Annotated in this window: 52 protein-coding genes (2 of these 52 cut by a window edge); 28 read left to right on the top strand and 24 right to left on the bottom strand. The window is 62.3% G+C overall.

Going from position 1 to position 56,662, the window contains the following annotated elements; all coding sequences use genetic code 11:
* Both SM765_RS07815 and SM765_RS07810 read left to right on the top strand, forming a co-directional pair.
* On the top strand, window positions 1-449 hold the 3' portion of the coding sequence (locus SM765_RS07815) for a gamma-glutamylcyclotransferase family protein (protein WP_274837683.1). It extends 130 nt beyond the left edge of the window; the window shows 449 of its 579 coding nt (coding positions 131-579); its start codon lies beyond the left edge, outside the window; the stop codon is at window positions 447-449.
* Entirely contained in the window at window positions 446-1,621 is a 1,176-nt protein-coding gene (locus SM765_RS07810) for a DUF2254 domain-containing protein (protein WP_274837682.1), read from the top strand. Before SM765_RS07815 ends, SM765_RS07810 begins: the two co-directional genes overlap by 4 nt.
* A gap of 100 nt (window positions 1,622-1,721) precedes the next feature.
* Here SM765_RS07810 and gltX read toward each other — a convergent pair whose 3' ends face one another.
* Entirely contained in the window at window positions 1,722-3,047 is a 1,326-nt protein-coding gene (gene gltX, locus SM765_RS07805) for a glutamate--tRNA ligase (RefSeq protein ID WP_274837681.1), read from the bottom strand.
* Window positions 3,048-3,297: 250 nt separating this feature from the next.
* On the opposite strand from gltX, the gene SM765_RS07800 reads away from it, so the two are divergent.
* A complete protein-coding gene (locus SM765_RS07800) occupies window positions 3,298-4,230 on the top strand; it encodes an MBL fold metallo-hydrolase (protein WP_274827805.1) in 933 nt (310 codons plus the stop codon).
* A gap of 17 nt (window positions 4,231-4,247) precedes the next feature.
* Here SM765_RS07800 and SM765_RS07795 read toward each other — a convergent pair whose 3' ends face one another.
* Together SM765_RS07795 and SM765_RS07790 are read right to left on the bottom strand one after the other, a co-directional pair.
* On the bottom strand, window positions 4,248-5,597 hold the full coding sequence (locus SM765_RS07795) for an NAD(P)/FAD-dependent oxidoreductase (protein ID WP_274837680.1): 1,350 nt from the start codon (window positions 5,595-5,597) through the stop codon (window positions 4,248-4,250).
* 157 nt (window positions 5,598-5,754) lie between these two features.
* Window positions 5,755-7,413, bottom strand: coding sequence for an NAD+ synthase (locus SM765_RS07790; protein ID WP_274837679.1), 1,659 nt, complete (start codon window positions 7,411-7,413; stop codon window positions 5,755-5,757).
* Window positions 7,414-7,624: 211 nt separating this feature from the next.
* On the opposite strand from SM765_RS07790, the gene SM765_RS07785 reads away from it, so the two are divergent.
* The gene (locus SM765_RS07785) at window positions 7,625-9,070 is read left to right on the top strand and encodes a 2-isopropylmalate synthase (protein ID WP_274837678.1); all 1,446 of its coding nucleotides are present in this window, start codon (window positions 7,625-7,627) and stop codon (window positions 9,068-9,070) included.
* 24 nt (window positions 9,071-9,094) lie between these two features.
* Here SM765_RS07785 and SM765_RS07780 read toward each other — a convergent pair whose 3' ends face one another.
* Window positions 9,095-10,621 (bottom strand): cryptochrome/photolyase family protein, encoded by a 1,527-nt coding sequence (locus SM765_RS07780; protein WP_274837677.1) that lies wholly within the window; start codon window positions 10,619-10,621, stop codon window positions 9,095-9,097.
* Between the two features lie 357 nt (window positions 10,622-10,978).
* Here SM765_RS07780 and SM765_RS07775 point away from each other — a divergent pair, with 357 nt between their 5' ends.
* Window positions 10,979-12,553 carry a 2-isopropylmalate synthase gene (locus SM765_RS07775; RefSeq protein ID WP_065272765.1) on the top strand — a complete coding sequence of 525 codons (1,575 nt, stop codon included), beginning with the start codon at window positions 10,979-10,981 and terminating at the stop codon, window positions 12,551-12,553.
* 118 nt (window positions 12,554-12,671) lie between these two features.
* Here the strand turns inward: SM765_RS07775 and SM765_RS07770 are convergent, their stop codons facing one another.
* Window positions 12,672-13,466, bottom strand: coding sequence for a 23S rRNA (adenine(2030)-N(6))-methyltransferase RlmJ (locus SM765_RS07770; RefSeq protein WP_274837676.1), 795 nt, complete (start codon window positions 13,464-13,466; stop codon window positions 12,672-12,674).
* A gap of 275 nt (window positions 13,467-13,741) precedes the next feature.
* Here SM765_RS07770 and SM765_RS07765 point away from each other — a divergent pair, with 275 nt between their 5' ends.
* From SM765_RS07765 to SM765_RS07735, 7 genes are read left to right on the top strand one after another with little or no spacing between them, the layout of a single operon-like run.
* Complete coding sequence (locus SM765_RS07765; RefSeq protein ID WP_065272763.1) at window positions 13,742-14,788, top strand: rod shape-determining protein; 1,047 nt, start codon at window positions 13,742-13,744, stop codon at window positions 14,786-14,788.
* Window positions 14,789-14,838: 50 nt separating this feature from the next.
* Window positions 14,839-15,780 carry a rod shape-determining protein MreC gene (gene mreC / locus SM765_RS07760; protein ID WP_274827800.1) on the top strand — a complete coding sequence of 314 codons (942 nt, stop codon included), beginning with the start codon at window positions 14,839-14,841 and terminating at the stop codon, window positions 15,778-15,780.
* The gene (locus tag SM765_RS07755; protein WP_274827799.1) at window positions 15,773-16,309 is read left to right on the top strand and encodes a rod shape-determining protein MreD; all 537 of its coding nucleotides are present in this window, start codon (window positions 15,773-15,775) and stop codon (window positions 16,307-16,309) included. Before mreC ends, SM765_RS07755 begins: the two co-directional genes overlap by 8 nt.
* Window positions 16,309-18,255 carry a penicillin-binding protein 2 gene (mrdA, locus tag SM765_RS07750; protein WP_274827798.1) on the top strand — a complete coding sequence of 649 codons (1,947 nt, stop codon included), beginning with the start codon at window positions 16,309-16,311 and terminating at the stop codon, window positions 18,253-18,255. Before SM765_RS07755 ends, mrdA begins: the two co-directional genes overlap by 1 nt.
* Complete coding sequence (gene rodA / locus SM765_RS07745; RefSeq protein ID WP_065272759.1) at window positions 18,252-19,391, top strand: rod shape-determining protein RodA; 1,140 nt, start codon at window positions 18,252-18,254, stop codon at window positions 19,389-19,391. The genes mrdA and rodA overlap by 4 nt, the downstream gene beginning before the upstream one ends.
* A 36-nt stretch (window positions 19,392-19,427) precedes the next feature.
* Complete coding sequence (locus SM765_RS07740) at window positions 19,428-19,838, top strand: VOC family protein (RefSeq protein WP_274837675.1); 411 nt, start codon at window positions 19,428-19,430, stop codon at window positions 19,836-19,838.
* Window positions 19,835-20,761, top strand: coding sequence for a 2-hydroxyacid dehydrogenase (locus SM765_RS07735; protein ID WP_065272757.1), 927 nt, complete (start codon window positions 19,835-19,837; stop codon window positions 20,759-20,761). The genes SM765_RS07740 and SM765_RS07735 overlap by 4 nt, the downstream gene beginning before the upstream one ends.
* Window positions 20,762-20,838: 77 nt before the next feature.
* Here SM765_RS07735 and SM765_RS07730 read toward each other — a convergent pair whose 3' ends face one another.
* The 7 genes from SM765_RS07730 to SM765_RS07700 form a co-directional block, all read right to left on the bottom strand.
* A complete protein-coding gene (locus SM765_RS07730) occupies window positions 20,839-22,854 on the bottom strand; it encodes a M3 family metallopeptidase (protein WP_274837674.1) in 2,016 nt (671 codons plus the stop codon).
* Between the two features lie 78 nt (window positions 22,855-22,932).
* Entirely contained in the window at window positions 22,933-23,283 is a 351-nt protein-coding gene (locus tag SM765_RS07725; RefSeq protein WP_274837673.1) for a hypothetical protein, read from the bottom strand.
* A gap of 34 nt (window positions 23,284-23,317) precedes the next feature.
* Entirely contained in the window at window positions 23,318-24,448 is a 1,131-nt protein-coding gene (locus tag SM765_RS07720; protein ID WP_274837672.1) for a HesA/MoeB/ThiF family protein, read from the bottom strand.
* Complete coding sequence (gene dut / locus SM765_RS07715; protein ID WP_274837671.1) at window positions 24,448-24,903, bottom strand: dUTP diphosphatase; 456 nt, start codon at window positions 24,901-24,903, stop codon at window positions 24,448-24,450. The genes SM765_RS07720 and dut overlap by 1 nt, the downstream gene beginning before the upstream one ends.
* Before the next feature lie 45 nt (window positions 24,904-24,948).
* A complete protein-coding gene (gene coaBC, locus SM765_RS07710) occupies window positions 24,949-26,145 on the bottom strand; it encodes a bifunctional phosphopantothenoylcysteine decarboxylase/phosphopantothenate--cysteine ligase CoaBC (RefSeq protein ID WP_274837670.1) in 1,197 nt (398 codons plus the stop codon).
* An 84-nt stretch (window positions 26,146-26,229) separates the two neighbouring features.
* Window positions 26,230-27,000, bottom strand: a complete 771-nt coding sequence (locus tag SM765_RS07705) for a ChaN family lipoprotein (RefSeq protein ID WP_274837669.1) — start codon at window positions 26,998-27,000, stop codon at window positions 26,230-26,232.
* Window positions 27,001-27,083: 83 nt separating this feature from the next.
* The gene (locus tag SM765_RS07700; protein WP_065272752.1) at window positions 27,084-27,962 is read right to left on the bottom strand and encodes an RNA polymerase factor sigma-32; all 879 of its coding nucleotides are present in this window, start codon (window positions 27,960-27,962) and stop codon (window positions 27,084-27,086) included.
* A gap of 228 nt (window positions 27,963-28,190) precedes the next feature.
* Here SM765_RS07700 and cobU point away from each other — a divergent pair, with 228 nt between their 5' ends.
* The 4 genes from cobU (at window position 28,191) to SM765_RS07680 (ending at window position 31,747) form a co-directional block, all read left to right on the top strand.
* Entirely contained in the window at window positions 28,191-28,793 is a 603-nt protein-coding gene (gene cobU, locus SM765_RS07695) for a bifunctional adenosylcobinamide kinase/adenosylcobinamide-phosphate guanylyltransferase (RefSeq protein WP_342455884.1), read from the top strand.
* On the top strand, window positions 28,790-29,380 hold the full coding sequence (locus SM765_RS07690) for a histidine phosphatase family protein (RefSeq protein WP_274836383.1): 591 nt from the start codon (window positions 28,790-28,792) through the stop codon (window positions 29,378-29,380). Before cobU ends, SM765_RS07690 begins: the two co-directional genes overlap by 4 nt.
* 59 nt (window positions 29,381-29,439) lie before the next feature.
* Window positions 29,440-30,123: a glutathione S-transferase gene (locus SM765_RS07685; RefSeq protein WP_274836384.1), complete on the top strand. Its 684-nt coding sequence runs from the start codon at window positions 29,440-29,442 to the stop codon at window positions 30,121-30,123.
* 121 nt (window positions 30,124-30,244) lie between these two features.
* A complete protein-coding gene (locus tag SM765_RS07680) occupies window positions 30,245-31,747 on the top strand; it encodes a YifB family Mg chelatase-like AAA ATPase (protein WP_274836385.1) in 1,503 nt (500 codons plus the stop codon).
* Between the two features lie 22 nt (window positions 31,748-31,769).
* Here SM765_RS07680 and gshB read toward each other — a convergent pair whose 3' ends face one another.
* From gshB to rsmI, 3 genes are all read right to left on the bottom strand, one after another.
* The gene (gene gshB, locus SM765_RS07675) at window positions 31,770-32,702 is read right to left on the bottom strand and encodes a glutathione synthase (RefSeq protein WP_274836386.1); all 933 of its coding nucleotides are present in this window, start codon (window positions 32,700-32,702) and stop codon (window positions 31,770-31,772) included.
* 71 nt (window positions 32,703-32,773) lie between these two features.
* A complete protein-coding gene (locus SM765_RS07670; protein WP_274836387.1) occupies window positions 32,774-33,145 on the bottom strand; it encodes a YraN family protein in 372 nt (123 codons plus the stop codon).
* A gap of 4 nt (window positions 33,146-33,149) precedes the next feature.
* Window positions 33,150-34,010, bottom strand: coding sequence for a 16S rRNA (cytidine(1402)-2'-O)-methyltransferase (gene rsmI / locus SM765_RS07665; protein ID WP_274836388.1), 861 nt, complete (start codon window positions 34,008-34,010; stop codon window positions 33,150-33,152).
* Between the two features lie 96 nt (window positions 34,011-34,106).
* On the opposite strand from rsmI, the gene SM765_RS07660 reads away from it, so the two are divergent.
* The 3 genes from SM765_RS07660 to murJ are packed head-to-tail and all read left to right on the top strand — an operon-like array spanning window position 34,107 to window position 39,614.
* Complete coding sequence (locus tag SM765_RS07660) at window positions 34,107-35,279, top strand: penicillin-binding protein activator (protein WP_065272746.1); 1,173 nt, start codon at window positions 34,107-34,109, stop codon at window positions 35,277-35,279.
* Window positions 35,239-38,067, top strand: coding sequence for a [protein-PII] uridylyltransferase (locus tag SM765_RS07655; protein ID WP_274841227.1), 2,829 nt, complete (start codon window positions 35,239-35,241; stop codon window positions 38,065-38,067). Before SM765_RS07660 ends, SM765_RS07655 begins: the two co-directional genes overlap by 41 nt.
* Complete coding sequence (gene murJ, locus SM765_RS07650) at window positions 38,064-39,614, top strand: murein biosynthesis integral membrane protein MurJ (RefSeq protein WP_274837667.1); 1,551 nt, start codon at window positions 38,064-38,066, stop codon at window positions 39,612-39,614. The genes SM765_RS07655 and murJ overlap by 4 nt, the downstream gene beginning before the upstream one ends.
* An 87-nt stretch (window positions 39,615-39,701) precedes the next feature.
* Here the strand turns inward: murJ and SM765_RS07645 are convergent, their stop codons facing one another.
* A complete protein-coding gene (locus tag SM765_RS07645; protein WP_065272743.1) occupies window positions 39,702-40,388 on the bottom strand; it encodes a rhomboid family intramembrane serine protease in 687 nt (228 codons plus the stop codon).
* Window positions 40,389-40,522: 134 nt separating this feature from the next.
* Between SM765_RS07645 and trpS the strand changes: the two genes are divergently transcribed.
* The 3 genes from trpS to SM765_RS07630 all read left to right on the top strand — a co-directional run bounded on the left by trpS (window position 40,523) and on the right by SM765_RS07630 (window position 43,047).
* The gene (gene trpS, locus SM765_RS07640; protein WP_065272742.1) at window positions 40,523-41,551 is read left to right on the top strand and encodes a tryptophan--tRNA ligase; all 1,029 of its coding nucleotides are present in this window, start codon (window positions 40,523-40,525) and stop codon (window positions 41,549-41,551) included.
* 55 nt (window positions 41,552-41,606) lie between these two features.
* Entirely contained in the window at window positions 41,607-41,813 is a 207-nt protein-coding gene (locus SM765_RS07635; protein WP_065272741.1) for a cold-shock protein, read from the top strand.
* Between the two features lie 238 nt (window positions 41,814-42,051).
* Window positions 42,052-43,047, top strand: a complete 996-nt coding sequence (locus SM765_RS07630) for a hypothetical protein (protein WP_274837666.1) — start codon at window positions 42,052-42,054, stop codon at window positions 43,045-43,047.
* A gap of 34 nt (window positions 43,048-43,081) precedes the next feature.
* On the opposite strand, the gene SM765_RS07625 is transcribed toward SM765_RS07630, so the two are convergent.
* From SM765_RS07625 to paaG, 4 genes are read right to left on the bottom strand one after another with little or no spacing between them, the layout of a single operon-like run.
* On the bottom strand, window positions 43,082-43,678 hold the full coding sequence (locus tag SM765_RS07625; protein ID WP_274834472.1) for a TetR/AcrR family transcriptional regulator: 597 nt from the start codon (window positions 43,676-43,678) through the stop codon (window positions 43,082-43,084).
* Between the two features lie 8 nt (window positions 43,679-43,686).
* A complete protein-coding gene (gene paaK, locus SM765_RS07620; protein WP_274827783.1) occupies window positions 43,687-44,997 on the bottom strand; it encodes a phenylacetate--CoA ligase PaaK in 1,311 nt (436 codons plus the stop codon).
* Between the two features lie 14 nt (window positions 44,998-45,011).
* On the bottom strand, window positions 45,012-45,437 hold the full coding sequence (paaI, locus tag SM765_RS07615) for a hydroxyphenylacetyl-CoA thioesterase PaaI (RefSeq protein WP_065273739.1): 426 nt from the start codon (window positions 45,435-45,437) through the stop codon (window positions 45,012-45,014).
* Window positions 45,438-45,439: 2 nt separating this feature from the next.
* On the bottom strand, window positions 45,440-46,225 hold the full coding sequence (gene paaG, locus SM765_RS07610) for a 2-(1,2-epoxy-1,2-dihydrophenyl)acetyl-CoA isomerase PaaG (RefSeq protein WP_274837665.1): 786 nt from the start codon (window positions 46,223-46,225) through the stop codon (window positions 45,440-45,442).
* Window positions 46,226-46,433: 208 nt separating this feature from the next.
* On the opposite strand from paaG, the gene paaZ reads away from it, so the two are divergent.
* The 3 genes from paaZ (at window position 46,434) to SM765_RS07595 (ending at window position 50,320) form a co-directional block, all read left to right on the top strand.
* Window positions 46,434-48,464, top strand: a complete 2,031-nt coding sequence (gene paaZ / locus SM765_RS07605; protein WP_274837664.1) for a phenylacetic acid degradation bifunctional protein PaaZ — start codon at window positions 46,434-46,436, stop codon at window positions 48,462-48,464.
* A 71-nt stretch (window positions 48,465-48,535) separates the two neighbouring features.
* Entirely contained in the window at window positions 48,536-49,339 is an 804-nt protein-coding gene (locus SM765_RS07600) for a PaaX family transcriptional regulator C-terminal domain-containing protein (protein ID WP_274837663.1), read from the top strand.
* 18 nt (window positions 49,340-49,357) lie between these two features.
* Window positions 49,358-50,320: an alpha/beta fold hydrolase gene (locus tag SM765_RS07595; protein ID WP_274837662.1), complete on the top strand. Its 963-nt coding sequence runs from the start codon at window positions 49,358-49,360 to the stop codon at window positions 50,318-50,320.
* Window positions 50,321-50,348: 28 nt separating this feature from the next.
* Here SM765_RS07595 and SM765_RS07590 read toward each other — a convergent pair whose 3' ends face one another.
* The 3 genes from SM765_RS07590 to SM765_RS07580 all read right to left on the bottom strand — a co-directional run bounded on the left by SM765_RS07590 (window position 50,349) and on the right by SM765_RS07580 (window position 52,578).
* Window positions 50,349-51,473, bottom strand: a complete 1,125-nt coding sequence (locus SM765_RS07590; RefSeq protein ID WP_274837661.1) for an aminotransferase class V-fold PLP-dependent enzyme — start codon at window positions 51,471-51,473, stop codon at window positions 50,349-50,351.
* Window positions 51,474-51,661: 188 nt separating this feature from the next.
* Window positions 51,662-52,126, bottom strand: a complete 465-nt coding sequence (locus SM765_RS07585; RefSeq protein WP_065272733.1) for an Lrp/AsnC family transcriptional regulator — start codon at window positions 52,124-52,126, stop codon at window positions 51,662-51,664.
* A complete protein-coding gene (locus tag SM765_RS07580; protein WP_065272732.1) occupies window positions 52,123-52,578 on the bottom strand; it encodes an Lrp/AsnC family transcriptional regulator in 456 nt (151 codons plus the stop codon). Before SM765_RS07580 ends, SM765_RS07585 begins: the two co-directional genes overlap by 4 nt.
* Window positions 52,579-52,708: 130 nt before the next feature.
* Between SM765_RS07580 and ilvC the strand changes: the two genes are divergently transcribed.
* The 3 genes from ilvC (at window position 52,709) to SM765_RS07565 (ending at window position 55,823) form a co-directional block, all read left to right on the top strand.
* Window positions 52,709-53,731, top strand: coding sequence for a ketol-acid reductoisomerase (gene ilvC / locus SM765_RS07575; RefSeq protein WP_065273738.1), 1,023 nt, complete (start codon window positions 52,709-52,711; stop codon window positions 53,729-53,731).
* Window positions 53,732-53,828: 97 nt separating this feature from the next.
* On the top strand, window positions 53,829-54,746 hold the full coding sequence (locus SM765_RS07570) for a DMT family transporter (protein ID WP_368981479.1): 918 nt from the start codon (window positions 53,829-53,831) through the stop codon (window positions 54,744-54,746).
* Window positions 54,747-54,920: 174 nt separating this feature from the next.
* On the top strand, window positions 54,921-55,823 hold the full coding sequence (locus SM765_RS07565) for a DMT family transporter (protein ID WP_274837659.1): 903 nt from the start codon (window positions 54,921-54,923) through the stop codon (window positions 55,821-55,823).
* Window positions 55,824-55,831: 8 nt separating this feature from the next.
* Here SM765_RS07565 and folP read toward each other — a convergent pair whose 3' ends face one another.
* On the bottom strand, window positions 55,832-56,662 hold the 3' portion of the coding sequence (gene folP, locus SM765_RS07560; RefSeq protein ID WP_274834480.1) for a dihydropteroate synthase. It continues 168 nt past the right edge of the window; only the last 831 of its 999 coding nucleotides appear in the window; its start codon lies beyond the right edge, outside the window — the gene reads right to left on this strand; the stop codon is at window positions 55,832-55,834.

Raw genomic sequence — 56,662 nt, 5'->3', positions numbered from 1 at the left:
ACGTGGCCTTTCTAACCGCCAAACCGGCGCCGGGCGATACCATCGACGGGCTGATCGCTGCTGTTCCCGGCGCGGATTGGGCGGCGCTTGATGAACGCGAGTACGCCTATGACCGGGTTCTCGCTTCGCAAGCGGTGGGCCACGACCTGCCCGGCGCGCCGGAAATTTCGGTCTACGCGGTTCCGGCTGAGCGCCAAGCACCGGGGTCGAACCGCCATCCGATCCTGCTGAGCTATCTTGACGTGGTGCTTCAGGGATACATGCAGGTCTTTGGCCGCGAAGGCGTGATCGACTTTGTCGCGACCACCGATGGCTGGGACGCGCCTATTCTGGATGACCGCGACGCGCCCCGTTATCCGCGCCACCAACCCACCACCGCGCAAGAACGCAGCCTGTTTGACGATCTGATCGCATCAACCGGCGCCCGCAGACTGCGCCCTGCGTCATGATCTCGAAAACACTGCTCTATTTCCAGCGCCTGACGCGCCAGCTGTGGTTGAGGGTGGTTCTGATCTCACTCTGCTCCGTGCTCGCTCTGGCATTGGCGCCGCTTCTGACCCCCATGCTGCCTGAGGGGCTGAGCAACCGGTTCGGGCGTGACGCAGTCCTGCCGATCCTGACCATTCTTGCCTCTGGCATGCTGGCGGTAACGACCTTTTCGCTCAACGTCATGGTCAGCGCCTACCGGACCGCCTCTTCGATGTCTACGCCGCGGGTCTACCGACTGCTGCTCGAAGACACGGTCACGCAAAGCGTTCTTGCCACTTTTGTCGGCGGGTTCGTCTATTCGCTGTGCGCGATCATCCTGTTCCGGGCCAAGGTCTACGCGCCTGAATCCGCCATTGTCGTCTTTGCCATGACCATCTTTGTCGTGGCACTGATCGTCATCGCCATCCTGCGGTGGATCGACCACTTGTCGGGACTTGGCAGCATGGACCACACCCTGCGTCTCATTGAAACCCGTAGCCGTACCAGCCTGAAACAGCAGGCAAAACGCCCCTGCCTGGGGGGCAAACCCGCTGACAGCGATGAACAGCCAGAGGGCGCCCTGCCCATTCCGGCCAGGCGCAGTGGTTTCGTGCGTTTTGCCGATATGGCCCGCCTGAACGAAATCGCCGCCGAGGCCGATGCGCATATCACCCTGCACCGCGCCCCGGGTGATTTTGTCCTGCGCGGCCGCCCTGTCGCCTGGGCAGAAAGCGGCGATGAGAGCCTCTGCAAGGAAGCCGCAAAAGCCATTGAAATCGGCGATGTACGCAGTTTCGATCAGGATCCGGTTTTTGGCCTGACGCTGCTGGCCGAGACGGCACAAAAGGCCCTGTCGCCCGGGGTCAACGACCCTGGCACCGCGATTGAGGTGATGGGACGGCTGGAACGCCTGCTGTGGGAAACCCTCCCCGAAGATCCGACCGAGGATGACTGCATGTTTGAACATGTCAGTATGGTGCCAGTATCGCCCAAGCTTTTGCTGGACAGCAGCTTTGCCCCGATTGCCCATTGCGGCAAGGAGGACCCTTTCGTGATGAAATGGATGCAGCAAGCGCTGACTGCCCTCTCCTCGCATCCGAACAGGGAACTGGCGAATTCCGCAACCGACATGGGCAAAGAGCTGAAAGCATAGCCCTAGATCTGCTGGTACGACTGGCCTTCAAAGAAAAAGACGGCCCGGAAACCGGACCGTCTTTTTCTGGTCAATCAGGCGCAGATCGCACCCCGACCGCTCAGCCCTTGGCGCGGACCTTCTCCATCAGCGCCAGAAGGGCACTCATGTCGGGGCCGCGTTCCATGCCCGTGACTGCGTGGCGCAGCGGCATGAAGAGGGATTTGCCCTTGCGGCCAGTCGCCTCTTTCACCGCAGCAGTCCAGCTGCCCCAGGTGGTTGAGTCGTAGGGGCCATCAGGAAGCAGCGCCATCGCCTCGGCAATGAAGTCCTTGTCTTCATCCGCGATCAGCGGCTCAGCCCCGTCGCGGCACAGCGTCCACCAGCCTTCAAGGTCTTTCAGCGTGGTGATGTTTTCCTTGGCCATATCCCAGAAGGCGGCCTGTTTTTCCGCCGGAACACCCAGCGCCTCGACCTGCTCCTGGACGGCTTCCAGCGGCAGGCTCTGCAGATAGCGCCCGGTGAGCGGGAACAAATCCTCAACGTCGAATTTCGTCGGCGCGGCGCCAAAACGGTTGATGTCGAAGCCCTCGATCAGCTCGGCCATCTCGCTGCGCAACTCGACCGGGTCAGAGGAGCCCAGCCGCGCCATCAGGCTCAGCAGCGCCATCGGCTGCACGCCCTGTTCGCGCAGATCGCGCAGCGCCAGCGTGCCAAGACGTTTGGACAGCGCCTCCCCCTGCGGGCCGGTCAGCAGCGAGTGATGGGCAAATTCCGGCACCTTGCCGCCCAGTGCCTCGATGATCTGGATCTGGGTCGCGGTATTGGTCACGTGATCCGATCCACGCACCACGTGGGTGACGCCAAATTCCGTGTCATCCACGACCGAGGCCAGCGTATACAGAAACTGCCCGTCACCACGGATCAGAACCGGATCTGAAACCGAGGCCGCGTCGATCGAAATATCGCCAAGAATACCATCTTTCCATTCGATGCGCTGATGGTCCAGCTTGAATCGCCACACACCATCGCCGCGCTCGGCGCGCAGGGCGGCTTTTTCATCTTCGGACAGCTCCAGCGCAGCGCGGTCATAGACCGGCGGCTTGCCCATGTTCAGCTGCTTCTTGCGCTTCAGATCCAATTCGGTCGGCGTCTCGAAGGCCTCGTAGAACCGGCCCATCTCGCGCAGCTTGTCAGCCGCTTCATGGTAGCGGTCCAGCCGTTCAGACTGGCGTTCGATCCGGTCCCAGCCAAGACCCAGCCACTCCAGATCCTGCTTGATCGCATCGACATATTCTTCCTTAGACCGCTCGGGGTCGGTGTCGTCGATGCGCAGGATGAACGTGCCGCCAGCCTTGCGGGCGATCAGGTAATTCATCAGCGCGGTGCGCAGGTTACCCACATGGATATAGCCGGTGGGCGACGGAGCAAAACGGGTGGTGGTCATGAATGGTCTCCTGTTGCTGTGCCCCATCTCACATGGAACGGGTTTTGTCCAGTTTCGGCACCCATAGCGCCCCCTCCTTTCGGATTGGTGTCTTTGCTTGGGCCCAGAGGAGATTTACCCGCTGAACCCATCGTAAAGCGACACGATCCCGTGACCGCGCGCTGCGCGTACCTTGTCCCCCGCCAAAAAGCCCTATCTCGATCCCAAAGACCGCATAACAAGTGCCAACAAACACAGAGGAGACCAGAATATGACCGTAAAGATGTCCCGCCGCAGCGTGCTGACCGGCGCAACCGCCCTCCCCCTGGCCGCGACCGTCACACCCGCCTTGGCAGAGGGCCACGCGGCCATGGCACCGGCCACCCACGCTCGCAGTTTCAAGCTGGGCGATTTCACCGTGACGACCCTGCTGGACGGCAGCCTGCCCCGCGACGGCGCCAAGGCAATTTTCGGCGGCGGTGCAACGGACGAGGAATTCGCCGAAGTCTCGGCCCAGAACTTTATTCCTGCCGAAATGGCGCAGTTCTTTTTCACCCCCACGCTTGTCGATACCGGCAAAGAAAAGATCCTTTTCGATACCGGGCTTGGTCAGGGCGGCATCCAGAAAGCCCTGGCAGAGGCAGGCGTCACCCCGGATCAGATCGATGTGGTCGTCATCACCCATATGCACCCCGACCACATCGGCGGCATGACCACCAGCGGCGCCGCGACCTTTGCCAATGCGCGCTATGTGACGGGGCGCACCGAGTATGATTTCTGGGCCAAGATGGACGCCGAAAACCGCGTTGCCGATCTGGTTTCCAAGAAGGTGACCCCGATGGCCGAAAAGATGACCTTTGTCGAGGACGGCGGCGAAGTGGCCTCTGGTATCACGGCGATGGCCGCTTTTGGCCATACCCCCGGTCACATGACCTATATGCTGGACAGCGGCGATCAACAGTTGCTGCTGACAGCGGATCTGGCCAACCATTATGTCTGGTCCTTCGCCCACCCGGAATGGGAGGTCCGGTTTGACATGGACAAGGCTGCTGCCACGGCATCGCGCCGCCGTATTCTGGATATGCTGTCCGCCACGCGCACGCCAATGATCGGCTATCACATGCCCTTCCCGGCAGCCGGCTATGTCGAAACCCGTGGCGAGGGCTTCCGTTTTGTCCCGGTCAGCTATCAGATGATGGGCTGAGAATTGCGCCGCGCGCCTTAGCGGGCGGTGCCAATGACTTCGGGCGCGGGCATGGCTGTCCGCGCCTTTTTCGTGAACCGGCTCAGCGCAAAGGCGCGCGGGTCCACGATGGGCGCATCGCCCGTCACCAGATCTGCGGTCAGCCGCCCGGCAGCAGGGCCAATGCCAAAGCCATGGCCGGAATAGCCGGTCGAGACGAAAAGGCCCGGCAGATCGTCCACCTGCGAAATCACCGGAATGGCGTCCGGGGTCACATCAATCATGCCGCCCCAGCTTTGCACCACATCAGCAGACTGCAGGATAGGAAAGGCCTTTTGCGCCGCGGCCCAGCTGTTGCGGATCGCCTTTTGCGAGGGCGCGGGATCCAGCACCCGGCAGGTTTCGAACGGCGTGCGCTGATCCGGTGCCCAGCGCCGGTCCTGCCCCGCCTCGATCCGCCAACGGTCGGACAGGCGGAAGCGGAGGGATCGCCATTCCTCCAAGAACGCCGGGAAAAACTTCAGTGCCAGCCGCAAGCTATCGGGAACGATGTCCACCACGTTTTCGGTGCCATCGGCGATGGAATAGCCACCATCGGCGCGCTTGCGCATGGCAAATCCGGCGGCCCACATGGCCGCCTCGGGACCGCCCTGCACCGCCGAGGTTCTCAGCACAGAATTCAACACCTTGAGCTGCGGCAGCGCCACACCCGCATTGCCAAGGAACAGCCGCGACCAGGCGCCGCCCGCAACCACCACGGCCGAACAGCCGACACGGCCGCGTTCGGTCATCACGCCGCTGACCCGTCCAGCCTCAGTTTCGACGCTGCGCACGGCGCATTCGGTCATCACCTTGGCCCCGGCGGCCCGTGCAGCGCTGGCGATGGCATGGGTGGCCAGTTGCGGCTCGGCCCGGCCGTCTTCGGGCGTATGCAGCGCTGCGATGGTGCCGGTTTGATGCCCCGGCATCAGCTCCGCCAGCTGCTCTCCACGCACCATCTGTGCCGGAATGTCATAGGGGGTCAGATGCTCTGCCCAGGCCGCCAGTTCGGCCTCGGCCCGCGCCCGTTCGGCGGTGAACAGAATACCAGCCCGGGTATAGCCGGTGGGATGTCCGGTGCGAGCCTCCAGCCCGGGCCAGATCTCCATCGCCTTGGCCATCAGGGGCAATTCGCGTGGATCGCGCTGCGAGATACGCACCCAGCCCCAGTTGCGCGAGCTTTGCTCGGCGCCAATCTGGCCCTTTTCACAAAGAAGAACGGAATATCCCCGCTCGGCCAATTCGAGAGCGGTCGTAGAGCCGATGATTCCCCCGCCGATGACAACTGCATCGACACGTTTGGGCAGGGCAAGATCAGCTTGGAAATGTGGCAGCTTAGGTCCAGGCATAAGAGGTCTATGCCGTGCCCCGCGCCCCTGGTCCATGGGGCAAGAGCGCTCTTTCATCCACCCCGTGCAAGCTGTGGCTTTTTCGCGTCAGCCCAGGCACGCGGGGGTATGGTTTTCCTGCCCCTGGACGCGCACTCTTGCTGGCAAATACGCCGGTTCAGCCCGGATCGCGCCAGCGGTTTGCAATCGGGTAACGCCGGTCCAGCCAGAAGGCGCGCGGCGTCAGGCGGGTGCCCGGAGCGGACTGGAAGCGCTTGTATTCACTGATATAAATCAGGTGTTCCACCCGTTTCGCCACATCCCGGTCGAACCCGGCAGCGACGCAATCGGCAATCGAACCTTCCTCGTCCACCAGGATCGTGAGCAAGGCATCCAGCTCGGGATAATCGGGCAGGCTGTCGCTGTCTTTCTGATCCTCACGCAGCTCGGCACTGGGGGGTTTGTCGATTACATTGGGGCGGATCACCTCACCCGCCGGGCCCATCATCCAGGGCCGGTGATTGGCGTTGCGCCAGCGGCAGGTTTCAAAGACGCGGGTCTTGTAGAGATCCTTGATCGGATTGTAGCCGCCGTTCATGTCGCCATAGATCGTCGCATACCCCACCGCGACCTCGGACTTATTGCCGGTGGTCAGCAGCATCTCGCCAAACTTGTTCGACATGGCCATCAGCAGAAGGCCGCGTAGGCGGGACTGGATGTTTTCCTCGGTAATGTCGGCATCGCGCCCTTCGAACAGCGGCGCCAGCGTGTTGGTGATGGCGGCCCGCCCTTCGCTGATCGGCACGTAATCGTAATGCACGCCCAGCGCCTTGGCGACGGCTTCGGCATCGTCCAGGGATTCCGCGCTGGTGTATTCCGAGGGCAGCATCACGCAGCGCACGTTTTCGGCCCCGATGGCATCGACGGCAATGGCGGCAACGATGGCCGAATCCACCCCGCCAGACAGACCCAGAAGCGCCTTCTTGAACCCGGTCTTGGCCATGTAATCGCGCAGGGATTCGACCATGGCGCGGTAGTCCTGCTCCCATTCATCGGGGAAATGCGCTTTCTCGCCCTCGACCGCGCGCCAGCCTTCGTCGGTGCGTTCAAGATCCAGCTGGGTCACCGCCTCGTCATAAAGCGGCATCTGCAGCGCCAGCGCGCCGCCAGGGTTCAGCACGAAACTGCCACCGTCAAAGATCTGATCGTCCTGCCCGCCAACCATATTGAGGTAGATGACCGGCAGATGGGTTTCGATGCAGCGCGCCACCATCATGTTATAGCGCACCTCCATCTTGCCCCGGAAATAGGGCGAGCCGTTCGGGATCAGCAGGAATTCGGCGCCGGTCTCTGCAAGCGTCTCGGCCACGTCTTCGTGCCAGCCATCCTCGCAGATCGGGCTGCCGATGCGGGTATCGTCAATCGCATAAGGCCCACCCAGCGGCCCGGCATCAAAGACGCGAACCTCGTCAAAGACGGTTTCATTGGGCAGGTGGTGTTTCAGGATGCGTGATGCGATCCGCCCGTCCTTGAGGATCAGATAGGCATTATAGAGCTTGCCACCCTCGGCCCAGGGCGCGCCGATGGCCAGCGCGGGCCCGTCGGCACAATCCTGCGCAAGCTGTTCGGCAGCCGCCATGGCGGAGCGGTGGAACACCGGCTTCATCACCAGATCCTGGGTGTTATAGCCTGTCAGGAACATTTCGGGCAGCGCCACAAGCTGCGCACCGGCCTTGCGACCTTCCTCCCAGGCCGCGTGGGCCTTGGCCGCATTGCCCGCAATATCGCCGACCGTCGGGTTCAGCTGCGCCAGAGAGATACGGAAACGGTCTGCCATGGTGGTCGTGCCCTTCGCAAAACTTCTTCTCAGCCGTTTACCAGATCCCCGGCCAAGGGAAAGAGTGCAGGCCGCAAAAGACATTGCGACAGGCCGCCCTGTCGCATAGTTTCGCAGCTGAGATGCAACATCAGGCGGTGTTCCATCCGCAGACTGGCACCGCGCCCGGCCCATTGGTCCGGCGCAGAACTAAAGGGCAGGCAGAAGTTTCATGACCCGTTTCGGCTCCGTATTCGTGATTTCAGCAGCTATGGCGCTGGCCTCTCCCCTGCAGGCGCAGGACGGTCAGGTCCTCACCACGCAGGATGAAATCGGCGGCGAATACGAAGGCACCTTTCGCGGCGGCCTGCAGCATGGCACCGGCACCTACCGGCTGCCCAATGGTTATGAGTATTCTGGCAACTGGGTCGATGGCGAAATCCGCGGTCAGGGCGTGGCGCGCTACCCGAACGGCGCCGTCTACGAAGGCGAGTTCGCCAAGGGCAAACCCGAGGGGCTCGGCAAGATCACCTTTGCCGATGGCGGCACCTATGAAGGCGAATGGACCGATGGTGTGATCAGTGGTCAGGGCATCGCGGTCTACGCCAATGGCGCGCGGTACGAAGGCAGCTTTGTCAACGGCCAGCACCATGGCAAGGGCGTGATGCGCAATCCCGGCGGTTATGAATACGCTGGCGACTGGGTCGAGGGCCGCAAGGAAGGCGAAGGCAAGATCGTCTATCCTGACGGTGCAACCTACGAAGGTGGAATCGCCGATGGTCTGCTGCATGGCACCGGCACGCTGACCATGCCCGACGGGCTGATCTACGAAGGCGACTGGGCAAGCAACCAGATGCACGGTACCGGCAAGCTGACCCAGCCCAACGGCGACGTCTACGAAGGTCCGCTGGAAAACGGCCGCAGGCAGGGTATTGGCAAACAGACCCATGCCAATGGTGACGTCTATGTCGGCGAATTTCAGGATGACCTGCGCCACGGCACCGGCACCTTCACCAAGACCGATGGCTACGTCTACGAGGGCGAATGGCTGGCGGGCCAGATCGAGGGCACGGGCAAGGTGACCTATCCTGACGGCTCGGTCTACGTGGGGGAATTCCGCGATGATCTGGCTGATGGCACAGGTAAGATCACCTATCCCGATGGCTCGACCTATGAAGGCGACTGGATCGCCGGTGTCATCGAAGGCACCGGCACCGCCACCTATCCCAACGGCGTGACCTACACCGGCGGTTTCAAGAACGCCCGCAACCACGGTCAGGGCGTGATGACCTATGCCAGCGGATACCGCTATGAAGGTGAATGGCAGGACGGGCAGCGCCACGGTCAGGCCAAGGTCACCTATGCGGATGGATCGGTCTACACCGGGCAGTTTGCCAACAGCCAGCGCCACGGCAAGGGCCGGATCGAGATGCCCGGCGGCTTTGTCTACGAAGGCGACTGGCAGGAAGGCAAGATCACCGGCGAAGGTGTTGCCACCTATGCCAATGGCGACGTCTACGAAGGCAGCTTCGTCAACGGCAAGCGGCAGGGCCCCGGCAAAATGCGTTATGCCACTGGTCAGGAAACCGACGGTGACTGGCAGAACGGCGCCTTGGTGACCGAAACTACTGAAACGGACGCCGCTGCGGACGACAACGCCGCCAGCACCGACAACTGATCCAGCGGCGGTCCGCCCTTCGGGTCAGACCGTAACGCCCGCCTCAAACCCGGCCAAAAAGGCGTCAGCCTCTTCCAGAATCTGCGCTCGCTTCTCCGCATCCATCCGGTCCCAGCTGCGGTACATGTTGCCCATGCGCGGATTTGCCGAGAACCGCTCCCGGTGGCGGTCGAGGAAATGCCAGTAGAGCAGGTTGAACGGACAGGCGCCCTCCCCCACCTTGCGGCTGACGGAATAGGTGCAGGATTTACAGTAATCCGACATGCGATTGATATAGGCGCCGCTGGAGACATAGGGTTTGGAACCCACGATACCGCCATCGGCAAACTGGCTCATCCCGACGGTATTAGGCGCCTCGACCCACTCAAAAGCATCGGCATAGACTGCCAGATACCATTCGTGCACCTCCTGCGGATCAATGCCGGCCAGAAGCGCGAAATTGCCGGTCACCATCAGCCGCTGGATATGATGGGCATAGGCCTCTTCCCGGGTCTGCGATACCGCCTGTGACAGGCAGTGCATGCCCGTCTCAGCGCCCCAGTAAAGCGGCGGCAGCGCACGATCATGGCCCAGCACATTGCGCTGCGGATAGTCCTCTCCTTCGAGGAAATAGATCCCACGCACGAATTCGCGCCAGCCAAGGACCTGCCGGATGAACCCTTCGGCGGCGTTGAGCGGCACATCACCTGCTTTCCACGCCTCTTCTGCAGCCTCACACACCTCCATCGGGTGCAACAGTCCGATATTGAGATAGGGTGACAGCACCGAATGGTAGAGCCATTTCTGCCCTGTCATCATCGCATCCTGATAGTCCCCGAACAGCGGCAGGCCATGCCGGATGAAATGCGCCATTGCCCTCAGGGCATCGGCACGGGTGACCGCAAAATGGAACGGGCGCAGATCGCCGAAGTGGTCCCCAAACCGCCGCTCGACAAGGTCCAGAACCTCTTCCGTCTCGTCATCCGGGGTGAACTGCATGGGCCCTGGGGTCTTTATGTCCTTGGGCGGTGCCTTGCGGTTCTCCTGATCGTAGTTCCATTTGCCCCCAGCGGGGTTGTCACCCTCCATCAGCACTCCGGTCTTGCGCCGCATCTTGCGATAGAAATACTCCATGCGCAGTTGCTTGCGCCCCTCGGCCCAGTCGTTGAAATCAGCCCGCGTGGCAATGAACCGCGTATCCGGCTTGAGGCCGACCTTCAAAGGCAGAGACTGCAGATGCCGGATCAGCCGCCATTCCCCCGGCGTTGTGGCGATCACCTCATCAGCGCCGCTCTGGGCCGCCCGGCGCAGGATTTCCTCCGCGATGGAGCCGGTGTTGTCCGCATCGTCAAGCCGGGTATAGGCGACAGTCCAGCCCTCTGCCCGCAACTGCTCCGCAAACTTCCGCATCGCCGCGAGAATCAGCGCGATCTTCTTGGGATGGTGACGCACATAGGTACCTTCCTCGGCAACCTCGGCCATGACGATGATGTCGGTGTCCTTGTCCGCGACCTGCAGCGCCGACAGCGACAGGCTCAGTTGATCGCCAAGAATTAGGATGAGTTTTGCCATGTGTCCTGCCTCTGCCGCACCTTTTGCCTATGGCTCATCGCCAAGGCTCTGGCGCAGCTAGGAGGAATTTCCCACAAATCAAATCTGCCCGCACCAAAGCGCTCTGCCGACCGCCAAATGGTCAGGATCACTGAGCTATTTTCGCTCTTTCCATTCGCGGCGCGCTCTGTATAACTTTGCCGCATGACAGCTCGCGCACATATCTTCGGCCCGGCCACCGCCATTTGCGGTGCGGCTCTGCGCGACCTACTGATCCTAACCCGCCTCTGAGCGTGCCATTCGGCGCGCCCGCTCAGAGGAGGAGGCTTGCGCGCCACGAGAATGGATCCAGGACAGAGTTTTAAGAAAGCTACCGACATGACGACTGCACTTGAAAAAGATCGCGTATTGATCTTCGACACCACTTTGCGCGACGGCGAGCAGAGCCCCGGCGCCACCATGACCCACGATGAAAAGCTGGAAATCGCGGGCCTTCTGGACGAGATGGGCGTCGACATCATCGAGGCCGGTTTCCCCATCGCCTCCGAAGGCGATTTCAAAGCGGTGAGCGAGATCGCCGAACGCTCCAAGAACGCGGTGATCTGCGGTCTGGCGCGCGCCAATTTCAAGGATATTGACCGCTGCGCCGAGGCCGTGCGCAAGGCTGCGAAACCCCGCATTCACACCTTTATCGGGACATCGCCCCTGCACCGCGCCATTCCGAATCTCACCATGGATGAGATGGCCGAGCGGATTCACGACACGGTGACTCATGCGCGCAATCTCGTCGATGACGTGCAATGGTCGCCCATGGATGCGACACGCACCGAATGGGATTATCTCTGCCGGGTGATCGAGATCGCCATCAAGGCCGGCGCCACCACCATCAACATCCCCGACACCGTCGGCTATACCGCGCCGCTGGAATCGGCTGATCTGATCCGCCGCCTGATCGAAACCGTACCGGGCGCGGACGAGGTGATCTTTGCCACCCACTGCCACAACGACCTGGGTCTTGCCACGGCCAACGCTCTGGCCGCCGTCGAGGGCGGCGCGCGTCAGATCGAATGCACCATCAACGGTCTGGGCGAGCGAGCCGGCAACACCGCGCTCGAAGAGGTGGTGATGGCGCTGAAGGTCCGCAATGACATCATGCCCTGGCACACGCAGATCGACACCACCAAGATCATGCATATCTCCCGCCGGGTCTCCACCGTCTCTGGCTTCCCGGTGCAGTTCAACAAGGCCATCGTCGGCAAGAACGCCTTTGCCCACGAAAGCGGCATCCACCAGGACGGGATGCTGAAGAACAAAGAAACCTTCGAGATCATGCGCCCCGAGGACGTAGGTCTTTCAGGAACCTCGCTGCCGCTTGGTAAGCACTCGGGCCGCGCGGCGCTGCGCGACAAGCTGAATAACCTCGGCTATGAGGTCGGCGACAACCAGCTCAAGGATATCTTTGTCCGCTTCAAGGAGCTCGCCGACCGCAAGAAGGAAGTCTTTGACGACGACATCATCGCGCTCATGCGTTCTGGCGAAGATGCCGAAAACGATCATCTGCAACTGGTGTCGATGAAAGTGATCTGCGGCACCGGCGGTCCGGCCGAAGCGACGCTGGAAATGGAGATCGACGGCAAGGATCTGAGCGCCACGGCACAGGGCGATGGCCCGGTGGATGCCGCCTTCAAAGCGGTGCGTGAGCTTTATCCGAACTCGGCGCACCTGCAGCTTTATCAGGTTCACGCCGTGACCGAAGGCACCGATGCACAGGCAACGGTTTCCGTCCGGCTGGAGGAAGACGGCAATATCGCCACCGGCCAGTCGGCCAACACAGATACTGTGGTTGCCTCGGCCAAGGCCTATATCAACGCGCTGAACCGGCTGATCGTGCGCCGCGGCAAGGTCGGCGAAGGCGCCGATACCCGCGAAATCTCCTACAAGGACGCGACCTGAGCGTCTGAAAGATTCGGCGCCGTGCCGCAGGCGCGGCGCCAGGCCCAACGCCTTGTCGCCCATCTCTGATGGGCGGCCAAGGGGGCGGGAGATCCCCCCACCTCTACAGGTCTTCGCCTCAGCCCTGATTGAGCCTCTCGAACAGGGCCGAAATACGCGCGGCTTCCTCTTCGGCGCCAAAGGGCGCATTCACTACGAACATACCTGATCCAACCATCCGGTGCCCGGCGCGCACCGGCGGAAAGCGCACCTCGTGGCGCAGGGCGCCCGGCAGCGCCTGCGTCTCTAGCGCGCTCAGCATCTTTTGATGCGCCCCATCTGTCAGGATCGGATACCACAGCGCGATGACGCCGACGTTCCATTTCCGGTGCAGCTTGCCGATGATGCCGGGGATACGTGCGTAATCGGATTTCACCTCATAAGACGGATCGATCAGCATGAGCCCTCGGCGCGGCGTCGGCGGTGCCAGCGACAGGGCCAGCTCGAACCCATCCTGCTGATGCACCTTGGCATGCCAGGGCCTCAGCGCCTGCCGCAGGGCAGCGTATTCCTGCGGGTGCAATTCGGCAAAATGCAGGCTGTCCATCTCGCGCAGCAAGGCCGCCGCCACCAGCGGCGATCCGGGATAGCTGGTCGCGCCAAACCGCTCGCGACAGGCATCAATCGCGCGGCTCAGCGGATGATCCGCCGCCAGTCCGTGGTTTTCCAGCACCCGGGAAATCCCCGCGGCCGCCTCCCCCGTCTTCAGCGCCTCGGGCGCCTCCAGCTCATAGACGCCCCGCCCGGCATGGGTTTCGATATAGCTGAGCGGTTTGTCCTTGCGGGTCAGATAGGTCAGCATCCAGGCCAGAAGCGCGTGTTTCTGGACATCCGCCAGATTTCCGGCGTGGTAGATATGTTGATAGGACAGCATGACACAGCCCCTACCCCGGTTGGCGCGCCATAGAAAGATCCTTTCGCCGATGCTGCGCCGCAAAACGCCCTGCCCGGCATCGTCCAAGAACCACCCGAACCACAGTGTTCAACATGCCCAAGGCGTGGCCAACCCCCATGTTTCACAGGCGGAAAGGCGCTAGTTGGAGGTAATCGGCCCTTTCGCGGCAGCGCTGCGCTGCTTATAAGATCTACAATGCGCGTTGGCAGCAGAGTCGCGGGCACGAACGGCAGAACTTACAGGATCCCTCATTTATGGCGCTCTTTGGAAATTTAGGCGGTCTGTTCACTTCGGACATGGCCATCGATCTCGGCACTGCGAACACTCTGGTCTATGTCAAGGGCCGCGGCGTGATCCTGTCCGAGCCGTCGGTTGTTGCCTATCACGTCAAGGACGGCGTCAAAAAGGTACTGGCCGTGGGCGAGGACGCCAAGCTGATGCTGGGCCGCACCCCCGGCTCGATCGAGGCGATCCGCCCGATGCGCGAAGGCGTGATTGCGGACTTCGACACCGCCGAGGAAATGATCAAGCATTTCATCCGCAAGGTGCACAAACGCTCGACCTTCTCCAAGCCCAAGATCATCGTCTGCGTACCCCATGGCGCAACCCCGGTTGAAAAACGCGCGATCCGTCAGTCGGTGCTCTCCGCAGGTGCCCGCCGCGCCGGGCTGATCGCAGAGCCCATCGCCGCCGCCATCGGCGCGGGCATGCCTATCACCGACCCCACCGGCAACATGGTCGTGGACATCGGCGGCGGTACCACCGAGGTGGCGGTTCTGTCCCTTGGGGATATCGTATACGCACGCTCGGTCCGCGTCGGCGGCGACCGCATGGACGAGGCAATCATCTCCTACCTGCGCCGCCAGCAGAACCTTTTGATCGGTGAAGCCACCGCCGAGCGTATCAAGACCTCCATCGGCACCGCCCGCATGCCCGACGATGGCCGAGGCCAGTCGATGCAGATCCGCGGCCGTGACCTGTTGAACGGCGTGCCCAAGGAAATTGAGATCAGCCAGGCGCAGGTCGCCGAGGCGCTGGCCGAACCGGTGCAGCAGATCTGCGATTCCGTGATGACCGCGCTGGAAACCACCCCGCCGGATCTGGCCGCCGATATCGTCGACCGTGGCGTCATGCTGACCGGCGGCGGCGCGCTGCTGGGCGATCTGGATCTGGCCCTGCGCGAGCAGACCGGCCTTGCGGTTTCCATCGCCGACGAAAGCCTGAACTGCGTGGCCCTTGGCACCGGCAAGGCACTGGAATTCGAAAAACAGCTGCGCCACGCCATCGACTACGACAGCTGAGGCGCCCAGCCCCGCGCCTGCCGGGGTGATCCACACCCGAAAGGAGTCCCTTGGCCAAAGACCGGTCACAGCGCGAAGATTATTCCGCCCCGCTGCGCCGTTTGCTGATCGGGCTGGTGTGCCTGTGCCTTGCCGCCATTTTTCTGGTCTGGCGGATCGACAGCCCAAGGGTCGAACGCTTCCGCGCACAGCTGGTGGATACCGTTGTGCCGAATATGGACTGGGCCATGGTGCCGGTCACCGCGACGGTCAACCTGTTCCGGGACTTCCAAAGCTATCAGCGCCTTTCCGAACAGAACCAAGAGTTGCGCTCCGAGCTGCGCCAAATGCGCGCCTGGAAAGAAGCTGCGCTGCAGCTGGAACAGGAAAACGCCCGCCTGCTGGATCTCAACAACGTGCGGCTCGATCCCAAGCTGACCTATATCACCGGTGTGGTGATGGCCGACAGCGGATCGCCCTTTCGCCAGTCTGTGATCCTCAACATCGGCGCCCGGGACGGGATACAGGATGGCTGGGCCGCCATGGACGGGATCGGTCTGGTGGGACGTATTTCCGGCACCGGACAGGATACCGCGCGGGTCATTCTGCTGACTGATGCCGCCAGCGCGGTGCCCGCCACCATCCAGCCTTCGGGGCAGACCGTTCTAGTGACCGGTGACAACAGCGCAGCGCCAGTGCTGGATTTCCTTGAAAACCCCGATCTGATCCGCCCCGGCGACCGGGTCATCACCTCTGGCGATGGCTCCGTCTTTCCGCCCGGGCTGCTGATCGGTCAGGTGACCGAGGACCGCACCGGCCGCAAGCGGGTGCGCCTGTCTGCCGACTACGAACGGCTGGAATTCCTGCGGGTGCTGCGCCATCAGGGCTCTGAGGTGATCAAGGAGCCCGGCGGACTGGTTGTCCCGGCGCCGGATGCCACTGTGCCTCTCCCGCGGCCGCAAAACCTGGCGCCCGAGGCCCTGTCCGCGTCCGAAGGGGAGAGCAATGGCTAGCACCTCGCCCGCGCGGATCTGGATGATGCGGATGGCCTTTCCGGCTCTGGCACTGGTGCTGATCTTCTTTCACCTGCTGCCGCTGGACACGCTGCCGCGCCGTTGGGCGCCGCCAGACCTGCTGCTGGCGCTTGCCATGGCCTGGTCACTGCGGCGGCCGGATTTCGTGCCTGTTCTGCTGCTGGGGGCAACCATGCTGGTCGCCGACATGATGTTCCAGCGCCCGCCCGGCCTTTTTGCGCTGCTGGTGGTACTGGGCTGCGAATTCCTAAAGTCGCGGATCCCGCCACACCGGGAAACCGCCTTTGCCGCGGAATGGCTCGCCGTCGCCTTTGTGATCGCAGGTATCGTGGTGCTCAACCGAGCCATTCTTGCTATTCTGGCCGTGGCGCAGGCACCCTTGGGCCTCACGCTGATTCAAGCCCTGCTGACGATTGCCGCCTATCCGCTGGTCGTGATCTTCAGTCAAAGCCTATTGGGTGTGCGCAAACTGTCACCTGCCGAAGCCGAAGCCCTGGGAAGCCGCTGATGAAACGCAATCCGAAAGAGCTGGAATTCAGCCACCGCAAGCTGACCCGCCGGGCGCTGCTTCTGGGCGGTTTGCAACTGGGGTTTGCTGGCGGGTTGGCGGCACGCATGCGCTATCTTCAGGTAGATCAGGCCGATCAGTTCCGGCTGCTGGCCGAGGAAAACCGGATCAATATCCGCCTGCTACCGCCAGCACGCGGTGAGATCTTCGACCGCAACGGCATCACCCTGGCGCAGAACTCGCCCTCCTATCGCATCACCATCGTCCCCGAGGACGCCGGCGATGTAGGCGAGGTGATCGCCAAACTGTCTCGGCTGATCGAAATCGACCCTGAAGATATCGAGCGCGCCATGGCCGAGATGCGCCGCTCTCCGCCCTTCCTGCCGGTGACGCTGGCCGATCAGATCGGCTGGGAGGACATCTCGAAAGTGGCGGTCAACGCCCCTGCCCTGCCCGGCATCACCCCCGAGGTCGGCCTGACGCGGATCTATCCGCAACGCGGCGCCTTTGCCCATGTGGTCGGCTATGTCGGGCCGGTCTCGGATTATGACCTCAGCAAGATGGAATCGCCGGAACCGATCCTGCGCATTCCTCGTTTCCAGATCGGCAAGGTTGGGTTTGAGGCCAAGCGTGAGGATGCCCTGCGCGGCAAGGCCGGCGCCAAGCGCGTCGAGGTGAATGCCACCGGCCGCGTCATGCGCGAGTTGGACCGGCGCGAAGGTGAGGCCGGCGCCGACATGCAACTGACCGTCGACGCCGAGTTGCAAAGCTATGTGCAGGCGCGCCTTGGCAACGAAAGCGCCGCCGCGGTGATCATCGATTGCGAACATGGCGACACCCGCGCCATCGCCTCCTCGCCCAGCTTTGATCCCAATCTCTTTGTGCGTGGCATCTCGGTCGCAGACTATAGCCTGCTGACCGGCGACCCCTACCGTCCCCTGGCGAACAAGGCGGTGCAGGGCACCTATCCGCCAGGTTCGACCTTCAAGATGGTGACGGCGCTGGCTGCACTGGAGGAAGGGTTGATCGGCCCCGAGGAAACCGTCTGGTGCCCCGGATATCTGGAGGTCTCCGGCCGCAGGTTCCACTGCTGGAAACGCGCGGGCCATGGGCATGTGGATCTCAACACCTCGCTGAAACAATCCTGCGACGTCTATTACTACGATCTGGCGCTGAAGGTGGGGATCGACAAGATTTCTGCCATGGCCAACCAGCTAGGGCTGGGTGTGCGTCACGATCTGCCGATGTCGGCCGTGGCCAGCGGCCTGGCCCCGAACCGCGAGTGGAAGCAGCGGGTGCACGGGCAGGACTGGCTGATCGGCGACACTGCAAACGCCTCTATCGGGCAGGGCTATATGCTGGCCTCGCCAATGCAACTGGCAGTGATGACCGCGCGGATCGCCTCGGGGCGCAGTATCACCCCGCGTCTGCTGAAATCCATCGACGGGATCGAACAACCCAGCGGCGGCGGCGAGCCTTTGGGGCTCAATGAAAACAACCTGCGCACCGTGCGCCGGGGCATGTTCTCGGTCAGTAACGACCGGCGCGGCACCGGCTACCGCTCACGCATCATCGCCGAAGACATCCGCATGGCCGGCAAAAGCGGCACCAGCCAGGTGCGCAATATCACCGCGGCCGAACGCGCCGCCGGGGTGATCCGCAACGAGGATCTGCCCTGGGAGCGGCGCGACCACGCGCTTTATGTCTGCTTTGCGCCTTATGACAAACCCCGCTTTGCGGTTGCTGTCGTGGTCGAACACGGGGGTGGCGGGTCACGCGCCGCCGCACCCATTGCCCGCGATGTCATGTTGCAGGCGCTGTTTGATGGAACGCCGCCCCTGTCCGCCTACCCCAAGGGCGATCGCAGCCGCATCAAGGCGCAGCAGGAGCGGCTGGAACGCGAACGTCTGAAACGGGAAGAAACCGGGGGCAGCGACCGGGCATGAGTTATCTTGAAAGCCGCGCCAAATCCGTCCCCTCGGGCCTGCGCAAGATCCTGTATCTGAACTGGCCGCTGACCTTGCTGCTGGCCTCGGTCGCCGGGGTGGGCTTTCTGATGCTCTATTCCGTGGCAGGTGGGTCGTTCTCGCCCTGGGCCGAGCCGCAGGCAAAACGCTTTGCTCTTGGCATGGCGGTCATGATCATGGTGGCCATGGTGCCAATCTGGTTCTGGCGCAACATTTCCGTCCTTGCCTATCTGATGTCCATCGTGCTGCTGCTGGCGGTGGAGTTCTTCGGCACCGTCGGCATGGGTGCGCAGCGCTGGATCGACATTGGTTTCATGCGGCTGCAACCCTCTGAGCTGATGAAGATCACCCTAGTGATGCTACTAGCCGCCTATTATGACTGGCTGCCAACGGAAAAGACCTCGCGCCTGTTCTGGGTGTTGGTGCCGGTGATCATGATCCTATTCCCCACATTTCTGGTGCTGCGGCAGCCGGATCTGGGCACCTCGATCCTGCTGATGGCCGCCGGGGGTGGGGTCATGTTTCTGGCAGGTGTGCACTGGGCCTATTTCGCAACGGTGATTGCCGGCGCCGTTGGTCTGGTCACGGCGGTGTTCTATAGCCGCGGCACCGACTGGCAGCTGATCAAGGACTACCAGTTCCGCCGCATCGATACCTTTCTTGATCCCTCTCAGGATCCGCTCGGGGCGGGCTATCACATCACCCAGTCCAAGATCGCCCTTGGCTCGGGCGGCTGGTCCGGGCGCGGTTTCATGCAGGGCACCCAGTCCCGATTGAACTTCCTGCCGGAAAAACACACCGATTTCATCTTTACCACCCTGGCAGAGGAATTCGGCTTTATCGGCGGCTTTACCCTGCTCAGCATCTACGTGCTGATCATCGTCTTCTGCGTCGCCACCGCGCTTGCGGCGCGAGACCGGTTCTCGTCACTGGTGACGCTTGGCATCGCCATCACCTTCTTCCTGTTCTTTGCCGTGAACATGTCGATGGTGATGGGGCTGGCACCGGTTGTCGGCGTGCCCCTACCGCTGGTTTCCTACGGGGGCTCGGCCATGCTGGTGCTGCTCGCCGCCTTTGGCCTGGTGCAAAGCGCAAACGTCCACCGCCCGCGCTAGAACGGGCGGCCCAACCAACAACAGGAATTCCGGAATATGAGCATATTTCACCTTGCCTATCATGTTGACGATCTGGAGGCAGCCCGCGCCTTTTATGGCGGTGTTCTGAGCTGCAACGAGGGGCGTAGCACCGATACCTGGGTCGATTTCAATTTCTTCGGCCATCAGATTTCGCTGCATCTCGGGCCGGTCTTTGCCACCGCCAATACGGGCAAGGTGGGTGAGCACATGGTGCCGATGCCGCATCTGGGTGTGATCCTGCCACAAGAAGAATGGCGCGCTCTGGCCGACCGGCTGGAGGCCGAGGGGATCGACTTCACCATCCCCCCCACCACCCGTTTTGCCGGAGAACCGGGCGAGCAAAGCACGATGTTTTTTCACGATCCCGCAGGCAACCCGATCGAGATCAAGGGCTTCCGGGACATGGCAGGAGTATTTGCCACATGATCAACGTTCAGTTCGCCGCCCTGCCCGCCCGCTGGGACACCTACCGCGAGCCGCTGAAACGCGCCTTTGCCGAGGCCGGGCTGACGGTCGATATGCGGCAGGATCATCCCGCCGATCAGGTGGATTACGTGGTCTATGCGCCGAATTCCGACCTGCAGGATTTCACCCCCTATACCCGCTGCAAGGCGGTGCTGAACCTCTGGGCCGGGGTGGAAAAGATCGTCGGCAACCAGACCCTGACCATGCCGCTGTGCCGGATGGTGGATCCGGGGCTGACAGCCGGCATGGTGGAATGGGTCAGCGGCCACGTGCTGCGCTATCATCTGGACATTGACCGCTCCATCGCCATGCAGGACCGGTGGGAGCCGGTGGTACCACCGCTAGCCTTTGAACGCCCAGTGACTGTGCTCGGCCTTGGCGCATTGGGCAGCGCCTGCGCGCAGAGCTTGGCCCGTATCGGATTTCCGGTCACCGGCTGGTCGCGCTCGGCCAAGGAAATCGACGGGATCACCTGCCTGCATGGAGACGACGGGCTGAAACAGGCGCTGTCAGAGGCGGAAATCGTGATCCTGTTACTGCCGGATACACCCGCGACCAACAACATCCTGAACGCCGATACTCTGGCGATGCTGCCCAAGGGCGCGCGGATCATCAATCCGGGCCGCGGTCCGCTGATCGACGACGCCGCCCTGCTGGAAGCGCTGGACAGCGGTCAGGTGGGCCATGCCACGCTGGATGTGTTCCGGGTGGAACCCCTGCCCGCAGACGATCCCTATTGGGCGCATCCCAATGTCACCGTCACGCCCCATATCGCAGCGGAAACCCGGGCCAGCACGGCATCGCAGGTGATCGCCGAAAACATCCGCCGCGGCGAGGCGGGTGAGCCGTTCCTGCATCTGGTAGACCGGTCTCTGGGTTACTGACTGGACCATTTTCTGCCCCTGAAACGAATGGCGCCGGGAAGAGCAATCTTCCCGGCGCCAGTTTTTTGTTCAGCGGCTTATTCTGCGGCCAGCCCCCGCCCCTTCAGCAGCGCATCCACCCCGGGCAGACGCCCGCGGAAGGCGGTATACAGCTCTGCCGGATCCTTGGAACCGCCAGTGGACAGGATATGCTCCTCCAGCGCCTTGGCGCGTTCGGGATCAAAGGCCCCGCCAGCCTCTTCAAAGGCGGCAAAGGCATCGGCATCCATCACCTCGGACCACATGTAGCTGTAGTAACCGGAGCTATAGCCATCGCCGGAGAAGACATGCGCGAAATGCGGTGTGGCGTGGCGCATGGTGATGGCGTGCGGCATGCCGATCTCGGCCAGAACCTCGGTCTGACGCGCCATCGGATCCGCCGGGGCGGCGCCATCGTGGAACGCCAGATCGACCAGCGCGGAGGCAACGTATTCCACCGTCTGAAAGCCCATGTCATAGGTCGCAGCGCCCAGAACCTTGTCCAGCATTTCCTTGGGCATCGGCGCGCCGGTTTCGGCATGGGTAGCAAACTTGCTCAGCACCTCGGGCACTTCCAGCCAGTGTTCATAGAGCTGCGAAGGCAGCTCCACGAAATCGCGCGCCACCGAGGTGCCCGAGATGCTTTCATAGGTCACATCCGACAGCATCTGGTGCAGCGCATGGCCGAACTCGTGGAACAGTGTGCGCGCATCATCATAGGACAACAGCGCCGGATCGCCCTTGGCAAAGTTGCAGACGTTGATCACGACAGGCGCCTGTTTTTCCGGGAACTTCGCCTGACCGCGCATGGCCGAACACCAGGCGCCCGAGCGTTTCGATCCACGGGCAAAATAGTCGCCGATGAAGACCGCCATATGCTCACCGTTGCGCGTGACCTCCCAGGCGCGGCAATCGGGGTGGTAAAGCGGGATATCAAGCGGCGCGAACTCCAGCCCGAACAGGCGGCTCGCACAGGAGAAAGCCGCCTCGATCATCTTGTCGAGCTGCAGATAGGGCTTCAGCTCGGCCTCATCGAGGTCATGTTCGATCTTACGGCGCTTTTCCGAGTAATAGCGCCAGTCCCAGGGTTCCAGATCGCCATTGATACCATCGGCCTGCATCATCTCGGTCAGGATGGCCGCATCCGCATCCGCCCGCGCCTTGGCCGGGCCCCAGACATCCATCAGCAGGCCCCGCACGGCCTCGGGTGTCTTGGCCATTTCAGTTTCCAGCTTGTAAGCCGCGAAATTCTCATATCCGAGCAGCTTGGCTCGTTCCTCGCGCAGGGCAAGGATCTCTGCCGCAATCTCCCGGTTGTCCGTCTTGCCGCCATTTGCTCCGCGCGCCGCCCAGGCCTGGAACGCCTTTTCCCGCAGATCCCGGCGCGGAGAGAATTGCAGGAACGGCGTGATGATGGAGCGCGAGGTCGTCACAACCGGCCCCTCCACGCCCTTTTCCTTGCCCGCAGCCCGGGCAGCCGCGATGGCGAAGTCCGGCAGGCCTTCCAGATCCTCTTCAGAGAGCTCCATGAACCAGTTGCTCTCATCCGCCAGCAGGTTCTGAGTGAATTCGGTGCCAAGGGTGGCAAGCCGTCCCTTGATCTCCTGCATCCGGGCATCCTCCGCCCCTTCCAGTGCTGCACCACCGCGCACGAAACTGCGGTGGGTCAGCATCAACACGCGCTGCTGTTCCTCGGTCAGGTCCAGCTCATCGCGCTGATCCCAGACCGCCTTGATCCGTGCATAAAGCGCCTTGTTCGCGGTAATGGCCGAAGAATGCGCCGCCAGTTTTGGGGAGAATGCACGCTGCAACTCCTGCCGCTTGGGATTACTGTCGGCGCCTGCCACCGTGTAGAACACCGACAGGACCTGCTCCAGCGCCTGGCAAGGTGTTTCCAGCGCACCAATCACATTGTCAAAGGTCGGCGCATCGGGATTTGACGCAATAGCGTCGATCTGGGCGTTATGGGCCGCAAGGGCCTGATCCAGCGCGGGCGCGAAATCTTCGTCGGAAATCTGGTCGAAGGGCGCGATTTCAAACGGGGTATCCCAGTGGGACAACAGGGGGTTGGTCATAGGCAAGGCCTCCTTTGCCCAGAAGCTATGCCCGCGCCCCGGCAGCGTCCAGAGACGCACGCGGATTTTCCGCAAATACTAGCCGCCCGGCCTCAGATCCTCGACCAGATCGGCGGCAATGATGCGGATCGGAACGCCTGCAATATTCGCGGCTCGGGCAATGCGCCACTCGAACCGGCCCATGACCCCATCGGTGTCGATCAGCACCACGACGGCCTCCTTGCCGGTGATTTCGGCCGCGAACAACGCCTGTTGCAGACTGTCAAGGCTGCTGCGCTTGTCGAGGCCAAACTCCACCACCCGATTGCTGTTCTCGCAATCGACCCGGATCGAGGCCCGGCCTTCGGGATAGTCGAATTGATGCACCTGTTCCGGCTCACCGCCCATCAGGGCACCGCACATCAGGGAAATATATAGCGCTTCGGACACGTTGGGACTTCGCTCTATGCGTGGCGTTTGACGCTTATTCGTTGCCAGAGGCAGCTTTGCCACCGCTGTCGTCAGCCCCGTTCCCATCGCCCCCGGCGCCGCAGATCGGGCAGTCGACCCGCTGTTTCAGCCCGATGCGGCGGGTTTCGCTGTAAAGGGCATCGTAGATCAGCATGGCGCCGCGCAGGACTTCGCCCGCTCCGGTGATCTGCTTGATCGTCTCCACCGCCATCATCGCGCCGACGACCCCGGGCAAGGGACCGATGACGCCGGCTTCGGAACAGCTCGGTGCCAGCCCCGCTGCCGGGGCCTCCGGGAAGATACACTGGTAGCAGGGGCCGCCTGCCTTGGGATGAAAGACGGACAGCTGCCCCTCCCATTGCGACAGGGCGCCGGAAATCAGCGGCTTGCCCAGCGCCACGGCGGTGCGGTTCGACAGATAGCGGCTTTCGAAATTATCGGTCCCATCCAGAATGATGTCGTATTCCGCAAACAGGTCGGCGGCGATCTCATCCGTCAGACGTCGGTGATAGGGGCGCACGGTGACAAAGGGGTTCTGCGCCTCCATCGCCTTTTGCGCCGAGAATACCTTGGGCAAACCGATATCCTGATCGCGGTGAATAACCTGCCGCTGCAGGTTGGCGTTTTCCACCACATCGTCGTCGATCACACCGATGGTGCCAACGCCCGCCGCCGCCAGATATTGCAGCGCCGGGGCGCCAAGCCCCCCGGCCCCGATCACTAGCACCTTGGCGTTCTTCAGTTTCTTCTGCCCTGGACCGCCCAGCTCCCGCAGCACGATATGGCGCGCATAGCGGTTCAGCTCTGTCTCGGAAAACCGGCCCGGTTTGGCCGCCGTTTTCGCTTCGGCCGTGGGTGCTTCCCCGCCATCTTCGGCTTCTTCATCAGCCTCCGCCCGGGCGCGCAGGCGGGAGACGCCCCAGCTGTAGACACCGATCAGCAGCACGATCCCGCCAAGGATCAGCCAAGAGGAGGCAGAGCCACCGGTGGCGGCCCGCAAACCATGGCCATTCGGCAGGGTCAGTTGCAGGATCACGACGGCCGTAAACAGCAGCGCCAGCAGGCTTCCCCGCATCGCACGCGGCAGGCCCATCAGGCGCCCGCCCCACCAGATCAGCCCTGCAAGGCCCAGAACCAGTATCATCAGCCTCTCCCCGTGGAGCCAAAGCCACCGCTGCCGCGCTCTGTCTCGCTCAACTCCGTCACCTCGACGAAGGCCGCCTGCAACACCGGCGCGACCACCATCTGCGCAATCCGCTCTCCGTGGCGGATCTCGAACGGTTCCTGCCCCGCGTTCAGCACGATGACGCCCAGCGGGCCGCGATAATCGCTGTCGATGGTGCCCGGCGTGTTCGGCAGGGTAATCCCGTGTTTCAGCGCAAGGCCGGATCGCGGTCGGATCTGGATCTCGTATCCCGTCGGGATTTCCACCCGCAGCCCGGTTGGCACCAGCGCCCGCGCGCCCGGCGCCAGCAGGATGCTGCCGCGCCCCGTCAGGTCGGCGCGCAGATCCGCGCCCGCCGCGCCCGGAGTTTCATAGGAGGGCAGCGGCAGATCGTGATCCGCCTCTGCATCACGGCGTATACGGATTGTCACCATATCGGAACCTGCGGTTTGATGTTCTGTGTCAGTGATTGGATGGGATCAACTGTCCAGCGCGGCAGCGATGCGGTTGGCCAGTTTCTCGGCGACCTCCTGCTTCGCCATGCGCGGCCATTCCTCGGCCCCCGTGTCCGTGATCAGGATCACCGCGTTTTCGCTGCCACCCATGATACCGGTGGCGGGTGAGACGTCATTGGCCACGATCCAGTCGCACCCCTTGCGCAGCCGTTTAGTGGTGGCGTTGTCCACCACGTCGTTGGTTTCCGCAGCGAACCCCACCACCAGGCCCGGTCTGTTTGCGGTCATATGCGAGACCGTTTTCAGGATGTCGGGGTTTTCAGCGAATTCCAGCGTCGGCAGGCCGTCCTTGGATTTCTTCAGTTTCCGGCCCGAGGCGCTGGCAACCCGCCAATCCGCCACGGCAGCAGCGAATACGGCCGCATCGGCGGGCAAGGCTGCCTCTACCGCCGCCTGCATTTCCAGCGCGCTTTCGACGGGAACGACCTCTACCCCCTCGGGGGGCCGGACCGTTGCCGGGCCCGTGACGAACACCACTTCCGCTCCCAGATCACGCAGAGCACGGGCCACCGCTGTGCCCTGCGCCCCGGAGGAGCGATTGGCGATATAGCGCACCGGATCAATGGGCTCATGTGTCGGGCCGGAGGTCACGATGATGCGTTTGCCGCTGAGAGGTCCATCACGGAACTCGGCGGCAACGGCAGCGACGATTTCATCCGGCTCGGCCATCCGGCCCGGGCCAAATTCGCCGCAGGCCATGCCGCCCGCGTTGGGGCCGACAAATCGGATGCCGTCTGCTTTCAGCGTGGCGATATTGCGCTGCGTGGCGGCGTGTTCCCACATGCGCACGTTCATGGCGGGCGCCACCAGAACCGGCGTGTCGGTGGCCAAGAGCAGGGTCGAGGCCAGATCATTGGCCAGCCCCTGCGCCATCTTCGCCATCAGATCCGCGGTGGTAGGTGCCACAACAACCAGATCCGCACTGCGCGACAGTTGGATATGGCCCATCTCCGCCTCGGCGGTGAGGTCAAACAGATCCCGGTGCACCGGCGCCCCAGCGAGGGCCGAGACCGACAGCGGGGTCACGAATTCTTCCCCGGCCTTGGTCAGGACCGGCGCCACGCTGGCGCCCTGATCCTGCAGGCGGCGGATAAGTTCCAGCGCCTTATAGGCCGCGATGCCGCCACCGATGATCAGTAGAATATGTTTGCCTGCCAGCATATTATCCGCCCCTGCGCCACCTTGGAGTTCTGCGTCAGCGCCGACTTTACTTGGCCCGGGCCAAAGTGTGAAACGGTTTTCCCCTCAACCCTTGCCGAAGGCGAGACAGGGGTCCGGGCGCTCTGCCGCCGCGCTATCCAGCAGCAGATCGAAATCCCCGGATATCGCGCCGCCCTCGCTTTGGCCAAGGCTCTTGATCCGCACCTGGGGCCGCGCCTTTGACAGGTAGACCGCAAGACCCCGATCCAGCCGCGCATGACCATTGCCGGTGATCACCGCCACCGGCCCGCCAGTCTCTTCCAGGGCCTGATCCACTGCAGCCGCCAGCGCCGCATCCCGCAGCCGCTGGAAATCAACCAGCACCGGCAGCATTTCAGCAGGCATCGCATTGCAGTGATTGGCCATCTGATCCGCCTCGCGTTCCGCCTGCTCCGCCTCTGGCAGGGGTTGATCCAGTCCGAATTCTGCGGCCCGGGCGCCAAAATAGGCCGCGATCCCCTGATCCAGCGCCTGACGCGCGACCGAGCGCGGCACCAGCGCGCCGTACTGCCGCGCGGGCGCGGCAGCGGCAAAGACCGGCGCGTAGAGCGCAAACTCCGGCCAGCCCGAGGCCTCCCAATCGAGCGCGTCGGCAGTCGCTTCCGCGTCGCTCATCATTGGCTCGCTCAGCGTCTCTGCCTGCGCCTCCGTGATCATTTCCCAAACCACGGCGCGCGGCGCAAGATGCCGCAGGATTTCGGCCTGATTCTGGTGGTGGGCCGCGTTGTCATGCACCTCACCCAGAATGGCCACATCGGCCTCCTGCAAGGCTTCCGCCGCTACCTTGGCCGACGGAAGCACGGCAGACTCGGCCAAGGCGGCGGAGGTTGCCCCAAACGCAAAGAAAGCGGCTGCCGCACAGGCGGCACCCGCTTTTCTGATAAAAAGAATCGACTTTGTCATGAGAGGAAGTTGTGCACCTCCCGGGAGCACCCTTCAAGCGTTTTCCGCATCTTCTGAAACGCCGCGGCCTCCAGCTGGCGCACCCGTTCCTTGGACAGGTTCAGCTCGTTACCAAGGCTTTCCAGCGTGCGCGCCTCTTCCCGCAGTTTGCGTTCGGTGATGATGAACCGCTCCCGCTCGTTCAGCGCCTGCAGCGCCTCGACCAGCCAGGCCCGAAGCTGGCGCCGGTCGTGCCGCTCTTCCACCAGTTCAGCAGCCTGCGCGCTGTCATCCTCCAGCGCTTCGATCCATTCGCGGCCCTCGTCCTCGGAAGATTGCACGGCGTTGAGCGAGAAGTCAGAGCCGGACAACCGGCCGTCCATCATCTCCACATCGCGCAATGGCACGCCGATTTCCGTGGCGATCTGCTGGTTCAGCTGATGCTTGTCGAGTTTGACGCCTGCCGCGCGCGCCTCGCGCTCAAGCTGGGCCTGCACCCGGCGCATATTAAAGAACAGGGATTTCTGCGACGAGGTGGAGCCAGTACGCACCATCGACCAATTGCGCATCACGTAGTCCTGGATCGACGCCTTGATCCACCAGACCGCATAGGTGGAAAACCGCACCCCCCGGTCGGGGTCGAATTTGTCTGCCGCCTTCATCAGCCCGACACCGGCCTCTTGGATAAGATCATTCATCGGCGCGCCGTAGCGTTTGAATTTCGCGGCCATAGAGATCGCCAGCCGCATGTAGGCGTGGATCAGCCGGTGCAGTGCTTCTTCGTCACGGTCGTCGCGCCAGGCATAAGCCAGGCGCAGCTCCGTTTCAGCGTCCAGAAGCTCGGCCTTCATGGCCTGCTTTGGCAGCGGGTTTTCACTGGTCGTGTCAAGTGCCATGATACTCCCCTCCAAACTGATTACTAATGTTACGCAGTGGCGCCGGGATCGGATCACTTTGGCTGTATTTTTTTTCCAATCAGGCCCGGTTTTCAGCGCCTTACCCCGGTGCATCAGGCCGTTTTAGGCCATCGGGGGCGCCGCTTTGCTCCCCACCTTGGAACCTGTCCGCCCTTGGTCGTGGCCCTGCTGCAGGTCCCGGTCCGCATCTGCGGGGCGTCATCGGACATGGCAGGTTCAGGCTTGTTTCAGGCCGGATCAGCAGATACCCAAACTCCTGCAACCATCACCGAACTCAGGGTAGAAGACGTGTCCGCAGCTGTCACATTCATTCTTGGCGGGGCCGCATCGGGAAAGTCTGCCTTTGCTGAAAGTCTATGCTTTTCCTCAGGCAAGCCAAAAGCTTACTGGGCAACCTCACAGATATTTGATGATGAAATGCGCGAAAAAGTTGCAAAACACCTGGCCCAGCGCGGCGCGGACTGGACTACCCATGAAGAACCATTCGATGCCGCAAAAGCCCTTGGCGCCCTTGTGGAGGGACAGATCTGCCTGATCGATTGCGCCACCATGTGGCTGACCAATCACCTGCTGGCGGACCATGATCTGGAGGCCGAAACCGAGACCCTGTTGCAGGCGATTGATGCCTGCCGCGCAGAAATCGTGATCGTGTCGAACGAAACCGGACTTGGCATCGTACCCGAGAACGCCCTGGCCCGGAGGTTCCGCGAGGCGCAGGGGCGGCTCAACATCGCAATCGCCGCCCGCGCGCAAACTGTGGTACAGGTCACCGCAGGCCTGCCGCTGGTGCTGAAAGGAAGCCTTCCATGACCCGCCTCTTCCTTGTCCGCCACGGCCCGACCCACGCCAAATCCATGGTCGGCTGGTCGGATCTTCCGGCGGACCTGTCCGACAGCGCCGCACTGCACCGCCTGTCAGCTGCCCTGCCCGAAGATGCCTTGGTGGTGTCGTCGGATCTGTCCCGCGCAGCAGATACCGCAAGCGCCATCCAAGGCGACCGTGCGCGCCTGGCCCACCTGCCCGACCTCAGAGAAATCCATTTCGGTGAATGGGAGCTGCGCACCTGGAAAGACATCGACGCGGAAGATCCCGAACGCATCCGCGCCTATTGGGAAACCCCCGGCGATGTGCGGCCCCCCGGCGGAGAAAGCTGGAATGAGGTCTGCGCCCGCGTGGACCGGGCCATCGACGATCTGATCGAAGCCCACCGGGGCCGCAATCTGATCGTGGTCGGCCATTTCGGCCAGATCCTGACCCAGATCCAGCGCGCCGAACGGCTGACCGCAGAGGAGGCGTTTTCGCACCGGATCGACAACCTGTCGGTCACCGAGATCCACCACCTTCCTGGGGAAGGGACCGATGGTTGGCGCACCGGAAAGATCAATCACCTTCCGTGATGGCACCGCGCACAAATCAGCGATTTGGCAACCCGTGAAGCTGCGCTAGCCTGCTTTCCATGACATATGATCTTTTTATCGGTGACCGCATGTATTCCAGCTGGTCCCTGCGCGGCTGGCTCATGCTTGAAAAATTCTCGCTCCCCCATGTGGTGCATATGGTGGGGCTTTATTCCGGAACCATGGCGGCGGATCTGGCAGATCTGGCGCCTGCCCGGCTGGTACCCACACTTCGCACGCCCGAAGGCACGGTGATCGGCGAAAGCCTGGCTATGGGGGAAACCCTGGCCGAACGGCACCCGGATGCAGGCCTGTGGCCCAGCGATCCGACTGCGCGGGCGACTGCGCGCTGGCTGGTGGCTGAAATGGCCTGCGGTTTTTCTGCCCTGCGCGGTGATTGCCCCATGCAGCTGAGCCATATCTGGCAGGGCTTTCCCCCCTCCGAAGCGGTGCAACAGGATCTTGCCCGGATCGAGACCCTGTTTGCGCATGCCCGCAAGGTGTCTGGCGCTGCGGAGGGCTGGCTCTTTGGCGACTACTGCCTTGCCGATGTGTTCTACACGCCGGTTGCGGCCCGCATCATCGGATATAACCTGCCGGTGTCGCCTGAAACCCGCGCCTATTGCCGCGCGCTCTTGTCCGATCCGGCGGTGCTGCACTGGCAGGAACAGGCGCGTGAGGTGACTTACGATCCCGAGCCTTATGCGATGGATCTGGAGCGCCGCCCCTGGAGCCTTGACTGACGTGCCGCGTCGTCGGCCCGCAAAGCCAACGACAAAAATACACGCATAACGTGCTTTAAGGGCGACTCCGGTCCGCCGTTCGCTATGATTTTCTCTGGTATCTTCAGAGGGATAGCGCAGCATGATTTCACGGGCCTACACTGTCGCCTTTCAAGGGGTGGAGGCCCGCCCGGTCGAGGTGCAATGCGCCGTGGCGCCGGGCCTTCCGGCCTTTTCCATCGTCGGCCTGCCGGACAAGGCGGTGAGCGAAGCGCGCGAGAGGGTGCGCTCGGCCTTTGCCGCCATGTCGATTGCGCTGCCGTCAAAACGGATCACGGTGAACCTGTCACCCGCCGATCTGCCCAAGGAAGGCAGCCATTTCGACCTGCCCATCGCACTGGCGCTTCTCGCCGCGATCGAGGTAATCCCAAGCGAGGCCGCAAGCGAGACCATCGCGCTGGGGGAATTGTCGCTCGACGGGACGTTGATCCCGGTGGTGGGCGCCCTGCCCGCTGCGATGACCGCGGCCAGCGAGGACCGGTTGCTGATCTGCCCCAAGGCATCGGGGGCAGAGGCCGCCTGGGTCGATGCAGCTCGGGTAATCGGCGCCGCCAGCCTGATCGACGTGGTGCGCCATTTCACCGGCAAGATGCCCCTGGCGCAGGCCATCGCGGGGGAAGTCCATGACGACACCGGCGCGCGCGATCTGCGCGACGTGAAGGGGCAGGAACGGGCCAAACGCGCATTGGAGATTGCTGCCGCCGGACGGCATCACATCCTGATGGTCGGCCCGCCCGGGTCCGGCAAATCCATGCTGGCGGCGCGGCTGCCGACGATCCTGCCGCCCCTGACGGCGGCTGAGGCGCTGGAGACCTCGATGATCCAGTCCCTGTGCGGTTTGATCGAGGATGGTGGCATCAACCGCAGCCGCCCCTTTCGCGAACCGCATCACACCGCATCCATGGCCGCCATCGTCGGCGGCGGGCGGCGGGCACAGCCAGGCGAGATCAGCCTCGCGCACAATGGCGTGTTGTTTCTGGACGAGCTGCCCGAATTTGCCCGCCCGGTGCTGGAAACCCTGCGCCAGCCCCTTGAAACCGGCGAGGTCATGGTCGCCCGCGCCAATGCCCATGTGAAATACCCGAGCCGCTTCATGCTGGTGGCTGCGGCCAACCCATGCAAATGCGGCCATCTGGCGGATCCGGCCCGCGCGTGCTCCCGTGCGCCGCTCTGCGCCGAGGATTACATGGGGCGCATTTCCGGCCCGCTGATGGATCGCTTCGATCTGCGCATCGACGTGCCGCCAGTGTCTTATGACGATCTTACCCTACCCGCTGCCGCCGAAGGGTCCGCCGAAATCCTACAAAGGGTGGAAACCGCGCGCGCGCGGCAGGATCGGCGGTTTTCAGACCATCCCGGTGCGCAGCAGAACGCTGATGCCGAAGGGGCGCTGCTGGAAGACATTGCCGTATTGGATACGGAAAGCCGTGAGCTGATGCAGCGCGCCGCCGATCGTTTCGCCCTGACCGCACGCGGCTATCATCGGGTGCTGCGGGTGGCGCGCACCATCGCCGATCTGGAAGGGGAGCCGGAAATCCTGCGTCCACATGTGGCTGAGGCGCTGGGGTTCCGGCTGGCAGGCTGAAGTGCCGCCAGCCGGATGTGTCTTACAGTTTGGATTCGATGGCCTGCCAGACCTTTTCGGCGATATTCACGCCATCAAAGCGTTCCAGTTCCTGAATGCCGGTGGGCGAGGTCACGTTGATCTCGGTCAGGTAGTCGCCGATCACGTCGATGCCGACAAAGATCTGACCCTTTTCGCGCAGCAGCGGGCCGATGGCGGCGCAGATTTCCCGGTCGCGCTCGGTCAGGCCGATCTTTTCGGGGCGCCCGCCCACATGCATGTTCGACCGGGTTTCACCGGCGGCAGGCACGCGGTTGATGGCGCCAACGGGTTCGCCGTCCACCAGAATGACACGTTTGTCGCCATTGCTGACATCGGGCAGGAATTTCTGCACGATCAGCGGCTCGCGGCTGAAGCCGGTGAACAGCTCGTGCAGCGAGGTCAGGTTGCGGTCGTTGGCGTCCAGACGGAACACCCCGGCGCCGCCATTGCCGTAAAGCGGCTTCAGGATGATGTCGCCATGCTTGGCCTTGAACGCCTTGATCGTGTCCAGATCGCGGGCAATCGCCGTGGGCGGCGTCAGGTCGGGGAAATCCAGAACCAGCAGTTTTTCCGGGTAGTTGCGCACCCAGAAGGGATCATTCACCACCAGTGTCTGCCCCTTGAGGCGGTCCAGCAGATGGGTCGAGGTGATGTAATGCATGTCGAACGGCGGGTCCTGCCGCAGCCAGACCACATCGAAATCCGCAAGATCCACCTCGCGCTCTTCGCCCAGCACCGCCGGGGTCCCGGCGACGCGCTGCACGGTCATGTCATAGCCGCGGGCGGTGATGCGCCCTTCCTGATAGGCGAGGTGATCGGGGCTGTAGTAAAACAGCTCGTGCCCGCGCGCCTGCGCCTCTTCAGCAAGGCGGAAGCTGCTGTCGGCATTGATGTCGACGCCCATGACCGGGTCCATCTGGAAGGCGATTTTCATGAAGTGCATCCCTTTTGTTTCGGCAAATAGATGGCCCAGCGGGCACAAAGGTTCAATAGAGCAGAACGCTGTCAGCCCTGACCAAAGGCATTTTCGAGGATCTCGACCTGCCCTTCGCCGTTCACAAACACGGCATCAAGCCGCGCCTCGGTCAATTGGCCCCCTGGTTCTCCCTCAAGGAAATGCGCCGCACTGGCCTGGATCCGCTGCATCTGTGCGGGCGTGATGCGGGCCGCGGCGGATGCGAATGTGGCGCTGTGCTTGACCTCGGCAAAGACCAGCATGTCCCCCTTGCGCAGGATCAGGTCGATTTCGCCGCCAGGGCCGCGCCAGCGCCGGGCCTCAACCCGGTAGCCCCGCGCCTCATAGGCACGCGCAGCCACGTCTTCCGCAGCCTTTCCGGCCAGATGGGCGCGCTGACCTTGGTCGTGTCGCCCCGCCATCCGCTCAGCCTGCCTCTTTGGCCAGTTGCAGGGCCAGTTGGTAGACCTTGCGGCGCGGCAATTCGTGGGTTTCCGCAACGATGGATGCGGCATCCTTTACCGAATTGTCCTTCAGCGCGGCGCGCAGGTCCTCTTCGAGGCTGGCTTCGCTCACCTCTTCACCATGGGCGCGATCCACCAGCATGACAATCTCGCCTTTCACCGGTTTCTCCTCCAGCCCGGCCGCCAGATCACTCAGGCTGCCGCGCCGAATCTCTTCGAATTTCTTGGTCAACTCGCGGCAAAGGGCGGCAGGCCGGTCCCCGAGAACTGCCGCCATATCCGCCACCGAGGCAGCGATGCGTTTGGGCGATTCGTAGAAAATCAGCGTTCCGGGCACGTTTCGCAGCTCTTCCAGCCGCTTGCGCCGGGCGCCGCTGGCGTTGGGCAGGAATCCGGCGAAAAAGAACGCATCGGTCGGCAAGCCCGCCAGTGTCAGCGCTGCCAGCGCCGCCGAGGCACCCGGCGCTACGGTAACCTTATGCCCGGCTTCAGCTGCCGCGCGGCTCAGATCATAGCCCGGATCGGCAATCAGCGGCATGCCGGCCTCAGATGCATAGGCAACCGACTGCCCCGCCTCCATCGCCTGCATCAGCCTTGCCCGGGCGCCTACGCCGCTGTGATCATGATAGGCGATGATCTGGCGTCCGTTCAGCGGCACACCGTGAATTTCCATCAGCTTGCGCAGCGACCGGGTGTCCTCGGCGGCGATCACATCAGCCGACGCCAGCACATCCAGCGCCCTGAGGGTGATGTCGCGTGCGGTGCCGATGGGCGTGGCCACAAAGTGCAGCCCCGGCAACAATTTGACGATCTGATGATTCACGCTGGACCCGCCTTTTTGGTCGTTTATGATCCCCTTAAACCAATACGGCCACCAACACGGCGCCTAGCGCCGGAAAAGGGGAGTTTCAGGTCCATCATGTTCGCCGTTTTCAAACAGGCCCGCAAGGCGGCATTCGCCGCGATTACCGCAATTTCCGCCTTTGCTCTGAGCGCCTGCAACCCGACCAGCATCGGAAGCGGCCCGAGCATCAACACCTCGAAACCAGTTCCCGTGGCGCTATTGGTGCCGCGCGGATCGGCCAAATCCGGCGACAGCGTTCTGGCGCAAAGCCTTGAAAACGCAGCGCGTCTGGCGATCGGCGATCTGAAGGGTGTGCAGGTGGACCTCAAGGTCTATGACACAGCAGGCGATCCGGCGACAGCAGCCAATGCGGCCACCCAGGCCATCAACGACGGCGCGCGAATTATCCTTGGTCCGGTCTATGCCGAGGCCGCAAATGCTGCAGGCGTCGCAGCGGCCAAGCGCAACGTCAATGTGCTGGCCTTTTCCAACAACACCGCAATCGCCGGCGGCAATGTCTTTATCCTGGGGGCGACCTTTGCCAATACCGCCCAGCGCCTGACGGAATATGCCGTGCGCCAGGGTCGCGGCAATATCGTAATCGTCAGCGGCAATGATGCGGCAGGCCGTGCAGGAAGCGCTGCCATTCAGGCCGCAGCCGGGCGCACTGGTGCAACCATTGCCGGGTCGGTCGGATATGAGCTGTCCCAGAAAGGCGTGATCGACGCCGTCGGCCCGATCCGCGACACCGCGCGTGCCAACAATGCCAACGCCGTCTTCATGACGGCGACCACCGCAGGCGCCCTGCCGCTGCTGACCCAACTTCTGCCCGAAGCGGGCCTGGATAAGGAAAGCACCCAGTACATCGGTTTGACTCGCTGGGACATCCCCTCGCCAACCCTGTCCCTGCCCGGTGTGCAGGGCGGCTGGTTTGCCCTGCCCGACCCGAGCAAATCGCAGCAGTTCATTACCCGCTACAGCTCTGCCTACGGGGGAGCTCCGCATTCCATCGGCGGGCTTGCCTATGACGGTATCGCCGCGATCGGGGCTCTGGTCAGTGCCGGGAAATCCGACGCCCTAACCGGCGCCGCCCTGACCCAGGGCGCAGGCTTCCAGGGTACTGGCGGAATCTTCCGCCTGCGCGCCGATGGCACCAATGAACGCGGCCTTGCGGTCGCAACAATCCAAGAACAGAAGGTGGTCGTCATTGACCCAGCTCCCAGCAGCTTCTCCGGCACAGGATTCTGATCCGGCCCATCAAGGCACCCCGCCCCTCGCCCCGGTCAAAGGCCCGCTGATCTGCGCCGCAGACAAGATTTTTGACGCTGCGGCGATACACCAGCAGATTGCTGCCGCAGCCAAGGACATGGAGGCGGCAGCGCTGCGCGCCGAGGTGGTCCGTCTGCTGCGTGAGGCCAACAAGGAAGGCCGCGCGGCGATTGCCGAAGCCTTTACCGCGGCGCCCTTTGCCGCCCGTGCGCTGACCCAGTCCTACAGCCACCTGACCGACGGGCTGGTCACCACCGCCTTTCGGGCCGCCACCCAGTTCCTGCATCCGCTGGCCAACCCGACCCAGGGCGAACGTATCGCCGTAATGGCCGTGGGCGGATACGGCCGGGCCGAAATGGCACCGTTTTCGGACGTAGACCTGCTGTTTCTGACCCCCTACAAGATCACCGCCTGGGCCGAGAGCGTCATTGAATCGATGCTTTATATGCTGTGGGACCTGCGGCTGAAGGTCGGCCACTCCAGCCGCACGATCAAGGATTGCATCCGCCTTGGCGCCGAGGATTACACCATCCGCACCGCCATGCTGGAACACCGTTTCCTATCCGGTGACGCCGACCTTGCCCAAGAGCTGGACAACCGGCTGCGCAGCGATCTCTTTTCCAAGGATGCCCGCGAATTCGTCGAGGCCAAGCTGGCCGAACGGGACGAACGCCACCTGAAACAGGGTGAGCGTTACATGGTCGAACCCAATGTAAAGGAAGGCAAAGGCGGGTTGCGCGACCTGCAATCGCTGTTCTGGATCTCCAAGTATCTTTATCAGGTGCAGGACGTCGCCGAACTGGTGCCGCTGGGCCTGTTCAGCCGGGAAGAGTTCGAATTCTTCGCCGAGGCAGAGAATTTTCTCTGGGCGGTGCGCTCGCACATGCATCTGGCAACCGGGCGCGCAACCGAGCAGCTGACATTCGATTTGCAGGTCGAGGTCGCCGAGCGCATGGGCTATCAGGACCGCGCCGGGCGGCGCGGCGTCGAAGTCTTCATGCAGGACTATTTCCGCAAGGCCACCCAGGTCGGGGATATCACCCGCATTTTCCTGACCAAGCTTGAGGCAAGCCAGCAAAAGGGCGAACCGCTGCTGGAACGGATTTTCCGCCGCCGCCCAAAAATCAAACCCGGCTACAAGGTGGTGCACAACCGGCTGGATATCGTCGATCCAGAAGAGTTCCTGGCGGACAAGCTGAACCTGCTCAGGATCTTCGAAGAAGGTCTGCGCACAGGCATGCTGATCCACCCTGATGCGATGCGTCTGGTCACGGCCAATCTGGACCTGATCGATGATGAAATGCGCGCCAACAAGGAAGCCTGCCGCATCTTTCTGGATCTGCTGCTGAAACACGGCAATCCCGAACGCGCGCTGCGCCGCATGAACGAGCTTGGCGTTCTCTCTGCCTTCCTGCCGGAATTCGAACCGATCGTGGCGATGATGCAGTTCAACATGTATCATTCCTACACGGTGGACGAGCATACCATTCAGGTGATCTCGAACTTTGCATCCATTGAACGTGGCGAGCTCGAAGACGAACTGCCAGTTTCCTCCGAAGTGCTGCGCAAAGGGGTCAACCGCAAGGTTCTGATGGTGGCCATGCTGCTGCACGACATCGGCAAGGGGCGCGAACAGGACCATTCGATCCTTGGCGCCCAGATCGCCCGCAAGGTGGCGCCGCGGCTGGGGCTCAACAAATCCGACAGCGAGACCGTCGAATGGCTGGTGCGCTATCACCTTCTGATGTCGGACATGGCGCAAAAACGCGATATTGCCGATCCGCGCACCGTGCGCGGATTTGCCAAGGCGGTGCAATCGGTGAAACGGCTGGATCTGCTGCTGCTGCTGACCGTCTGCGATATCCGCGGCGTCGGACCGCACACCTGGAACAACTGGAAAGCCGCGCTGCTGCGCTCACTGTACAACCAGACCCGCCGGGCGCTGGAAGATGGCATGGAGGCGCTGAACCGCGAACATCGCGGCACGGCAGCCAAGAAACGCCTGCGCGCGGCGCTGCCAGACTGGAACAAATCCGATCTCAAACGCGAAACCTCGCGCCATTATCCGCCCTATTGGCAAGGCCTGCATGTGACCGCGCATGTGGATTTTGCCGAAATGCTACGCGAGCTGGAAGAGATCGGTGATCCGGGTGAAGTCATCATCCGCATGCATCCCGATGAAGACCGCGATGCCACCCGCGCCTGTTTTGCCATGGCCGACCATCCCGGCATTTTTGCCCGTATGGTGGGCGCCCTGGCACTGGTCGGGGCCAATGTCGTCGATGCACGCTCCTATACGACCAAGGACGGCTATGTGACCGATGCCTTCTGGATTCAGGACGCCGAAGGCCACCCCTATGAGGCCTCGCGCCTGCCCCGCCTGACCCAGATGATCCTGAAAACCCTGAAGGGTGAGGTCATCGCCCGCGAGGCGCTGGTGTCGCGCGACAAGATCAAGAAGCGTGAAAAGGCCTTCAACGTGCCGACCCACATCACCTTTGATAACGAAGGGTCAGAGATCTACACCATCATCGAGGTGGATACCCGTGACCGGGCTGGCCTGCTGTATGATCTGGCGCGCACCCTTGCAGATGCCAATGTCTATATCGCCAATGCAGTGATCGCGACCTACGGCGAACAGGTGGTCGATTCCTTCTATGTCAAAGACATGTTCGGCCTGAAATACCACTCGGAATCCAAGCAGAAGACCCTTGAGCGCAAGCTGCGCGAGGCCATTTCCGCCGGGGCCAAGCGAGCCGGTTCATGAAGCCGATCAAACTGCTGTCCGGCTTTGTCACGGTTGGTTTCTGGACACTGGCCAGCCGCATCCTCGGCTTTGTGCGCGAAATCCTGATCGCCGCCTATATCGGCCCCGGTCCGGTGCTTGATGCCTTTGTCGCCGCCTTCCGCCTGCCCAACCTGTTCCGCCGCTTCTTTGCCGAAGGTGCCTTCAACGCAGCCTTTGTGCCCCAGTTCGCCGACCGGCTGGAGGCCGATGAAGACGCAGAAGGCTTCGCCCAGCAGGCGTTCAACCTGCTCGCCGCTGCGGTTCTGGCCCTGACCGGCCTTGGCATGGTCTTCATGCCCGCCCTGGTCTGGGCAACGGCCGAAGGTTTTGTCGGGGATGCGCGTTTTGATCTGGCTGTCGGATATGGTCATATCGTCTTTCCCTACATCCTGTTCATGTCGCTGGCGGCGTTGTTTTCCGGTGTCTTGAACGCTACGGGGCGGTTTGCTGCTGCTGCGGCGGCGCCCGTGCTGCTGAACATCTTTGCCTGCAGCGCGATGATCACTGGGGCCGCGCTTGGCCATGAGGTCATCACCTGGCTGGTCTGGACCATCCCGGTTGCTGGCGTTGCGCAGTTGGCGCTGGTCTGGCGCGCGACCGAGCGTGCGGGCATCTGCCTGCGCCCCGGCCTGCCGCGCGTCACCCCCGCCATGCGCGGTCTCGTGCGGGTGGCGGTTCCGGCCGCGCTGGCCATGGGCGTCACCCAGGTCAATCTGGTGGTGGGGCAGCTGGTCGCCTCGGATATCGAGAACGCGGTCAGCTGGCTGTTCATTGCCGACCGTCTGTATCAACTGCCGCTTGGCGTGGTCGGGATTGCTGTCGGCATCGTGCTGCTACCGGATCTGACCCGGCGCCTGCGGGCAGGTGATGATACAGGCGCGCGCGAAGGGCTTTCGCGCGCCGGGGAGTTCTCATTGCTGCTGACGCTGCCCTCGGCTGCCGCTTTCATCGCTGTACCGGTGCCGCTGGTTTCAGTGCTCTACGAACGCGGCGCAACAGGCCCCGAGGACGTGGCGGCCATTGCCCTGGCTGTGGCGATCTACGGCGCCGGGCTGCCTGCCTTCGTGCTGCAGAAGGTCCTGCAACCGCTCTATTTTGCACGGCAGGACACCCGCACGCCGTTCTACTACGCGCTGGTGGCGATGATCCTCAACGCGGTGCTGGCCATCGGGTTGAAGCCACTTGTGGGCTGGGTCTCTCCCGCCATCGCCGCATCGACCGCGGGCTGGGCCATGGTCGCTCTGCTGTGGATGGGAGCAGGGCGCCGCATGGGGGATGTCGCCCGCTTTGATGCGCGCTTCTTCCGACGCGGCTGGCGCATTCTTGCGGTCTCGCTGCTGATGGGCGCGGTGCTTCATATCGGCACACAGCAGCTTGCCTGGCTCTTCTACCTGCCAAGCTGGCGCTATCTGGCCCTTCTGGGACTGATCCTGACCGGGGCGGTGATCTACTTTGGCGTCGGACAGGCCGTTGGCGCCTTCCGGCTCGCGGAATTCAAAAAGGCCCTCCGCCGCAACCGGGGCTGACCGCGCCGCGCCCTGGCGCGGCGCCCGGCCCAACGGGATCAGGCATGGTGTCCTGCCGCAATCCGGGCGGGAGCCCCCTGCCCGCGTTCAGTCGTGACGGATCTTGTTGCGGAACCGCGCCCAGCCACCGGGCGCCAGGAAAAACGACAGGAAGAACCCGGTGGCAAAGCCCGTCAGATCCGCGATCCAGTCGGGTTGGCCGCCAAACAGCAGCGCAAACAGCAGCTGGATCCCCATCAGAAAGGCAATCAGCGAGAACGCCCGGCTCTGCTGCGCGCCCACCAGCGACAATTGGCGCCACAGGATATAGGTAAAGGCCCCGATCAACCCGTAAACCGCCGGAAATCCGCCAATCAGGGGCACCGGACTGCCGGAGAAGATCGCATAGCCCAGGGCGCCACCGATGGCAGAAAGGATAAAGATCAGGATCATGGCAATATCGCCGAAGACCTCTCCGACCATCTTGCCCATGGCCAGCACGAAGACGCAGACAAACAGCGCATGGGTGAAACTGCCGTGCACAAAGGCAAAGGAGACAAACCGCAGCAGATGCTGCGCGGGCCATTGTCCGGTCTCCCACATCCACCAGAAGATCTCGGCCGAAAACGCGTAAGACTGGAAAGCCTCCAGCCGCCAGCCCACGGCGGACGGGCCTCCGACGATGCCGCGCGCGCCAAGCGAAAACGCCGCCTCGATCCCCATGATCACCAGCACCAGCGCCACCACCACCGGCGGCAGCGGGTTCACGGGTGATGGGTTTTCACTGCTGCTCATATCTTTCCTGCCCTTCTTGCCTGTCCCGGCCTTTTGACGCGCCCTTGTGGACCCGCCACTTGGACGGGCTGTTGACGACCGTTGCGCCCATGGTTAAGCCACCGCAGGCCCTATTTCCAGACGGGAGTTTCTCGATGACCGAGACCACTTTCACGCCGCGTGTCTTTTCCGGCATCCAGCCCTCGGGCAACCTGCACCTTGGCAACTACCTTGGCGCTCTCAAACGGTTTGTCGACTGGCAGGACAAGGACATGGAGACCATCTACTGCATGGTCGACCTGCACGCGATCACCGTCTGGCAGGATCCCAACGATCTGAAGAAAGCCACCCGCGAACTGTGCGCCGGGTTCATTGCCGCCGGGCTTGATCCGGAGAAATCCATTCTCATCAACCAGAGCCAGGTGCCTGAACATGCGCAACTGGCCTGGGTTTTCAACTGTGTCGCCCGCATGGGCTGGATGCAGCGGATGACCCAGTGGAAAGACAAGGCGGGCAAGAACCAGCAGAACGCCTCGCTGGGTCTTCTGGCCTATCCGTCGCTGATGGCGGCGGACATCCTAATCTACCACGCCACGCATGTGCCGGTGGGCGAGGACCAGAAACAGCACCTTGAACTCACGCGCGACATCGCGGCCAAGTTCAACCACGACTATGGCGTTGATTTCTTCCCGCTGACCGAGCCGGTGATCGAGGGTGCCGCCACGCGGGTGATGAGCCTGCGCGATGGGTCCAAGAAAATGTCGAAATCAGATCCTTCGGATGCAAGCCGTATCAACCTGACTGACGATGCCGACACAATCGCCAAGAAGATCCGCAAGGCCAAGACCGACCCCGAGGCCCTGCCGTCGGAAGCCAAGGGCTTGGAAGAGCGCCCCGAAGCGCGCAATCTGGTAAACATCTACGCGGCCCTCGCCGAACAGACCGTGGACCAGGTGCTGGCTGATGTTGGCGGGCGGCAGTTCTCGGAGTTCAAGCCGATGCTGGCAGATCTGGCCGTGTCCAAGATGGCGCCGATCTCGACCGAAATGGCCCGGCTGATGGGTGAGCAGGACGAAATCGACCGCATCCTGTCGCGCGGCTCTGAACGTGCCCGCGAAATCACAGCCCCGATCCTGCGCAAGACCTATGACATTATTGGCATGGTCGGACCGGTCAGCCTGTGATAGGCGTTTGAATACCTTCGCACGTTGCGGAGGAAGTCTATACTGGAGATATCGGATGGCCAATGGCACCGTAAAATGGTTCAACGCAACTAAAGGCTACGGCTTTATCGAGCCCGAAGCTGGCGGAAAAGATGTGTTCGTGCACATCTCGGCGGTTGAACGCTCGGGCCTCAACGGTTTGAACGACAACCAAAAAGTTTCCTATGAACTGGAAACCGGCCGTGACGGCAAGCAGTCCGCAGGTTCGCTGGAACTGCTCTGAGGTTGTTGGCAGAGTAACCCTCTGCGCAAACCACATTAAAAATGATGACGGTGCTTTTGCTTCCCGAATCACCAAAGGCCGCCCTTTCGGGCGGCTTTTTCGCTGTCTCGCGTAATGTTATGACCGCTGGAGACACTTGCAGTGCCCTACAGATCAGAAGGGTTCCGAAAAATACTAGGTGGATCTTCACAAGAAAAGCTCCTGATGCAAAATGGCGGAAAGATCAAAAAGTATCAGAGTGACCAAATTGTTTAATCAACGACCGCGAGCCATCATCGCGCTCATTGTGCTCCTGTTGGTTGCGCTTCTGGCCACAAGATGCGTTCCGGAAAAGGAAGTCGACCTCGCCACCAAAATAACCCCCATCAATTGGCTGTCGGAAGATGAGCTTCTTGTACGGCAGGGTAATGCGTACTTCATACGCACTTCGGATGGTCAGCTGACCCCGTCAGAGTTTCAGCCCGCCTATCCGCCCAAGTACTGGGTTCCGGACATCACCATTAGCCCGACCGTTCCTGGCGCGATCTGGTCGGAAAAGGTCTATTCGGGCGATACTCATCTTCGTTCCGACAAATACATGATGATCGAAGGCGAGAAACACCGGATTACACAGGTGGATTTCCTCAGCCGACAGCGCGGCATGAACCAGGGATTTCCCCGCATGCCCTACTTCAATTTCTACTATTTCAGACACCTTGGGAAGATCGGGCTCCTGACGTTCAATGACGGTGCTGTTCAGAAAATCGAGCTGCCCGTGAAAGATCCCGGAAACAAGTCACTTCCCCTGGTCATCAAGGACAGCACCGCCAAGATGTTCTTTGCCTTTCAAACGCACTGCAAATCCAAGGAGCCAAAGGGAACCTGCCTGCGAACAGCCTGGTGGCTTTCGGAAGACCTGGAGGTTCTTTCCAGTTTCCTGCTGCCGACTGACGATCCACTCTATGTGAGGGAAAAATCTGCCTGTTTCTCTTGCGGTTGCAGTTGTTACACGCAAGAGGATGCATATGCGGTCAACGGCCAAGCCTATTTCCAAATCTCTGGCTGGCCTATAGAGCCCTCAACAAGGGGTCTTTATCGCGTCGTGGAGGACAAGCAGGGCCAAAGCGACTGGATTCACGAAGTCCAGGGGCGCATAGAACCTCCCCTGGCGTTTTCCCCATCCGGCTGCAAAGTTGCTTTTTTTGAGGTTTCTCGCCTTGGTGACGAACTCAAAGTGCATGATTTATGCCCTTGATCGAGCATGAATAACGACGTGGAGGCAGCGGCTTTCAAAGCCCCTTCACGCCGTTCAGCGTCAGCGTTGCCACCATATCGGCATAGTCTTCGCGGGCCTCGGACCCGGCGCCGGAATTCCACATGTAATACCAGTTCAACATGCCAAAGACCGACATGGTCGCCGCGCGCAGCTTGGCCGGGTTCCCGGCAAAGACATCCGGCGCGACGGCGCTGATCGCGTCGCTCATGAAGGTCACCAGCTCGCGCTGATAGCCACGCAGCAATGTCTGCTGTTCTTCGGGGAGGGCCGACATGGCGCTGATCTGCACCTGATGCTCGTCATCGGCCCCCTGATAGGCGAGCAATATCTCCGCCACGATGCGGCGCAGGCGGGCCTCTGCCTCAAGGCCCGACAGGTCCAGCTCGCAGACCCGATCCCGCAGATCGCTCAGATAGGTTTCAAGGAGGCCGAAGAGAACGGCATCCTTGCTGTCATAGTAGTGATAGATATTGGCCTTGGAGATCCCGCACTCCCGCGCCAGCTGGGTCATCGACGCGCGGTCATAACCGGCGTCAGCGAAGACCTTGGCCGCAGATTTGAGGATCTGCGCCCGTTTCAGGTCATGGTCTTTTGCGATCGTGCGGGCCACTGCTCTGGTTATCCTTTGTCGCGGTTGTCGACGACGCGCTTGGCCTTGCCCTGGCTGCGCTCCACCTCGCCCGGCTCGCCAACGATGATCTCGGTCGAGACCCCGACCATATCCTTGATCCGTTTGGTCAACATCCGCGCTGCAGCGGTTTTCGACATTTCGTCAGTGGCATCCGGGTTGGCTTCGACAAAGACGCGCATCGCATCCATACGGCCCGATTTGTAAAGCTCGATCTGGTAATGCGGCGCCAGACCACCGGTGGCCATCAGCTGCTCTTCGATCTGGCTAGGGAAGACATTAACGCCACGCAGGATGATCATGTCGTCGCTGCGGCCAGTGATCTTTTCCATCCGCCGCATGGTCCGTGCTGTGCCCGGCAGCAGACGGGTCAGATCGCGGGTGCGATAGCGCACCATCGGCAGGCCTTCCTTGGTGAGCGTGGTAAAGACCAGCTCGCCCATTTCGCCGTCGGGCAGCACTTCACCGGTGACGGGGTCAATGATCTCGGGCAGGAAGTGGTCTTCCCAGATGACCGGGCCGTCCTTGGTTTCCACGCATTCGCTGGCCACACCCGGCCCCATGATTTCCGAAAGGCCGTAGATATCCACCGCGTGCATGTCAAAGGCGTCTTCGACCTCCTTGCGCATGGCATCTGTCCAGGGCTCGGCGCCAAAGACACCCACCTGCAGCGAGCTGTCGCGCGGATCCAGTCCCACCTTGTGGAACTGCTCAAGGATATTCAGCATGTAGGAAGGCGTCACCATGATCCCGTCAGGTTTGAAGTCGGTGATCAGGCCCACCTGTTTCTCGGTCTGGCCGCCGGACATCGGCACCACGGTGGCGCCCAGGCGTTCGATCCCGTAATGGGCGCCAAGACCGCCGGTGAAGAGCCCATAGCCATAGGCGTTATGCACCATGTTGCCCTTGCGCAGACCGGCGGCGCGCAAGCTCCGCGCGACCAGATCGGCCCAGTTGTCGATGTCACCCTTGGTATAGCCCACGACGGTCGGCTTGCCCGTAGTTCCCGAGGACGCGTGCAGGCGGATGATTTCCTCGCGCGGCACGGCAAAGAGACCGAACGGGTAGTTGTCGCGCAGGTCATTCTTGTAGGTGAAGGGGAACTTCGAAAGATCCGAAAGCTGCTGCAGATCGTCAGGATGCACGCCCGCCTCATCGAACCGCTGCTTGTACATCGGCACGTTTTCATAGGCATGGCGCAGCGACCATTTCAGGCGCTCCAGCTGCAGGCTGCGGATTTCGTCGATGGAGGCGATTTCGATCGGGTCGAGCTCGGCCTTGTTGGGGGTCAGGTCTTTCATGGCGTCCTCCTCGCCTATTCTTCGAAAAGATGGCCTTTGATCGCACGGGACAGGCCCCGGAACTCTGCGATCACCAGATCATCCTGATTTTTGACGGTCACGTCGTAGATGCCGCTGCGCCCGGTCAAGGAGACCTCTCGCGCATCGGCGGTCAGCCGGTCGCCAAGGCGTCCCGGCGCGGTATAGGTAATGCTGTTGCTTTGCGCCACGGTGGCCTGATTGCGGCTGTTGCAGGCAAAGGCAAAGGCGCTGTCGGCCAGCATAAAGGTCACGCCGCCATGGCAGATACCGTGGCCGTTGCAATGGTGCGCTTCAACCGTCAGCTGCAGTACCGCGCGCCCGGCGTCGACCTCGGCGATCTCCATTCCGGCCCATTTCGACGCATTGTCGCTGGACCACATGGCGGCGCTGGATTTTTCCGCGCGTTCTTTCGGGGTCATGGTCATTTGCCTTTGAACTCCGGGCTGCGCTTTTCCAGGAAAGAGGCAACGCCTTCGGCATAGTCGGCGCTTTCACCGCAGGTTTTCATGGCGTCCGCTTCCATCTCCAGATGGTCGGTCAGCGTGTCGACGGCGGCAGCTTGAATACATTTTTTTGTCAGCCCCAGACCCAGCGTCGGACCATTTCCGAATTTCTCGGCCATGGCGCGGGCTTCGGTCATAAGCTCTTCATCCGGCAACGCCTTCCAGATCAGCCCCCAGTCCTCGGCCTTTTTGGCGGGCAGCGGCTCGGCGGTGAAGGCCAGCCCCTTGGCGCGGGCTTCGCCCAGCAGGCGCGGCAGATGCCAGCTGCCGCCAGTATCGGGGATCAGACCGACTTTGGAGAAGGATTGGATGAACTTGGCGCTTTCGGCCGCCAGAACCACGTCACAGGCGAGTGCGATATTGGCCCCTGCCCCGGCAGCGACGCCATTGACGGCGCAAATCACCGGGAAATTCAGCGAGCGGATCAACCGCACCAGCGGCGCATAGAAGGTCCGCACGGTATTCCCAAGATCCGGCGGGCCGTCCATCTTGCGCGGATCGCGGTCGCCCAGATCCTGCCCGGCGCAAAAGCCCCGGCCAGCACCGGTCAGCAGAACCGCCCGGGCGCCGCCATCGCGGGCAGCCTCCAGCGCGGCGCGCAAGGCATTGTGCATCTCATCGTTGAAGCTGTTCAGCCGGTCCGGGCGATTCAGGGTGATTTCCACCCACTGCCCGTGATCCGCGACCAGAATCGAATCTGTCATTCCCCTCACCCCCAATATCACTTGATCCGCCAGAAGGCTGTTTTCTTTCCGAAATCACCAGCTCGGGCGGCGTCTGGACAATTTTCTTGCATAAACCGACCGGACGGTCAATATATATCGCAAATCAATCCTGCCCGCCATGCGGCATCTGATCCTGCCCCGTTTCCGGGGCGAACAAAGCTGGCGCGGGCAACCTAGGGAGACAGCAATGAGCCTTCTTGAGATTTCCAGCTACGCCGCCGGAGACTGGGTGAAACCCGGCGCAGGCGCCCGCAATATCGCCAGTGCGGTGACCGGCGCCACTATCGCCAGTGCCGGCAATGATGACCTTGATGTGCAGGCAATGCTGGATCATGCCCGCAAGGTGGGTGGCCCTGCCTTGCGCAAACTGACCTTCCACGACCGCGCACGCATGCTGAAGGCGCTGGCCACCGAACTCGGCAAGCATAAGGACGCGCTCTACGATCTGTCCTTCCACACTGGCGCCACGCAATCGGATCACATGATCGACATCGACGGCGGCATCGGCACCATGTTCGTCTTTGCCTCCAAGGGGCGCCGCGAAATGCCCGATGGCCATGTCTATCTGGACGGCGATGTCGAACAGCTTTCCCGCACAGGCAGCTTCCTCGGCCAGCATATCTGCACCCCACTGCAAGGGGTTGCGGTGCATATCAACGCCTTCAACTTCCCGGTCTGGGGCATGCTGGAGAAACTGGCGCCCACCCTGCTGGCGGGTGTTCCTGCCATCGTGAAACCAGCGACCGCGACCTGCTATGTCACTGAACTGGCGGTAAAGATCATGCTCGATAGCGGCATCTTGCCCGAGGGCGCGCTGCAGCTTGTCTCGGGCGGTATCGGCGACATGCTGGACCGTCTGGATTGCCAGGACGTGGTCAGCTTCACCGGCTCCGCCAACACCGCGCTGAAACTGCGCAACACCCCGGCCATTGTTGAGAACTCAGTGCGGTTCGTGGCCGAACAGGACAGCCTCAACGCCTCGATCCTGGGGCCTGACGCAGCGCCTGGCACGCCGGAATTTGACCTGTTCATCAAGGAAGTCAGTCGCGAGATGACCGCCAAGGCAGGTCAGAAATGTACCGCCGTGCGCCGCATCATCGCCCCCGAAGCGCAGGTTCAGGCGGTGATCGAGGCCCTGTCCGCACGCCTCGCGAAAGTGGTGATCGGCGATCCGCGCCTGGAAACCACCCGCATGGGCGCGCTGGTGTCTGGCAGTCAGAAACGCGACGTGTTGGAAAAAGCGGCCCTGATCGGCACCGAAGCCAAACGCGTCTTTGGCGACCCCGAAAATTTTGCCGTCGAAGGCGCCGACGCCGAACAGGGCGCCTTTGTGCCGCCGATGCTGTTCCACTGCGAAGACCCTGACACAGCTGTGCATGTGCATGACACCGAAGCCTTCGGCCCGGTCTCGACCGTCATGGGCTACCGCGATCTGGACCATGCCATCGCGCTGGCCAATCGCGGCCAGGGCTCGCTTGTTGCCTCGGTCATCACCCATGATCCGGCAGTCGCGCGCGCTGTCGCGCTTGGCTCCGGCGCCTTCCACGGGCGCCTCTATTTCAACAACCGCGACTCGATGAAGGAATCCACCGGCCACGGCTCTCCGCTGCCCCATATGGTTCACGGCGGCCCGGGTCGCGCCGGCGGCGGCGAGGAGCTGGGCGGCGTGCGCGGCGTCAAACATTACATGCAGCGCACCGCCATCCAGGGCAGCCCCGATATCCTCTCCGCCATCGGTGACAAATGGGTGCCGGGCGGCACGGAAATCGCGGCTCCGGCGCATCCCTTCACCCGGAAGTATGGTGAATTGTCAATTGGAGAGACCCTCCACACAGCCCCCCGCACCGTCACACTTGAGGATATCGAACATTTCGCTCATTTCACCGGCGATACCTTCTATGCCCATATGGATGACGCCGCAGCGAAGCGGAATCCCTTCTTCCCGGGCCGTGTCGCGCATGGCTATCTGCTCCTGTCCTTTGCCGCGGGTCTCTTTGTGCAGCCAGACGAAGGCCCGGTGCTGGCCAACACCGGCCTTGATGGTCTGCGCTTCATGAAACCGGTGTCAGCCGGCGACAGCATCAAGGTGCGCCTGACCGTCAAGAAGAAGACTCCCCGCAACGAAGAATACGGCGAGGTACGCTGGCACGTGACCCTGACCAATCAGGACGACGAACTGGTCGCGGAATACGAACTGCTGACCATGAACGCCTTCTGATAGCAGGCGGCAATCAAAGAGAAATTTTGCCCGGGCTAGCGCAAGCGGCCCGGGCATTCTATTCTGTGAGAATGAGCACAGAACAAAACCAGTGGTTTGAAGCCAGCGTCGCGCAGCTGAACGATCCGCAGAACCTGCGGGTCTGGTCGATCATCGTCTCCCTTTTTGGTGATCTTGCGCAGAAGGAGGGCGCCCAGATCAGCGGCAGCGCCCTGACGCGGATTATCACGCCCATGGGCATCAAACCCGAAGCCATCCGCGTAGCGTTGCACCGCCTGCGCAAGGACGGCTGGGTCGAAAGCTCCCGCTCCGGGCGCGCTTCTGTGCATTTCCTGACGAAATTCGGCCGCAGCCAATCCGCTGCGGTGACCCCGCGCATCTACGAGCGCCACCCGCCCGCACCCACCGACTGGCACCTGCTGATCAGTGAGGAAGGCGCAGGACAGGCCACGCTGGATGACGTTCTGCTGCTCCCGCAATATGTGGCGGTTAACCGGCACACCGCCCTTGGCCATGGCAAGATACCGGGGAACCTTGATGACCTGCTGGCCATCGAGTTTTCAAAGATCTCGGTGCCCGTCTGGCTGAAAGACCGTCTCTTCCCCGAGGACCTGCAAGAGGCCTGCGATAGGCTCAACACGGCCCTGCAGGGGATCAAGACCCCGCCGACGGATCTGGATCCGGCCCAGATCGCCACGCTGCGCACCCTGATCGTGCACCGCTGGCGCCGGATCGTGCTGCGCCACCCCGGCCTGCCGCCGATATTCCACCCCGTATCCTGGAGCGGCGAAGCCTGCCGGGACCGGGTGTTTCAATTGCTGGACGCCCTCCCCTCCCCGGATCTTTCAGAGCTTGGCGCGCCGCAGGAACGCTGACCCCACTCGGAGTTTTCAATGTCGGTTTTCAGTACGCTCTCGATCGCAGCCCTCGCGGCGCCCGCAGCGTTGTTCGGCGCGGCGCATCTTAGCACACGCAAGCAGGCCCGCGAGGCAGAGGGACTGGTGCCTCCGGCCGGACAGTTCCACCAGACCGCCCACGGTCGGCTGCATTACGTGGAAATGGGGCCGCCGAAGGCGCAGACGCTGGTGCTGATCCACGGGCTGTCAGGGCAGCTGCAGCATTTTACTTATGCGCTGGCCGGACGTCTGGCGCAGGATTTTCATATCATTGCATTGGACCGGCCCGGTTGCGGATACTCCACCCGCAACAGCGACACACTTGCCCGCCTGCCCGCGCAAGCCGCGATGATCCAGGAGCTGCTGGATGCCAAAGGGGTGAGAAACCCGGTTCTGGTGGGGCACTCGCTAGGCGGCGCGGTATCGCTGGCAATGGCACTGGCCGCGGCGGACAGGATCCGGGGGTTGGCGCTGCTGGCGCCCCTGACGCATCCTTCGGCAGGCGGGGCAGATGCCTTCAAGGGGCTGATCGTACATTCCCCCATGGTCCGGCGCCTGATGGCCCATACGGTTGCCATCCCCGCTGCCAAACGCACCGCCGAGGCGGTTCTGACGCAGATCTTCGCTCCTGAAACCTGCCCTTCGGATTTCCTTGACCGGGCCGGGGGCATTCTGGGCCTGCGCCCGCAAAGCTTTATCACGGCTTCTGCCGATGCCACGCTGCTATACCCGACGATTGCAGAGCAAGCCGACCGGTACCTGCGCGAGCTGCGCACGCCCGGCGCGGTGCTGTTCGGAGCGGATGACGCAGTGCTGAATGCCGAAGAACAGGGCCGCGCGATGGAGGCCTTTGGCCTCAAATGCCGGATCGAACCGGGCTTTGGCCATATGCTGCCCATCACCCAGCCCGCGCTTTGCGAGGACTTCATCCGGGCAACAGTAGCCAGCCTGCCGACATGATCCCCGGCAGGCTGGTGTTGCTATCTGGTCAGAGCACCTGATCCAGGACCGATGTCAGGCGCTTCAGCGTGCCTTCCACATCATATAGCTTATCAAGACCGAACAGACCCAGACGGAAGGTGCGGAAATCATCGGGCTCGTCGCATTGCAGCGGAACGCCAGCGGCGATCTGCATGCCTAGCGCCAGAAATTTCTTGCCGTTCTGAATCTCGGGGTCACTAGTATAGCTGACCACGACGCCCGGCGCACCGAACCCTTCGGCGGCAACCGAGACCACGCCCTTGTCCTTCAGATAGGCGCGCACACCGTTGCCCAGCTGCCATTGCGCGTCCCGCAGCCGGTCAAAGCCGTACTCGCGGGTTTCCAGCATGGTATCGCGGAAGGCGCGCAGCGCATCGGTCGGCATGGTGGCATGATAGGCATGACCGCCGTCCTCATAGGCCTTCATGATGGCGCGCCACTGCTTCAGGTTGATGGCGAAACTGTCCGATGTGGTCTCTTCCAGACGTTTCAGCGCCGCCTCGGAGAACATCACGAGCCCTGCCGAGGGAGACGCGCTCCAGCCCTTTTGCGGGGCCGAGATTAGCACATCAACGCCAGTGGCCTTCATATCGACCCAGGCACAGCCCGAAGCGATGCAATCCAGCACCATCAGCGCGCCGACCTCATGGGCGGCGGCGGCCATGGCTGTCACATAACCATCCGGCAGGATCACCCCGGCCGATGTTTCCACATGCGGCGCAAAGACGATATCGGGCTTTTGTTCGCGGATCGCCTGCACCACCTCTTCGATCGGCGCGGGGGTAAAGGGCGACGGGGTGCTGTTGCCGGTCTGGCGCGCCTTCATCACCGTGCTGGAAGCGGTGAAGCCGCCGCTTTCAAAGATCTGGCTCCAGCGGTAGGAGAACCAGCCGTTGCGCACCACCAGAGCATTGGCGCCGCGGGCAAACTGGCGGGCGACAGCCTCCATCGCGAAGGTACCGCCACCGGGCACTAGGGCCACGGCCTCGGCGCTGTAAACCTCTTTCAGCATGTCGCTGATATCCAGCATCACCTGCTGGAAGGCCTTCGACATATGGTTGAGCGAGCGGTCGGTGAAGACCACCGAAAATTCATCCAGCCCCTTCGGGTCCACGGTATCCAGCAATGCCATCGGTGATCCTCCTTCTTGTGCTGCCTATCGCTAACGCCCGCCTACGCCTTTGGCAAAGTCTACTTTGGCATACCGGGGCGCGATACTGGCCTTGGTATGTGCGGGACAGATGGAAAAGCATAGACCAAAGCGTTACCCCGCGGCACGGAAATCGGAGAGCGGGTTTCCGATCATCGACAAAGCGCTGCCTATCCCAGCGGCCCCGGCCTGCGTTCTTCGGAGAGCAGCACGTTTGCATCCACGTTGCCGACCCCCGGCAAGGTCATGATCCGGCGCCGCAGGACCCGTTCGAAATCGGCGATATCCCGGGCGGTGACGCGCAGGCGGTAGTCATACATGCCAAGGATATGCTCCACCGTTTCCACCTCGGGGATGGCAGAAACCGCCCGTTCAAAATCCTCAAGGCTGACACGCCCCTTGGTCGCCAGCTTGATGCCCAGAAACACTGTCACGCCAAAGCCTAGCTTCTTGCGGTCCAGATCCAGACGACGCCCCAGCAGGATCCCCGCCTGCTGCAGGCGGCGGATGCGGCGCCATGTGGCGGGCTGGCTGAGGCCAAGTTCCCGCCCCAGCGCCCCGGCAGTGCGCGTGGCATCCCGCGACAATGCCCGCAAGATGGCAAAATCGATATCGTCGAGATCGCTGCGGCTCATAGTGGCAGGCTTTCGTTCGATTTGATCCGCGCCACATGCATCAACGCCTCGATATCGGTGATATGCGGCAGGGTCAGGATCTGGGCCCGGTAGATCTCCTGATAATGCGGCATGTCGCGAGCAATCACCGAAAGGCGCACATCGACCTGTCCCAAAAAGGTCTGGATCTCCAGCACCTCGGGGATCAGCCGCGCGGCCTCCAGGAATTCGTCAAAGGCGCGCGGGTTGGTCTTGTCCAGTGTCACCCGCAAGGAGACCTCTACCGCATAGCCCAGCGCGCGCCAGTCGATCACCGCGTGCTGGCCCAGAATGACGCCTGTCTCGCGCAGCTTTTCCAGCCGCCGCGACAGGCGCGATGGCGTGAGGCCCAGCCGTTCAGCAAGATCCGGAATCGATTGTTCCGGTTCGCTTTGCATGTGGCGCAGAATGCGCCGATCCAGATCATCAAGCATGATCCAGTCAATATAGATCAAATCAACGAATGACTATTGCAAAATGAGCGCGATTTATGCGCGCAGGTCCATCGCAATCGCCCCCTCACTGTCTATGATCACCCTCAAACGTCAACCGGAGGATTTTGACATGCGCGTTTACTATGACCGCGATTGCGATGTGAACCTGATCAAGGACAAGAAAGTGGCCATCCTGGGCTACGGTTCGCAAGGCCACGCCCACGCCCTGAACCTGCGCGACAGCGGCGCAAAGAACCTTGTCGTCGCCCTGCGCGAAGGCTCTGCCTCGGCCAAGAAAGCCGAAGCCGAAGGCCTGCAGGTCATGGGCATCGCCGAAGCGGCAGCGTGGTGTGACGTGATCATGTTCACCATGCCCGATGAACTTCAGGCAGAGACCTACAAGAAATACGTCCACGACAACATCAAGCCCGGCGCAGCCATCGCATTCGCCCACGGCCTGAACGTGCATTTCGGCCTGATCGAGCCGAAAGAAGGCGTCGACGTCATCATGATGGCGCCCAAAGGCCCCGGCCACACCGTGCGCGGCGAATACACCAAAGGCGGCGGCGTACCTTGCCTGGTGGCCGTGGACAATGACGCCACCGGCAAGGCGCTGGAAATCGGCCTGTCCTACTGCTCCGCCATCGGTGGCGGCCGCTCGGGCATCATCGAAACCAACTTCCGCGAGGAATGCGAAACCGACCTCTTTGGTGAGCAGGCCGTTCTCTGCGGTGGTCTCGTTGAACTGATCCGCATGGGCTTTGAAACCCTGGTCGAAGCCGGTTACGCACCGGAAATGGCCTATTTCGAGTGCCTGCACGAAGTGAAGCTGATCGTGGACCTGATCTACGAAGGCGGCATCGCGAACATGAACTACTCGATCTCGAACACCGCCGAATACGGCGAGTATGTCTCGGGTCCGCGCATCCTGCCCTACGACGAAACCAAAGCCCGGATGAAAGCGGTTTTGACCGACATCCAGACCGGTAAATTCGTGCGTGACTTCATGCAGGAAAACGCCGTTGGCCAGCCGTTCTTCAAAGGCACCCGCCGTCTGAACGACGAACACCAGATCGAGCAGGTCGGTGAGAAACTGCGCGACATGATGCCCTGGATCTCGGCCGGCAAGATGGTCGACAAAGAAAAGAACTAAGGCGCCTTTTCGGCTTGGCGGGCCTGCCCCGCCGCCTTATTCCTCTGCAGGGCGCTTCGGGCAACCGGAGCGCCTCTTTTGTATTCGGAGTATTCCCATGCACGACGGCCCCGGCACCCTCAACTGGATCAAGCTTCTGTTTCTCGGCATGATCTGGGGCGCCTCCTTCATGGCGGTTTCGGTCGCTTTGGATGGTCTTGGGCCGGTCACGATCGCAGCCGCGCGGATCACGGTTGGCGCCCTGTGCCTGCTGGCCATCATCCGCGCCATGGGGATCTCACTGCCGCCGATAACCCACCGCGCCGGGCGGCTGATCTGGGCCTGCGCCTTTGGCATGGGCTTCTTCAGCAACGCGCTGCCCTTTACCCTGCTCAGCTGGGGGCAGACCCATGTGGCTAGCGGTTTTGCCGGGGTCTGCATGGCAGTGGTGCCGCTCTTCGTGCTGCCGCTCTCGCATTTTCTGGTACCGGGCGAGCATATGACCCTGCGGCGCAGTATCGGGTTCCTGACCGGCTTTGCAGGCGTGGTTGTGCTGATCGGGCTTGAGGCCTTCAGCAGCGCGGGCACGGATTTTGAATCGCTTGCGCGCCTTGCCTGCCTTGGCGCTGCGCTCTGTTATGCGGTCGGCTCCATCATCACCCGGCTCTGCCCCTCTGTGAACATGCTGTCGCTCTCGGCGGCGGCGCTCAGCTGTGCTGCCATGATGATTGTGCCCGCCGCGCTCTGGGCCGAGGGCGTCCCGCAGTTGCCGGAGACAACGCCGCTGGCAGCGGTTCTGTACCTTGGGCTGCTGCCCACCGCGCTGGCGCAGGTCTTGCTGGTGCAAATCGCCCGCAGCGCCGGGCCTTCCTTCCTGTCGACGGTGAATTATCAGGTGCCAGTCTGGTCGGTGCTGTTCGGCGCCACCCTGCTGAACGAGACCCTGCCACCACAGCTCTTTGCAGCTTTGGCGCTCATCCTTGGCGGGCTGCTGCTGAGCCGCACGCCCCGCCGCCGCGCCCCTGCCCATTCCTGAGACAACCGACAAGCCCTTCGCAATCCTGAACGCCCTCCTGAACCAAAGACTAATTGGTTGACCTCGGCGCAGCGCTCGGGTCTTGTCGCGCGGCTGACGCAAGAGGGGTGTCAGTCAGGTTGACTGCCCCACCTTGGGGCAATCACTTGCAGGCGAACTAGGGACAGCGAAAAGATGCCAGAGCGGATGGGAAAATACTGGGCCATGATCGCCACCCTCGGGTTGGTCTGGGGCGGTACTTTTCCCCTGATTAAAGTGGCTCTGGAAGGGATCACGCCCTTCTGGCTGGCAGCTGGACGCATTGGCTTTGCCGCCGTTTTACTCTGTGCAATCTGGGGCTTGCGAGGCAGTGGTTTATTCAAGGCGCAGACCAGTTGGACGCCTCTTCTGATTATCGGCTTTGCCAGCACGGCCCTTCCCTTCATGCTGATCAATTGGGGACAGCAGCATGTCTCGGCCGGCTTCACGGGGCTTAGCATGGCAGCAATCCCGCTCTTTGTGCTCCCCTTGGCGCATTTTTTTGTACCCGGCGAGCGCATGATCCTGCGGCGTGTGATCGGCTTTGTGATCGGTTTTGTCGGTGTTGCCCTGCTGATCGGCGGCAAGGCCTTTGAAAGCAGCAATTCAGAGCTGGAACTTCTGGGCCGTATCGCCTGCCTCTCTGCCGCAGGATGCTACGCGGTCAGCTCGATCCTGACCCGCCGCCTGCCGCCCGTCGATCCGGTGGGGCTTGCCGCGATCCTGCTGGTCATCGGCAGCGTCATCATCCTGCCCACAGCCTGGGCCATCGAAGGCCCTCCGGTCATGCCGGATACGCACACTCTTGCGATCATCGCCTTCCTGGGGCTGATCCCAACCGCTGCCGCCAATTTCCTGCGAGTGATTGTGGTGCGCGAGGCCGGGCCCACCTTCATGACCCTGACGAATTATCAGGTGCCTGTCTGGGCCGTGGTCATTGGTGCGGTCTTTCTGGGCGAAGCCCTGCCCGCCTCGATGCTTTTGGCGATGGCCCTGATCCTGAGCGGCCTCTGCATCAGCCAATGGGGCGCCCTGCGCCGCCTGTTTTCACGCGCCTAAGCCTGTTTTCAGCGCACAGCCTGCCACAGGCGCACGGCCTGCGCGGTCTCTGCCACGTCATGCACGCGCAGGATCTGAACGCCCTGCGCTAGACCAGCCAGCCCGACGGCGATTGATCCCGGCGCGCGGGCATCTGGTGCAGGTGCCTGACCGATCTTGCCGATGAAGCCCTTGCGCGACACGCCCAAAAGGATGGGACAGCCGAGACCATGAAACAGGCTAAGGTTACGCAGCAGGGTCAGGTTGTGCTCCTGCGTCTTGCCAAAGCCGATGCCGGGATCGATGACGATCCGGTCCCGCAGAACCCCAGTCGCCTCCAGCCGGTCCACCTGCGCCGCCAGAAAGTCATAGACGTCCAGCAGCACGTTTTCATAAACCGGGTTTTCCTGCATGGTGGCGGGATCGCCCTGCGCATGCATCACGCAGACCGGCACCCCGGCCTGCGCCGCCAGCGGCGCCAATGCGGCATCAAAGGTAAAGCCCGACACGTCGTTGATCAGCCCGGCCCCGGCCTCCAGCGTTTCCGCGGCGACCTCGGCCTTGCGGGTGTCGATGGATATGGCCACCTGCGACACCTCGCGGATGGCGGCAATCACCGGCGCGGTGCGGGCGATTTCCTCGTCTTCGGGAATGAAATCCGCGCCGGGGCGGGTCGATTCGCCGCCCACATCGATGATCGAAGCGCCTTCCTCGACCATCCGCAGGGCGGCAGCGCAGCCTGCCTCTACCCCGCTGTGGCGACCGCCGTCTGAAAAACTGTCCGGGGTGACGTTCAGAATCCCCATGACCTGCGGCTGGGTCATATCAAGACCGGCAATCGCAGCGCGGCGGCCACTCAG

The organism is Pseudophaeobacter sp. 1A09344 (assembly GCF_041008745.1).
Classification (GTDB): Bacteria; Pseudomonadota; Alphaproteobacteria; order Rhodobacterales; family Rhodobacteraceae; genus Phycobacter; species Phycobacter gallaeciensis_A.
The sequence above is the reverse complement of the archived record's forward strand: the minus strand, read 5'-3'. Positions and strand labels throughout refer to the sequence as shown.

Excerpts from the sequence above, each read along its gene's own strand:
- SM765_RS07670 (WP_274836387.1), bottom strand. The coding sequence starts at position 33,145 with ATGGCGGGGCGACACGACCAAGGTCAGCGCGCCCATCTGGCCGGAAAG.
- SM765_RS07720 (WP_274837672.1), bottom strand. The coding sequence starts at position 24,448 with ATGATACTGGTTCTGGGCCTTGCAGGGCTGATCTGGTGGGGCGGGCGC.
- gshB (WP_274836386.1), bottom strand. The coding sequence starts at position 32,702 with ATGAAAATCGCCTTCCAGATGGACCCGGTCATGGGCGTCGACATCAAT.
- SM765_RS07770 (WP_274837676.1), bottom strand. The coding sequence starts at position 13,466 with ATGCTGTCCTATCAACATATCTACCACGCCGGAAATCTGGCGGATGTC.
- SM765_RS07570 (WP_368981479.1), top strand. The coding sequence starts at position 53,829 with ATGCACGACGGCCCCGGCACCCTCAACTGGATCAAGCTTCTGTTTCTC.
- SM765_RS07810 (WP_274837682.1), top strand. The coding sequence starts at position 446 with ATGATCTCGAAAACACTGCTCTATTTCCAGCGCCTGACGCGCCAGCTG.
- coaBC (WP_274837670.1), bottom strand. The coding sequence starts at position 26,145 with ATGCTGGCAGGCAAACATATTCTACTGATCATCGGTGGCGGCATCGCG.
- rodA (WP_065272759.1), top strand. The coding sequence starts at position 18,252 with ATGAGTTATCTTGAAAGCCGCGCCAAATCCGTCCCCTCGGGCCTGCGC.
- trpS (WP_065272742.1), top strand. The coding sequence starts at position 40,523 with ATGACCGAGACCACTTTCACGCCGCGTGTCTTTTCCGGCATCCAGCCC.
- SM765_RS07785 (WP_274837678.1), top strand. The coding sequence starts at position 7,625 with ATGACCCGTTTCGGCTCCGTATTCGTGATTTCAGCAGCTATGGCGCTG.
- dut (WP_274837671.1), bottom strand. The coding sequence starts at position 24,903 with ATGGTGACAATCCGTATACGCCGTGATGCAGAGGCGGATCACGATCTG.
- ilvC (WP_065273738.1), top strand. The coding sequence starts at position 52,709 with ATGCGCGTTTACTATGACCGCGATTGCGATGTGAACCTGATCAAGGAC.
- SM765_RS07780 (WP_274837677.1), bottom strand. The coding sequence starts at position 10,621 with ATGGCAAAACTCATCCTAATTCTTGGCGATCAACTGAGCCTGTCGCTG.
- murJ (WP_274837667.1), top strand. The coding sequence starts at position 38,064 with ATGAAGCCGATCAAACTGCTGTCCGGCTTTGTCACGGTTGGTTTCTGG.
- SM765_RS07735 (WP_065272757.1), top strand. The coding sequence starts at position 19,835 with ATGATCAACGTTCAGTTCGCCGCCCTGCCCGCCCGCTGGGACACCTAC.
- SM765_RS07595 (WP_274837662.1), top strand. The coding sequence starts at position 49,358 with ATGTCGGTTTTCAGTACGCTCTCGATCGCAGCCCTCGCGGCGCCCGCA.
- cobU (WP_342455884.1), top strand. The coding sequence starts at position 28,191 with ATGGCAGGTTCAGGCTTGTTTCAGGCCGGATCAGCAGATACCCAAACT.
- SM765_RS07790 (WP_274837679.1), bottom strand. The coding sequence starts at position 7,413 with ATGGCAGACCGTTTCCGTATCTCTCTGGCGCAGCTGAACCCGACGGTC.
- SM765_RS07690 (WP_274836383.1), top strand. The coding sequence starts at position 28,790 with ATGACCCGCCTCTTCCTTGTCCGCCACGGCCCGACCCACGCCAAATCC.
- paaI (WP_065273739.1), bottom strand. The coding sequence starts at position 45,437 with ATGACCCCGAAAGAACGCGCGGAAAAATCCAGCGCCGCCATGTGGTCC.
- SM765_RS07660 (WP_065272746.1), top strand. The coding sequence starts at position 34,107 with ATGTTCGCCGTTTTCAAACAGGCCCGCAAGGCGGCATTCGCCGCGATT.
- SM765_RS07795 (WP_274837680.1), bottom strand. The coding sequence starts at position 5,597 with ATGCCTGGACCTAAGCTGCCACATTTCCAAGCTGATCTTGCCCTGCCC.
- paaK (WP_274827783.1), bottom strand. The coding sequence starts at position 44,997 with ATGAAAGACCTGACCCCCAACAAGGCCGAGCTCGACCCGATCGAAATC.
- SM765_RS07580 (WP_065272732.1), bottom strand. The coding sequence starts at position 52,578 with ATGCTTGATGATCTGGATCGGCGCATTCTGCGCCACATGCAAAGCGAA.
- SM765_RS07645 (WP_065272743.1), bottom strand. The coding sequence starts at position 40,388 with ATGAGCAGCAGTGAAAACCCATCACCCGTGAACCCGCTGCCGCCGGTG.
- SM765_RS07730 (WP_274837674.1), bottom strand. The coding sequence starts at position 22,854 with ATGACCAACCCCCTGTTGTCCCACTGGGATACCCCGTTTGAAATCGCG.
- SM765_RS07755 (WP_274827799.1), top strand. The coding sequence starts at position 15,773 with ATGGCTAGCACCTCGCCCGCGCGGATCTGGATGATGCGGATGGCCTTT.
- SM765_RS07800 (WP_274827805.1), top strand. The coding sequence starts at position 3,298 with ATGACCGTAAAGATGTCCCGCCGCAGCGTGCTGACCGGCGCAACCGCC.
- SM765_RS07565 (WP_274837659.1), top strand. The coding sequence starts at position 54,921 with ATGCCAGAGCGGATGGGAAAATACTGGGCCATGATCGCCACCCTCGGG.
- SM765_RS07635 (WP_065272741.1), top strand. The coding sequence starts at position 41,607 with ATGGCCAATGGCACCGTAAAATGGTTCAACGCAACTAAAGGCTACGGC.
- paaZ (WP_274837664.1), top strand. The coding sequence starts at position 46,434 with ATGAGCCTTCTTGAGATTTCCAGCTACGCCGCCGGAGACTGGGTGAAA.
- SM765_RS07775 (WP_065272765.1), top strand. The coding sequence starts at position 10,979 with ATGACGACTGCACTTGAAAAAGATCGCGTATTGATCTTCGACACCACT.
- SM765_RS07765 (WP_065272763.1), top strand. The coding sequence starts at position 13,742 with ATGGCGCTCTTTGGAAATTTAGGCGGTCTGTTCACTTCGGACATGGCC.
- SM765_RS07680 (WP_274836385.1), top strand. The coding sequence starts at position 30,245 with ATGATTTCACGGGCCTACACTGTCGCCTTTCAAGGGGTGGAGGCCCGC.
- SM765_RS07585 (WP_065272733.1), bottom strand. The coding sequence starts at position 52,126 with ATGAGCCGCAGCGATCTCGACGATATCGATTTTGCCATCTTGCGGGCA.
- SM765_RS07700 (WP_065272752.1), bottom strand. The coding sequence starts at position 27,962 with ATGGCACTTGACACGACCAGTGAAAACCCGCTGCCAAAGCAGGCCATG.
- paaG (WP_274837665.1), bottom strand. The coding sequence starts at position 46,225 with ATGACAGATTCGATTCTGGTCGCGGATCACGGGCAGTGGGTGGAAATC.
- SM765_RS07590 (WP_274837661.1), bottom strand. The coding sequence starts at position 51,473 with ATGGCATTGCTGGATACCGTGGACCCGAAGGGGCTGGATGAATTTTCG.
- SM765_RS07685 (WP_274836384.1), top strand. The coding sequence starts at position 29,440 with ATGACATATGATCTTTTTATCGGTGACCGCATGTATTCCAGCTGGTCC.
- gltX (WP_274837681.1), bottom strand. The coding sequence starts at position 3,047 with ATGACCACCACCCGTTTTGCTCCGTCGCCCACCGGCTATATCCATGTG.
- SM765_RS07740 (WP_274837675.1), top strand. The coding sequence starts at position 19,428 with ATGAGCATATTTCACCTTGCCTATCATGTTGACGATCTGGAGGCAGCC.
- mrdA (WP_274827798.1), top strand. The coding sequence starts at position 16,309 with ATGAAACGCAATCCGAAAGAGCTGGAATTCAGCCACCGCAAGCTGACC.
- SM765_RS07600 (WP_274837663.1), top strand. The coding sequence starts at position 48,536 with ATGAGCACAGAACAAAACCAGTGGTTTGAAGCCAGCGTCGCGCAGCTG.